Here is a 43,936-nt window from a genome sequence, read left to right as displayed (position 1 = left end):
GTGGCGCTTCGGGCGCGGCCGATCGATGCGATCGGGTTGCGGGAGTAGGTGGTGGGGGGGGGGGGCGGGGGGGTCGCGCCCCCCGCCACCCCGGCCCGCGCGCGGGGGTCCCACCCCCCCCCCCCCGGGGGCGCGGGGCGCTCCACCCCCACGGGCCCGCCCGGGGGGTGTGGGGGACCGTGTTTTACACCCGTGTTCCCCCCCCACGACCGTCCCGGACTAGGTGCGGTAGCGGAACAGGATGCGGCCCCGGGCGAGGTCGTACGGGCTCAGCTCCACCAGGACCCGGTCGAACGGCAGGATCTTGATGTAGTTCTTCCGGATCTTCCCGCTGATGTGGGCCAGGACGTGGTGCCCGTTCGGCAGTTCCACCTTGAAGGTGGCGTTGCGCAGGCACTCGATCACGGTGCCCTCGACTTCGATGCCGCCCTTATTCGCCATGGCGCACCAGCTCCAGGGTGCTGCCCGCCCGCCGGGCGCCGACGCTCTCGAACAGCGCCGTCGCCGCCGGGTTGGCTTCGTTCACTTCGGCCGACGCCGTCGGGATTCCCGCCTGGTGCAACGAGTCCAGTACTCCGGTCAGCAGCGCCCGGGCGATGCCGCGGCGCTGCCGGTCCGCGCGGACGGCGATCAGGCCGATGCGCGGCAGCCGCGTCACCTGGACCACCCGGACCAGGCCGACGTACTCGTCGCCTTCGGCCGCGGCCGCGTAGAGCCCCGGGTCGACGATGGTGTCCCCGGCCGTCCGGGGCAGGATCTCGGCCGGCATCTCCTGCCAGCCGACGCTCGCTTCGACCTCGGCCCGGACCACGCGGTCCAGCGCGCGCAACGGGCCTTCCGAAGCCGAGCCGCGCGGCACGATCGTCACGCCCGGCGGTGGGGCGGTGGTCCGCTGCGCGGTGGGCACCAGGCATTCCCACTCACGCCGGCGGAGCGTGAAGCCGGCTCGTTCCCACCCCGCCGTCAGGTCGGTGTGGACTTCGTCGACGACCGTGTACAAGGGAGCGGGCAGGTCCGCGAGCATCGCGTCGGCGAGCTGGTCGAAGACCGAGCGGTGCCAGGAGTCGATGCTGAGGAAGGTCCGCCCGTCGGGCCGGGTGGTGGCTTCGCCGCGGCCGACCACGACGTCGTCCTCCAGCGCGTGCCAATGCCGCGCCGCGACGCGCGTGATCACGACCGCGGGCTCGCCCGCGATGAAATGCGTGGTTTGCATGGGTTCGTACCTCTCGGGAGTGCTCGAAGCGCTCCCGGCGACCCCTACGTCAGTCGCCCGACCGTGACGACGAGGGGAGCACCCACATCGAAACAGCGTTCATGGGGCTCACCTCCCGGCGTCGAGTCACGGTCTCCGGCACGATAGCGACCCGGCACCCCCGCGCCCAACTCATTTATCGGCGGTGCGCCGGGCCCGCAGCCAGAGGGCGATCCGCGCCGGGAACAGCAGCAACAGCAGCACGTAGTAGCCGAGGCCGGGCTTGATCAGCGCCACCACGACCGCGAGCGCGAACACGACCGCGCTCAGCACGTGGTTCCACCACGTCTCGTCCGACACGGGTTCGGCGTCCCCGCGGATCTGCGGGTCGCGCCGGATGATGAACACCATCGTCGTGTGGCACAGGCTGCTGGCCAGCAACGTCCCGAGGTAGAACACCACGGTGAAGCGCTCGGACTGGTAGGCGCCGATCAGCTCGGTCGGGAACGGCAGCAGGGCGATCGTCAGCAGCCAGCAGAAGTTGACGCGGACGAGCGCGGTGCTGTACGCGCGCACGTGCTCGAAGATGCGGTGGTGGACCGACCAGAAACGGCCGATCACGAGGAAGCTGAGCAGAAAGCTGACGATCTTCGACCAGTTGTGCGTCACCGCCTCCACCGCGGGCCGGTGCTCCGCGACCAGGTCGGGTACCAGGTCGGTGAGCGGCAGGACCAGCAACGTCAGGGCGATCGCGACCACGGCGTCGGTGAAGAACACCAGCCGCTCGGACGACTTCTTCTGTTCCACGCGGCCATCCAACACCACGGTCGCGCGGGTCACCGCCGCGGCAGCACCAGCAGCGCATCGCCGACCGGGCGTTCGCCCGTCGCGTCCGAGGGGGAGCTGACCAGCTTGCCGTCGATCGCCATCGCCGTCGAGCCGCCGCCGTCGAGGTTGATCGCCGCCACCGCGCCGAGCCGTGCCATCAGCTTCGCGCCCTCTATCAGGGAAAGCCCTTCGGCGAAGCCCGGTTGACGCCCGTCGGCGGTGACGATCAGCAGCCGCCCCTGCCGGTCGAGGCCGACCATCGTGCGCGGGTTGCGCTTGACGCCCCACCCGTACACGAACGACGGGTCGCCCGGGTGCACGATGCCGTCCGACGCCGCGTCCACCGCGATCCGGCCGTCGCGGACCAGCCACGGGCCGCCGTTGACCACGCCGGCCGGGTGGACCGGGCGGAAGCCCTCGAAGACGCGCGTCGAGACCGGCAGCCGCGTGCCGGGCCGCGCGTTCCCGGTCAGCCACGTCGCCGCCGCGCCGATGCCCTGCACGGTGTGCCCGCCCGCCGGCACCGCACCGCCGGCGGGACGTACCGCCGTGACGACGTCGTGGGCGTCCAGCACGGCTTCGACGCCGTCGCCGGCCGGGGTCGGCGTGCCGAGCTGCGGGGTGAACAGCACCAGTTCGTCCGCGTGGGTGCAGGTCGTGTCGTGCAGCGGCCGGTCCGTCGGGACGTCGCCGGGCTCGCCGCAGTTGCGGATCAGGCCGGGTTTGCGGTTGACGCCGTTGACCTCGCGGCCGCCGACGGTGAGCGCGGTGCGCGGGACGCCGATCGACGGCCGGTCGCCGAGCAGCAGCGCGGGCCGTCCGGTGGTGGCTTCGCTCTGCAGAAGGCCTTGGTAGACACCGATACCGGCGGGTTCCCCGGGGATGCCGTCGCGCGGGTCGATGACGAAGAAGCCGCCGTTGGTCCCGACGAGCGCGCCCGCGGCGGCGGCCAGCGCCGACGTCGTGCGCCGGCCCGCGACCGACTCGCCGTGCGAGGCCACGACGTCGCCGCGGAACCGCCGCGGATCGACGACGGCGACCCGGACGCGTTGCGGCCCTTGGGCTTCCGGCCCGTCCTGGCCGGTCCACTCGACGGCGCCGGAGAAGCCGTTCGCGGTCAGGGCGCTCGCGGTGGCGGCGGCCTGCGCGCGGTCGGCGAAGGAGCCGACCCGCACGCGCCAGCCGAGGGCACCGCGCGGGGTGTCGGCGAAGGCGGGCCAGTCGACCTCTTCGGCGCGCGCGGCGAAACCCTTGTCATGCAAGGAGGTCACGAGTGTTTCGGCGTGCTCGCGGCTGCCGAGCACGGACGCCGGCGCGTCCGGGTCGGGGCTCGACCCGCCGGGCACCTGCGCGGTGACGGTCCAGGAGTTGTGGCCCGTGCCGTCGCCGGTGACCGTGGTGGAGACGGTCAGCCCCGGCGCGAGCACGTCCTCGCCGTGAGCTTGGGCCGGGGAGCTCAGCGCCAGGGTCAGCGCGGCGGACAGGGTCAGGGCGAGCGGCATCCTCGTCTTCACGCGGTGCAAGCTACCCCGCCGGGGTGGACCGCGCGTGGGTTCCGGTTGAACTCCCGGGGGCACGGCGCGACGGCCGTGCCCCCGGGGAGGCTCACGACGAGCGCACGTTCCGCTGGGCCTCCTGTGCCCGGTCGGTGACGTCGCCCGTGGCCGAGCGCGCTTCTTCCTTCACCGTCGACGCGCTGTCGGCGGCTTCGGACTTCACCGACTCGACCGCCTGCTGCGCCGGCTCGCGCAGGTTGTCCCGCAGCTCTTCCGCCGCGTGCTGGGCGACCGGGGCCAGCTGCTCGCGCGCCAAGTCCGTCGCCTGGCCCGCCAGCTTGCGCTCCGGCTCGCTCGCCGGCAGCAGCGACGACACCAGCCAGCCGGCGCCGAAGGCGATCAGGCCGGCCGCCAGCGGGTTGCCCTGCGTGCCGCGGCGGATCTGCCGCGGGGCGTCGGACACGGCGTCGGCCGCGGAGCTCACCTTGTCCTGCGCGGTCGAGGCGACCGAGCCGGCCTTGTCCCCGGCGGCCGACGCGTGGTGGTCGGCGGCGCCCATGACGCGGTCCTTGGCGTTGCCGAACGCCGTCCGCACCCGGCCGACCCGGCGCTCGACGATGCGGCCGGGGCTCACCTTCTCGGTCAGCGCGTTGACGTCGGTGCTCAGGTTCCGTTGCGTGCCTTCGATTTCCCGGCGGATCCGGTCCGGTTCGGTCATGGTCGTTCGCCTTTCAGTGCGTCCGGGACCTGCTGCAGGGTTTCGACGGTCCGTTCGGGTTTCGGGTTGACGCGGCGGAACTCGCCACGCCCGGTGGCGTAGAGGACCGCGCCGGCGACCGCCCACACCGCGGCCACGATCAGCGCGGCCCAGCCCCCGTCCATGACGTTCTCGAGGGCCTGCCACAGCGCGACGGACAGGAACAGCAGCACCATGTAGCCGGCGAACCCGGCACCGCCGACCAGGCCGGCGCCCTTGGCCGCCTTGGTGGCCTCGGCTTTCGTCTCGGCCTTGGCCAGTTCCACCTCCTGCCGTACGAGGGTGGAGAGGTCCTTCATGACGTTGGACATCAGCTCGCCGACCGAGCTGTCGGCGACATCGGGGTGGGGGCTGGGTGGCTGAGTCATCACGGCACCTGCTTGGGCGCGGCGGGGCGGCTGGGCTGCGGCAGGGGCGGCTGCGGCGCGTACCCGCCCGGCTGGGGCGCGGCGAACCCGCCGGGCGTGGTCGGCGGCGCGTCGAGGTGACCAGGGTCGGGCTGGGGCGCGTCGGCCGCACCGGAGCCGGGCGCGGTGTGTCGACCAGAACCGGCCTGGGGCGCGGTGTGGCCGCCGGGGCCGGGCTGGGGCGCCTCGGCCGCACCGGAGCCGGGCGCGGTGTGGCCACCCGGGCCAGGCGGCGGCGCGATGAGACCGTCGGGAGCGACCGGGCCGCCCGGTTGCGGTGCGCTGTACCCGCCCGGGGCCACCGGCGGCGGGTACCCCGTGCCGCCCGGGCCGGGCGCCGGTGGCACCGGCGGGACCCCGGCCGGTCCGGGGTGCGAGGGCGGGGTGGCCGCGGCCGCCTGGCCGTCCGGGGTGCCTTCCCGCTGCTGCTGGGCGACGACGCCCCGGGTGAGCCGCCCGACGAGGGCGCCGGCCACCGCCGCGCCGACCAGGAAGGTCCCGGGACGGCGGCGGGCGAAACGCCGTACTTCGTCGAGCAGGTCGCCGGGTTCGCGGTGCTCCAGCCAGTCCGCGACCGACCGCGTCCGGTCCGAAACCTGACGCGCGACGTCGGCGGCGACGCCGGGGGAGTCGGTCTGTTCGGCCATCCGGTCCAGCTGGCCCGCCAGCTGGTGGAGGCTCTGCGCTGCCTTCCGCTGGCCGTCCCGCGCCTGGGATTCGAGCTGCGCGCGGCCTTCGCGAAGCAGGTCACGCGCTTCCCGCTGGGCGTGCTCGGCGACGTGTTTCGCCTCGTGGGCGGCGGTTTGCGCGACCTCGCCCCCGCGGTCGGCGGCCGTGGTGGCCACCTCGCGTGCCTCGTCCTTCGCGGTGTCCGTCGTCGACGGCGGTGACTGGCCGCCGGGTCCCTGTGTCATCTCGACCTCCTTGCGGGAGGGGCACTTCCGGTGCCCTCGGCTTCGTAGAGCCGCGGGCTACCCGGGCGCCACCCGCGTAAACGGGCACGCGTGTCCGCCGCGAAGGCGGGTAGCCCGCTCGCGGAGGCGGTGAGTGTGTCGAGAGGTGCCGGCAGTCAGCCGCCGACGTGGATGCCCGGGCGGCGGGCCGGGTCCTTCTCCGCGCTGCGGATGATCTCCCGGACCACCGGGGCCGTGTCGCCGCGGCCCAGGATCAAGTAGCGGAACAAGTGCCCGAGCGGGTTGCCCTCCGCCCACTCGAAGTGGCATTGCGGCCGGACGCCGGTGACGTCGCGCAGGGCCAGCAGGATCGCCGCGATCGCGTTCGGCGCCGCGGGGCTGTCCGCGCGCAGGATCCGGTAGCCGTCGACGTCGACGCCGCGCACCTTCAGCACGTTGCTGAACTCCGACGGGTCCACGACGTCGATCTCGAGGAACAGGACGTCGGCGGCGCCGGGAACCGGGTTCATCGACCGCTGCTCGGCTTCCTTGGCCGAGTACTCCGCTTCGTCGCCGCCCTGCCGCTTGTTGGCGATGATGTGCAGCGCGCCGTCGTTGGCGAGCGAATCCTCGATGAACCGGCGGGCCTCCTCGTCGAACTCGATGCGCTCGGCCCGCAGCTCCGTCGTCCGCGACACCCGCGAAACCAGTGAGACGACGATGATGCCGAGGATGAACAAGGCCGAGATGGCAATGCCGTCCGGCTTCTCGATGACGTTCTCGACGAGCGCGTACACCAGGACGAGCGTCAGCACGCCGAACCCGATCGCCGCGCCGCGCTGGTGCCGCCGGATCGCCGAGATGCTGACCGCGACCGATCCCGAGACCATCATCGCGAGGATGCCGGTGGCGTACGCCCCGGCCTGCGCGTTGACGTCGGCGCCGAAGGCGACCGTGATGAGGATGCTGATCACCGTGTAGACGATCACCACCGGCCGCACCGCGCGGCCCCACTCCGGCGCCATGCCGTAGGACGGCAGGTACCGCGGGACGATGTTGATCAGCCCGGCCATCGCCGACGCGCCGGCGAACCAGAGGATCAGGACGCTGCTGATGTCGTAGGCGGTGCCGAAGATCTCACCCAGCTCGTGGTGGGCGAGGTAGGCCATGGCCCGGCCGTTGGCCTCGCCGCCTTCCTTGAACGCGTCCGCCGGGATCAGCACGGTCGTGACGAAGCTGGTCGCGATCAGGAACACCGACATGATCAGCGCGGCGGCGGTCAGCAGCTTGCGCGTGTTGCGGATCCGCGACTCCAGCTTTTCTTCCGGCGTCTTCCCGCTCGCGGCGACCAGCGGCATCATGCTGACGCCGGTTTCGAACCCGGAGAGGCCCAGCACCAGCAGCGGGAACGCGATCACGGCCGGCCCGACGATGCCGCCGAACCCGCCGCCGCCCGCGGTGAGCACGTCGGTCCAGCGGGACAGCGCCGCGGAGTCGCCGAGCAGGTCGATCACGCCGGCGACCGTCACCACGGCGTTGAGCACCAGGAAGACCGCGACGAGCGGGATGGCGACGCCGACCGCCTCGCTGAAGCCCAGCAGGAACACCCCGCCGAGGATCAGCAGCAGCACGACGGTGATGAGGACGGCGTGACCGTGCAGGAAGCCCGGCAGGTACGGGTTTTCCAGCATGTGCACGGTGGCGTCCGCCGACGACAGCGTGATGGTGATGATCCACGACGTCGCGACGAAGCCGAGGAGCGTGAGGACGAACAGCTTCCCGCGCCAGAACGGCAGCAGGTCCTCCAGCATCGCGACCGAGCCTTGGCCGTGCGGGCTTTCGCGGGCGACCCGGCGGTACATCGGCAGCATGCCGAGCAGGGTCAGCGCGACGATCAGCAAGGTCGCCAGCGGCGAAAGCGCCCCGGCGGCGAGCGCGGCGATGCCGGGCAGGTAGGAGAGGGTGGAGAAGTAGTCGACGCCGGTCAGGCACATGACCTTCCACCAGGACTGCGGGGTGCCGTGGTCCTCGCCGCCCTGCCGGCCGACGGGTGCCACCCGGTGCTCCAGCAGCCACCGCGCCAGCCCGGAGGCCGGCGGCTTCGGAGGTACCGGGCTGTCGACGTTCGCCGGCATGGTCACCTCGGGTGAAGCACCCATCCTCGTCCCCTCATCGCCTGGACAACTCCGGGCACAAGGATGCCCGACGCGCGCCGGGCGGGCCGCGCAGGCCGGGTAGCGGGTGTCGATCACCGCCTCGACCCCGATACCCGCGGGCCCGTCACCGGGAAAGGAGCGCCACGGCGTCGCCGAGCGTCGCCGGACGGGCCGCCCGTCCGGTGTGGCGTGGCCAGCCCGGCCCGGCCAGGACGACCAGGGGCACCCGCAGCCGGCGCGGGGGCACCACCACCCGGCTCGCCCACAGCACCACGGCCGCCGGGTGCGTCCGGGCCACCGCGTCCCGCAGCGCCGGGTCCGGAATGGACGCACCCAGGAACACCGCCGCGCGGCCCTGTTCGGCCAAGGCCGCGCGCAAGGCTTCCAGCGGCAGCGTGTGCCGATCGCCGTCGGCGCAGGCGAGCAGCACCGATGGGGAAGCACTGCCGGGCGTGGGGATGCGGTGCAGCGCCGCGGCGACGGCCCACGCCAGCCCGTGCACCAGGTCGATGCGCCGGTCGTGGCCGCCCAGGGCGTGCAACGCGGGCCGGCACAGGAGGTCCCACGTGCCGACGACGTCGTGGCCGCCCAGGTGGGCGTCCAGCAGCGCGGTCGCGGTGTCGATCTTCAGCTGCCGGACCGCGGTCAGCAGCGTCTCGACGTCGGTGCCGCCGGCGTGGAACGCCCGCGCGGCGGCGGATTCCGCGCCGAGCCCCTGGTCGATCAGGTGCTTCATGCGGAGCAGGGCGTCGACGTCGGCCCGGCCGTACCTGCGGTGGCTGCCCGTCTGGGGCGTGGTGAGCCGCAGGTCGTACCGGCGGTGCCACGCGCGCAGCGTCGACGGGGGCAGGCCGAGCATGCGCGCGACCGCCCCCGCCGTCCAGGTGACGGCGGGGGCGGTCGCCGGCGTGTCCGTCGGCTCAGTTCCCGGGCCGCTCGACATCACCGCGCCACGCGCCGGTTTCGCGGCCGCCGCGCTCCTCGATGAAGGTCTTGAAGCGACCCAAGTCGCTCTTGACCCGGCGGTCGAGGACGCCGAGCTTGTCGGCGACGTTCTCGACGAAGCCCTCGGGGTCGATGTCCAGCTGCGCGGTGACCCGCGTGTGCCGGTCGTCGAGGCGGTGGAACGTCACCACGCCGGCGTGGTTCGGGCCGGTGTCCGACTTCCAGGCGACGCGCTCGTCGGGGTGCTGCTCGGTGATCGTCGCGTCGAACTCACGCGTCTGGCCGCCGACACTGATCTTCCAGTGCGTGTGCGTGTCGTCGAGCTGCCTGATCTCGTCGACGCCTTCCATGAAGTGCGGGAAGGACTCGAACTGGGTCCACTGGTTGTACGCCGTGCTGACATCGGTTTCGACGTCGACGGTCTCGGTCACGGTGCTCATCGTGGGCGTCTCCTTCCTCTTCTGCGGTCCAGCCCCGGTTACCCCGCGAATCGATGACAAAACGATGCGGGCCGCTTAAAGTCGGGCACCGGCGGAAGGGAGACGCGGTGACCGAGGAGCGGACGCTGACCGTGCGGGTGCGCACGACACCCGAGGCCGTCGTCGTCGCGGCCGCGGGTGACCTGGATCTCGCCACCGCGCCGGTGTTGCGCGCCCAGGCCGGCGAAGTGCTGGCCGACGGGCCGGGTGCGCTCATCGTCGACCTGGACGGGATCGGGTTCTGCGGGTCGGCGGGCCTGCAGGTGCTGGCCGAGCTCGCCGCCCGGACGTCGGAGGACGGCGTGCCGCTCGCGGTGGTCGCCGACCGGTACCCGGTGCTGCGCGCGGTGCGGCTGAGCCGGCTGGACGAGGCGTTCGCGGTGCACGCGACCGTCGAAGACGCCCGCGCGTGGATCCGCGACCGGCGGTGACTCCACAGTGGACGTCCACTGTGTACTTACGGCGTGGGATCAGGCCGCGGCGCGCGGTTTTCGGGCGCTGCTCGTGACGGCGGCGAGCACGGCGTCCGCGTCCAGCTTCGGGTCCCAGAGCGCGCAGCCGACGACGTGGGCGAGCCGGCGCCGCCGGTGCGGCCCGGAGTCGGTGAGCGCGACGTCGGTGGGGCGGCCGTTCTTGACCGCGTGCACCGCGCGCGTGACGAGCACCGCTTCCTGACGGGTGGTGCCGAGTTCTTCGGCGGCGGCGAAGATCCGCTCCGCCGCGGCCTGGACGGGATCGGTCATGCGCTTCCTCGAAAGCCCTTCGCGGCGGACCGGCCGGAGCCGGTCCGCCGCGGCCGGGTGCGTCAGGCGTTGAGCTGCTTCCGGTCGGACTCCGCGCCGGCGATTTCGATGCGGCGCGGCTTCGCCTTTTCGGCGACCGGGATGCGCAGGGTCAGGACACCGGCCTCGTAGTCGGCCTTGATGTGGTCGGCGTCGAGGGTGTCGCCGAGGAAGAGCTGGCGCGAGAAGACGCCGAGGGGGCGTTCGGAGACCTGCATCTGGACGTCGTCGCCGCCGGGGAGGGGCCGCCGTTCGGCCTTGACGGTCAGGACGTTGCGCTCGATGTCGAGCTCGATGGCGTCCTTCGTGACGCCGGGCAGGTCGAAGCAGACGACGAACTCGTCGCCGGAGCGGTAGGCGTCCATCGGCATCGCGGCCGGCTTGGACCAGGTGCCGGGGCTGCCGAAGACCTGCTGGGCGAAGCGGTCGAGCTCGCGGAACGGGTCGGTGCGCATCAACATCGTTCTCCTCCTGTTCGACATCGGGGTGTCAACACGCACTACCGTTCTAACATGTCGTCCGAACGATGACAAGAGGTAGGTCGTCGATGTGATGACGCAAGCCGCTCGACGGGGATCGCGGCCGCCGATCGGCTACTTGACCGGCCGGCGGCTCGCCCCCGCCGGCCGGCTGCTCCGGGGAACCGACGCCGCGTCAGCCGGGCAGGTCGATCTCCGCGTGCCGTTCGGCGAGGGTCCGGGCCAGCTCGGCCAGCTTGACGTTCAGGTCCTGGGAGGTGCGCCGCAGGACGTCGAACGCCTCGTCGGCCGAGCCGCCGCGGCGGGCCATGATGATGCCTTTCGCCTGGCCGATCACGTCCCGGCTGTCGATCGCCTTGCGCAGGTGCGCGGCCTGCAGCTCGCCGCGCGTGACGGCGTCGGTGGCCGCGAGGGCCAGCGACGCGTGCGTGGCCAGCAGCAGGAGGACGTCGCGGTCGGCTTCGTCCAGGCCGCCCGCGGAACGCGAGTACACGTTGAGCGCGCCGACGGACCGGCCGGTGGGCGCGCCGGGGATGAGCGCGGTGGAGACGACGGCCCGCACGCCGAGGCCCGCCGCGGCGGGGGCCCACTGTGGCCAGCGGGGCTCGTCGGCGAGGTCGGGCGCGATCGCGACGGCGGGTCCGGCGGGCTCGGCCGCCTCGACGCACGGCCCTTCCCGGAACCGGTACTGCAGCAGGTCGAGCTCGATGGCGACCTCGCCCGTCTCCGCGGGCGTGTGGAACTGCCCGTCGGGACCGATCAGCGTGAAGCTGGCGAGGTCGGCCGAAGGGACCATCAGCGTGGTGGCCTCGAGGACGCGCTGGAGGACGTCCTCGACGCTGGAGGCGGTCAGCAGCCGGGCGGTCAGCCGGGCGAACTCGCCCGCGAGCGGACCGGGCCGGGTTTCGCCGGCGACGAAGGTTTCCTTGTCGCGCTGCCACTCCTGCTCAGAGGTCATGGTGCTCCGTCGCGTCGGCGAGCGTCCGGTGCAGGGGCAGCGCGCCCTCGAGCCCCAGGGCCTTGATGGGCCGCAGCACCGCCCGGCCCTCGGCGACGACGGCCACGGGAACCCCGGCCGCGCGGGCCGCCGACACCGCGTCCAGGACCACGCCCAGCCCGCGGGCCGAGCAGAAGGCCAGCCCGGTCAGGTCGATGACCAGGGCGCTCGGTGCCAGGTCGAGCTCTTCGCCCAGCAACGACGCCAGGCGGTCGGTCCGCGCCAGGTCCAGTTCGCCCGTGACGGCCACGACCGTGCGCTCGGCCGTCGTCGTGATCGCCGTCCGGGACGGCAACCCCGCCAGCTGGGCGATGCCCGGACGGGTGATGGTGTCGTGCATGGCGTCCTCACCTCGACGAGGCGGGCCCGGCCCGCCGGTCCCGGCCGGCGCGGGATCGCGCGGGCCCATGGGGTTCCAGGAGGCGGCTGCTGTGCTCAACCGCAGCGACGACGACACTACCCCGCGCGGCACCCCGGAGTCACGAGCCGCGCGCCGGTACCGTGAGCCGCGTGGGTGACGACACCTGGGCCGCGTTGGCCGGCCAGTTCGCCGACGACGCCTACGCGTCGGTGAAGGGCCGGGTGCGCACCTACGTCCTGCACCGGCAGCTGCTGGAGCACCTCCCGCCCCCGCCGGCCACGGTCCTCGACGTCGGCGGCGGCGCCGGCCACCAATCCTTCCCGCTGGCCGAGGCCGGGTACGCCGTCACGCTGCTGGACCCGTCCCCGGCGATGCTGGCCAAGGCGCGGCAACGGCCGGGTGCCGAGCGCGTGGCGTTCATCGAGTCCGACGGCGAGCACGCCGAGGAGGCCGTCGGCGGCCGGCGCTTCGACGCCGTCCTGTGCCACGGCGTCCTCGGGTACCTCGAGCGGCCGGAGCCGGTGGTCGACCAGCTGTGCCGCGTCGCCGCTCCCGGGGGCGTCGTCTCGATCATGACGGGCAACGCCCACGCGATGGCGGTCCGGCCGGCGCTGGAGCAGCGGTGGGAGGACGCGCTGGCGGCGTTCGACACGCGGAGCGAGATCGGCGTGCTGGGCGTCCCGACGCGGGCGGACACCGTCGAGGAGCTGAGCGAGCTGCTCCGGGCCCGGGGCGTGGAACCCGTGCGGTGGTACGGGGTCTGGCTGTTCGTCGACTGGCTCGGGTTCGCCCGCGCCGAGGTGGACCCGGCCGACGCCGAACGGGTCGCGGCCGCCGAGCTCGAGGCCGGCCGGCGCGATCCCTACCGCGGGCTCAGCCGCGTCTTTCACCTCGTGGGGCGCAAGGCCTGAGCGGCGAGCGTCAGCAGTTCGTCGAACACTTCGGTCGCGATGTCGGCCAGTGACCCTTCCTCCCGCAGCCACCGGGTGAACGCGATCCCGAACACGGTGGCGCCCGACTCCGCCGCCAGCGTGGCCGCGACTTCGTCGACGCCCCGGGCGCGCAGGGCGGCGGCGACCGTCGTGGCCAGGGTCGTCAGCTTGTGGTGCTCCCGTTCCTGCAGCGCCGGGTTGCGGTCGATCACCGACTGCCGCGTGCGGGAGTGCGGGCGGCGCTCGTCCGGGAAGAAGGTCGCCGCCGACCGCAGCGCGCGGGCGACGATCTCGAGCGGCGAGGCGTCCGGCGGGGCGGCGTCGATGCCGTCGAGGAACGCCTGGACCAGCAGTTCCTGCCCCTGGAAGAGCACCTCGCGCTTGTCGCTGAAGTGCCGGAAGAAGGTGCGTTCGGTGAGGCCGACGGACTGCGCGATCTCCGCGGCGGTCGTCTGTTCGTACCCGCGGGTGGCGAACAGCTCGAGCGCGGCCTTCTGCAGCCGTTCCGCGGTTCCGGGTTCCCAGCGCACCATGGTTCGATTCTAGGTGATGACAGCGGCTGACATGGAGGCGTAGGGTGACGATGTCAGCGACTGACATCGTCACCCTCTCTTGAAGGAGTTGCACGCCATGCGCGTTTTCGTCACCGGAGCCTCCGGCTGGATCGGCTCCGCCGTCGTCGACGAGCTGCTCGCCACCGGCCACGAGGTCAGCGGGCTGGCCCGGTCGGCCGCGTCCGCCGCGAAGCTCGAGGCGAAGGGCGTCGAGGTCCGCCGCGGCGACCTCGACGACCTGGCCGGCATCCGCGCCGGCGCCGAGGCGGCCGACGCCGTCATCCACCTGGCGAACAAGCACGACTTCGCCAACCCCGCCGTGTCGAACGCGGCCGAGCGCGCCGCCGTCGAGACCCTCGGCGACGCGCTTTCCGGCAGCGGCCGCCCGCTGCTGCTGGCGTCCGGGGTCGCCGGCATCCGGCAGGGCCACCCGGTGACCGAGGCCGACGCGTCCCCGTTCCACGGTCCGGACTCCCCGCGCGGCGGCGCGGAGAACCTGGCGCTGGAGTACGCCGACCGCGGCGTGCGGCCGGTGAGCCTGCGGTTCTCCCCGACGGTGCACGGCACCGGCGACCACGGGTTCATCGCGGTCCTGTCGGCGATCGCCCGCGAGAAGGGCGTGTCGGCCTACCCGGGCGACGGCGCGAACCGCTGGGCCGCGGTCCACGTGAAGGACGCGGCGCGCATGGTCGTGCTCGGTCTGGAGAAGGCGCCAGCGGGGACGCGGTTGCACGCGGTGGCCGAGGAGGGCGTGCCGACGAAGGAGATCGCGGAGGCGATCGGCCGGGCGTTCGACCTGCCGGTCGCCTCGGTGGCCCCGGACGACGTCGCGGCGCACTACGGCTGGATCGGCGGGTTCTTCGCGATGGACCTGGCGGCGACGAGCGCGGCGACGCAGGAACTGCTCGGCTGGGTTCCGGACGGGCCGACGCTGATCGAGGACCTCGACACGGGCGCCTACTCCGGCTCGTGAGTGAGAAACAGTGTTCTAACACTGTTTCTCACTCACGACCAGCCGCGGCAGACCGGCTCTAGCCGCGGTTGACGGCGCTGATCCGGTCCTGGAGCTGCTGCCGCGTGGGCGAAAGCGCGTCCCGGGGGGCCGGCTCCGGTGGCTCGGTCGCCTCGCCCGCCGGGCCCGTCACCGGGTAGACCTTCTTCTCGCCCGGCAGCGGCACCCCCGGGCAGATCGTCGCCGCCGGGCGGGGGGCGCCCAGGAACCAGCCGCTCACCAGAGCGTCCACACAGGAGTTGCCGCTGACCGCGTACTGGCCGTGGAACGGCGAATCCGCCACCGACACCATCGGGACGCCGGCCGCCCGGGCCGCCGCCTCGGCCTGCTCGTAGCCCGTCTGCGGGTCGAACTCGCCCTGCACCACCAGCACGTTCTTCGCTGCCTCCGCCGGCAGCGTCGGCAGCGGGTGGCGGGGGAGGTCGGACCAGAACCCGCACGGCTCGCTCAGCCCGTACGCCCAGCCGAACAACGGGTACGCCGGGCCCTGCAGGTCGCTCAGCAGCTTGTACCAGGTCGCCGCGCGGGTCGGCTGGTCGCCGCACGCCACGGCCAGGCGGGTGCCGCCCACGTCCGCGTAGTCGGGCTCGGGCGGCGCCACGTCCGCCGCCGTCAGCCGGGCCGCCGGGACGCCGAACTCCGCGCGGGAGACGCGGTCGAGGTCGTCGGCCAGTGCGGCGGGCGGGGCCGGCTTGGTGCCGTCGAGGGCCGCCACGCCCTTGGTCAAGATGAGCGCGCCGACCAGCCACTGCTTCGGGCTCCCGTTGCCGACGAAGACGTGGTCGAAGATGTCCGGGGAGACGCCCTGGTCGCGGAAGTAGCCGCGCACCCGCTCCCAGGTCTTCTCGACCTCCGCGACGGACTTGCCGAGCTGGTCCGGGAACCGCCGGGCCAGCCACGGCGCGTAGACGCGGTCGAACTGGCGCTGGTCGATCTTCGGGAACGCTTCGAACGCGGCCTGCAGCCGGCCCTCGAAGTTGACGCTGGAGTCGAGCACGACCCGGCCGGCGTGCTCCGGGAACAGCGACGCGTACTTCGCGCCGAGCCAGGTGCCGTAGGAGTAGCCGAGGTAGTTCAGCTTCTCGTCGCCCAGCAGGGCGCGGATCAGGTCCATGTCGTGCGTGGTCTGCCACGTCGTGACGAACGGCGCGAGCGCGTCGCTCTGGCAGGCCTCCGCGACCGCGCGCGGTGTCCGCTGGTGCGCCGCGATGCTGGCGGCCGAGCGGTCGCGCGCGTCGAGGTCGTCCTCGGCGGGCAGCCGCCCGGTCGGCACCCGGCAGACGAACCCCGCGTCGTCGCCGCCCTCCTGGCCGGTGCCGCGCGGGTCCATGCCGATGAAGTCGTAGTGCTCGTTGACCGCCGGTTCCAGGCCGGCCAGCGCGCCGGCGAGCGAGGTGCCCTGGCCGCCGGGCCCGCCCGGGTTGACCAGGATCGCGCCGCGCCGCTCGCCGGTCGCGGCGGCGCGGCTGACCGACACCTTCAGGTCGGTCCCGGGCGACGGCGCGGACCAGTCCCGCGGCACGGTGATCCGCGCGCACTGGGCCTTCCCGCCCTTGAACGGGCAGCTGCCCCAGTCGACCTTCTGCGTCAGGTAGGGCGCGAGCGGATCGGGCGTCGTCGCCGCGGCCGGCGCCGTCGCCGCCACGAGGATCGAGACGGCGACCGCCAGCCCCGCTTTGGACGTCCGCACCGCAGCTTTCCTTCCTCGCTCCCGGTAACCCGGGAACACCCAAGCACGGCGGGACGGGCGCGAGCAGCCCGGAGACCACCGACGGCACCGCGAATTCCCTCTATCCGGTGATCAGCTCGGCGGCTCGGGCTCCGCGGCGTCCTCGTCGACGTCCTGGTGCTCGGGCTCGTCGCGGTCGGTCTCCGGAACGGGGACGTCGAGGTCGAGCTCCGGCGTCCCGGGCGGGCGCGGCGCGTCGGGGGTGATGGGTCCGTTCTCGGCTTCGGTCATGAGACCCGGTTACCCGGGAACCGCCGGGCCAAGCGGGCCCGTCACGAGCAGAACGCGGTGTCCACTGCGGACAGGACGGCCTTCGCCGCTTTCTCGGGGTCGCCGAAGGTGCCCGGCAGCGCGGTCACGGCCAGGCCGACCGAACGGCCGTCCTCGGTGGCGCCGCCGCGGGTCTCGTAGCCGTCGATGTCGCCGCCGTGGCCCCAGTAGACGCCGCCGCAGCTGAGCGGGACGCGGAAGAGGCCGAGGCCGTACTGCCAGCCCGGGAACAGGGGCGCGTCGACCGTCTTGCGCATCTCGGCGAGCTGCGCGGGCGGCAGCAGCTTGCCCTCGAGCAGCGCCCGGTCGACCCGCGCGAGGTCGCTGGGCGTCGAGATCAGCTGGCCGGCCGCCCCGCCCCACGACGGGTCCATCTCGGTCGCGTCGACGACCTTCGTGCCCGTGCTGTTGGCCAGTGCGTAGCCGTGCGGGTGCGGCCCCTGGATCGTCTGGTCGCCGGGCTGCGGCCAGTACGTGTCGCGCAGGCCCGCCTTCTCGATCACGCGGTGGGTGATCTGCTCCTGCACCGGGCGCCCGGTCACGCGCTCGATCAGCAGGCCGGCCAGCAGGTAGTTGGTGTTGCTGTACTCCCACTTGGTGCCGGGCGCGAACTCCGCCGGGTGGGCCAGTGCCGCGGCGAGCAGGTCGTGGGGCTGGAAGAACTCGTGCTGTACGTCCTCGAAGTTCTCGACGCCGATGTAGGCCGTGTAGTTCGGCAGCCCGCTGGTGTGCTGCAGCAGCTGCCGGACGGTGATGGCGTGGCCGTCGATGCCCTCGCCGCGCACCAGCCCGGGCAGGTACTTCTCGATCGGCGCGTCCAGCTCGACCCGGCCTTCGGCCACCAGCTGCAGGACGACGACCGCGGTGAACGTCTTAGTGTTGCTGCCCGCCCGCACCCGGCCGTCGCGCGGCACGGGCACCCGCCGGTCCAGCCGGGCGGACCCGGCGACCAGCGACGTCGAACCGCCGCGGTCACCCACCCAGGCCAGGGCGGCGGGGAACTTCTCCTGGCTCACCAGTGCGTTGAGGCTGTCCTGCACCGGGGACTTCGTGTCCGCGGCGGCTGCCGCCGTGGTGACGGTGCCCAGCAGCCCCGCCACGGTCAAGATCGCCACACCCTTGCGCATCGTTTCTCCTCCATGTCCGGATCGATAGCGGAAATGCTGCTCGAACCGGGCGCGGAGATCAGTAGCGCGGGCTACCGGATCGGGGGTAGCGCTGGCGCTACCGCGCGGAAAAATGCGTTGCCGGACGGATCTTGGCCGTGGCACGGTCGCGCTCGTGAGCACGACTATGCGCGCGGCGGTCTGCGTCGGAGCCGGTGGCCCGGAGGTGCTGGAGATCCGCGAGGTGCCGGTGCCGGCGGTGCGGGCCGGCTGGAGCCTCGTCCGGGTGCTGGGCGCGGGCCTGAACCGGTCGGAGCTGCGGACCCGGCAGGGGCATTCGCCGAACGTGCGGTTCCCGCGCGTGCTCGGCATCGAATGCGTGGGTGTCGTGGCCGAGTCGACCGATCCGGCGCTGCCGGAGGGCACGACGGTCGCGGCCGTGATGGGCGAGATGGGGCGGGAGTTCGACGGCGGTTACGCGGAATACGCGTTGCTGCCCAACGCTTTGCTGATGCCGCTCACGACGGCGTTGCCGTGGGACGTCCTGGCCGCGCTGCCCGAGACGTACCTGACCGCCCAGGGCGCCTTGGACGCGCTGGGCATCGGCCGGACGCGGCTGCTGATCCGCGGCGGGACGTCGTCGGTCGGGCTGGCGGCGGCGTCGATCGCGGCGGGCCACGGCGCCGAGATCGCGGCGACGACCCGGCGGCCGGACAAGGCGGCCGCGCTGACCGCGGCCGGCGTCGCCCACGTCCTCATCGACGACGGCGGCCCGCTGGCGCTGCCGTGGCCCGACGGCCCCGACCACGTGCTGGACCTGGTCGGCGCCCGCACGGCGGTGGACTCGCTGAAGCTGGTCCGCCGCGGCGGCGTGGTCTGCGTGGCGGGCTCGCTGAGCGGCTGGTCGATCGCGGACTTCCAGCCGGTGGCGATGATCCCGTCCGGCACCCGCCTGACGGCCTTCCACAGCGACGACCTGAAGGGCCGCGCGGACGTGCTGCAGCGGATCGTGGGCGAGGTGGAGGCGGGGGTCTACCGGCCGAACGTCGACCGCGTCTTCGGGCTGGAGGAGATCGTCGAGGCCCACCGGTACATGGAAGGCGACCAGGCGAGCGGGAAGCTGGTCGTGGTGCCCTAGGAGCCGGGAACCTCGACCGGGGCCCACAGGCTCGGGAGGTTGACCACGATGCCCTCCTGGCTGCTGCGCGCGATGATCACCACCGCCTCTTCGTCCGTCGGGTTCTCCTCGCGGTGCGGCACGTACGGCGGCACGAAGATGTAGTCACCCGGGCCGGCCTCGATGCGGACCTCCTCGTCGCCGTCGGCGAAGACGAACACCGGGTGGCCGGACTTGACGTAGATCGCCGTCTCGGCCTCGCCGTGGTGGTGGTCGCCCGAGTTCGTGACCGGCGCGACGTGCGTCTCGCCCATCCAGACCTTCTGCGAACCCACCGTCTTGCCGGAGATCGCCTCCAGGCGGTTCATCCCGCTCGTCTGGTTCGTGTCGCCGGTCAGGTCCGCGCCGCGGATGTGCCGCAGCGGCTGGTGCCAGAGGTCGGTCATGCCGCCATCCTCTCAGAGGTCGAGCACCAGGCGGGAGGAACACGATCGCGAGACGCAGATCATCATGACGTCCCCGGCCCGCTGTTCCGCCGCCGTCAGCACCGAGTCGCGGTGGTCCGGCTCGCCGCCGAGGACGCCCGTCTCACAGGTGCCGCACGTGCCCTCCCGGCACGACGACAGCACCATCGCACCGGACTCCTCGACGACCTCCAGGATCGACCGGTCCGCCGGGACCGCCAGCACCCGGCCGGACCCGGCCAGCTCGACCTCGAACGCCGTGCGCGCGCCGTCGTCCGCCTTCGGGGTGAACCGCTCGACGTGCAGCGCGTCCTCGGGCCACCCCGCGCAGTGCGCTTCCACGGCGGCCAGCAGCGGTTCCGGCCCGCAGCAGTACACCGCCGTGTCCGGCTGGGGCTCGGCCAGCAGGCCCGGCAGGTCGAGCAGGCCGTGCTCGTCCTGCGGCCGGAGCGTCACGCGCCCCTCGTGCCGGCTCAGCTCGCCGGTGAAGGCCATCGACGAACGCGTGCGGCCGCCGTACACGAGCTGCCACTCGCGGCCCGTCCCGGCGACCCGCTCGAGCATCGGCAGGATCGGCGTGATGCCGATGCCGCCCGCGAGGAACAGGTAGCGCTTGGCGTCGACGAGCGCGAAGTGGTTGCGCGGCCCTTCCACGGAAACCCGTTGCCCGGCAACGAGTTCGTCGTGCACGTACGCCGAGCCGCCGCGCCCGTCGGGCTCCCGCAGGACCGCGACCTGGTACGCCGACGTGTCCTCCGGCCGCCCGCACAGCGAGTACTGCCGGACGCCGCCCGGGAGCACGAGGTCGACGTGCGCCCCCGGTTCCCAGGCCGGCAGCGGCTCGCCGCCGGGCGCCCGGAGCGTCAGCCGGACGACTCCGTCGGCGATCTTTTCCTTGTGGGACAACACCAGTTCGAGGGTCATGCGTCGTGTCCTTCGGGGTGGGCGAGGAGCCATTCCCAGAGCTGCACCGGGTCCTCGAACTCGCGCTCGGCCGAGCAGTGGCAGACCGCGCGCAGCCGGTCGGTGCCCAGGACCCAGTGGATGCGGTAGACGCGGTCGCCGGTGAGCATCGGCCGCGTCACGACGTGACCAGCCGCTGCAGCATCCGCCGCGCCGCGAGGCCGCCGGTGTCGATGTTGACCGACAGCTCCTGGTAGCCGTCCGGTTCGGCGGCGATCACCCGCTCCAGGACGTCGAGCGCTTCGACGTCCTGCAGGACGACCGTGCGGTTGTTCTCCGCCAGGAACGCCGACACGCCGTCGTCGTCGAGGGCGAAGTCCCGGGCCACCGCCCAGAAGTCGTGCGTCGAGTTTTCGGTCTCGGGCGTGATCGCGTAGACGACCTCGACGTGGAAGGCGTCCGGGTCGCTGCCGTCGGGGTTCGGCACGGACCCGACCGGCGCGATCCGGCTGTGCAGCTTGTAGAGGCACGGCGGGGTGTACTCGATGTCCTGCCAGCGCGTGATCCGGCCCTGCAGGCCGGTGGACTTGGCGTAGAACGGCGGGCACGCGGCGTCGGCCATGTGCCGGGAGACGTAGACGATGCCGGCCTCGTCGTCGACCTCGGTCGTGATCGGCGTCTCCGCGACCTCCGGGGTCCCGATGTAGCCGCCGTGCAGGTAGGTCTCGTGCGACAGGTCGAGCAGGTTGTCGACCAGCAGCGAGAACCGCGCCTTCAGCGGCTCCATGCCGGCGACCGTCGTGTAGCCGGGGGAGTCGAGGTAGGGCGCCCGCGGGATCTTCGCCGTGTCCGCCTTTTCCGGGTCGCCGATGAACACCCAGACGAAGGAATCCTGCTCCACCAAGGGGTAGTGCCGCAGCCGTGCGGTCCGCGGCACCCGCGCCTGGCCGGGGACGGCCACGCACTTGCCGTCGGCGCTGTAGGTGAAGCCGTGGTAGCCGCAGACGACCTGGTCGTCGACGAGCCGGGAAGGGGCCTGCGACAACGGGAACCGCCGGTGCACGCAGCGGTCGGCCATCGCGGTGACGGCGCCTTCGCGGGTCCGCCAGAACAGGATCGGCTCGCCGCAGACGGTGCGGCTGAACAGGTCCTGGCCGATTTCGCTGCCGTAGGCGGCGACGTACCACTGGTCGCGGGGGATCGCGCTCATCGGTTTCGTCCTTTCGTGGCGGGGTTCACAGCGTGCGGGAACGGCCCGGGGCCCACGAAGGGCGTTTCCATAAGACGGAAAGGTCAGCCGAGAGCGCGGGAGATCGCGCGGGCGCTGGTCATCACCAGCGGCGCCAGCGTGTGCGGGGCCGCGCTGCCGTACCGGACGACGAGCGACACGGCCGCGACGACCTGGCCCCGCCCGTCGTGGATCGGCGCGCCGACCGACAGGGCGTCGCTGGTGACCTGGCGGTCGCTGATGGAGAAGCCGTGCGTGCGGACGTCGGCCAGCAGGTGCCGCACCCGGTCCGGGTCGGTGACGGTCTCCGGGGTGTACCGCTCGATCGGGCGGTGCAGGACGTCCTCCTGCACGTCGGCGGGCGCGTGGGCGAGCAGCACGAGCCCGACCCCGGTCGCGGTGAGCGCGAACCGCCCGCCGACGCGCGTCAGCACGGGCACGGCCCCGGTCCCGGCGATCCGCTCGATGTAGACGACTTCGGTGCCCTCGCGGACGGCGAGCTGGACGTTCTCGCGGGTGATCTGGGAAAGGTCTTCGAGGAACGGCAGGGCGCGTTCGCGCAGCCCGAGCCCCCGCGGCGCGAGCGCGCCGAGCTCCCACAGCCGCAGCCCGACGCGGTAGATGCCCGATTCGTCCCGCTCGAGCGCGCCCCACTCGCAGAACTCCCCGAGGACGCGGTGCGCGGTGGCGGCGGGCAGCCCGGCCCGCCGCGCGACCTCGGACAGGCGCAGGGCGGGCCGGTCGGGGGTGAAGGCGGCGAGCACCCGCAGCGCCCGCCCGAGCACGGGCCCGGTGGCCCCCGGAACCCGACCTCGACGCGGCATGACCACCGAGCATAGCTTCAGGTGAACAGGGCTTCGTCCCGCCACTGGTACGGCTTGACGACGTTTCCCGCGGCCAGCGCCTCGTGGAAAGCCCCGGCGGCGGTCACTTCGCCGCGCCTGATGCCTGCGGCGATGGCCCCGCTGACGGTCGCGGTGGCGAACGACGTGCCCCGCCAGGTCGCGTAGCCCTCGAACTCCTGCACGTTTCCGCTGCGCAGCGTCACCTTGCCGGAGAGGTAGGTGCTGACGACCTCGTCGCCGAGGGCGGTGCAGGTGACCCACGGCAGGTCGGGGCTGTACGGCGCCAGGGTGCCGTCCGCCTTGGTGGCCCCGGCCGCGATGACGCCGGTCACGGCGGCCGGCCAGGTGGGCGAGGTCCGGGTGAGGCCGTTGCCCATCCCGGGGATCCCGCCGTGGTTGCCGGCGGCGGCGACGATCGTCATGTGCGGGCTCAGCCGCTCGATGGCGCGCTGGACGATCAGCGGGCAGTTGCCGTCCTGGGAGCGGGTTCCGATCGCGAGGTTGAGGATGTCGATGCCGTCGTCGAGGAACCCGGCCAGCTCCACGACCGTGTCCCACGCGCTCGCCCGGCCGTTCGAGTCCAGGACGTCCCGCACGACCAGGGTCGCCCCCGGCGCCTGGGCCAGGATCATCCCCGCCACGAACGTCGCGTGCCCGTTCTCCCACGGGGTGGCCGTGCCGGGGTCGGGGAGGTCGAAGGTGCTGTCCGCGGCCGGGGTTTCGTAGTGCCCCTCGAGGTCGGGGTGGCGGTACAGCTTGGTGTCGAGGACCCCGACCCGGACCCCGCGGCCGGTGGCCGGATCAGGTGCGGCGGTTTCCGGGCGGGTTGCCCGCACGGGATCGAAGTCGCCTTGGGACTGGGTTTGCGGGTAGGCGCCGAACTGGTTGCTCAGCGTCCGGTTCTTCCCCAGCAACGGGACCCAGCCGCCGCACCGCGCGGCGAACCGGCGGCGCAGTTCCGCCAGCACCGGGTCGATCTCCATGATGTAGGGCAGATCGGGGGCCATGCTCAGGCCGTAGGAGAGCTTGAGCTTGGCCAGGTCGAAGGGCGCGACTTCACCGTCGCGGGTGACGAAGATGTCGAGGTCCTTCAGCGCCGCCTCGACAAGCGGGCGTTCGCGCAGGTCGACGATGAGCTCGTCGGGTGGAGCGTCGTCAGGTACGTCGGGTAGGTAGAAGAACACGCGATCCCCTCCTCGATGTGGGTGGCACCTCTTCAGACGCCCGCGGCCGCCGTCGTGATACGTGGTGGCGGTGGGCCGCGCCGCCGGGAATGCTGAAAGCCATGGTGGCGGACTCAGCCCTCGCCGAGGCCCGGGCGGCCGTACGGCTGGCCGATCTGCAGCCCGGAAGGGCAGTCCCGGCCGCGGCCGAGGCCGTCCGGCGGGCGCTGCGCGAGCGGGATCCGCACGCCGCCGCGCTCGGCGAACAAGCCTGGGGCCACGCGCTCCTGCAGTGCAGCGAGGTCGGGGAGGCCGTGCGGCACCTGCGTCGCTCGGTGCGGCACGGCGAACGCGCCGGGCAGCGCGCGCTCGCCGGGGAAAGCCGGATGAAACTGGCCTTCGCGCTGGTGCAGCGGGGCAGCTCGCGGGCCGCGTTGCGCGAGATCGACGTCGCCGTGCGCGAACTGGACGGGATCGCGAGCGGCAAGGTCCTCGCCCAGCGCGCGGTGATCCGCTACCACGTGGGCCGGCTCGACGAGGCCGCCGTGGACTTCCAGGCCGCGGTCCGGGAGCTGCGCCGCGGCGACGACCGGCTCGGGCTGCAGCGCGCCCTGATGAACCGCGGGATCCTGCACGCCGAGCGCTACGAGTTCGACGCCGCGGTCCGCGACCTGGCCGAGGCCGACGTCCTCGCGCGGGAGCTCGGCCGCGACCTCGTCGTCGGGATCATCGCGGAGAACCTGGGCTTCGTGGAGAGCCAGCGCGGCGACGTCCCGGCCGCGCTCGCCTGCCTCGACCGGGCCGAGGAGATCATCGGCGCGCACGGCGGCCAGCTCGCGCCGGTGCTGCAGGACCGCGCGGAGCTGCTGCTGTCGGTCGGGCTCGTCACCGAGGCGCGCCGGACCGCCGAGCGCGCGGTGCGGGTGTTCGCCGCCGAGAACCGGCGGCTGAAGGTCCCCGAGATGCGCTTGCAGCTGGCCCAGATCGCGTTGCTGGACGAAGACTGGGCGACGGCCGCGGCGCAGGCCCGCACGGCGTTGCGCACGTTCACCACGCAGGGGCGGGCGCAGTGGGCCGCGCTCGCGCGCTCGGCGGAACTGCGTGCCCGCCTGGGCGCCGGGGAACGCGTCCGGGTCAGCGGCGCCGTCGTCGAAGCCATGGTGTCCACAGTGGACGCGAACGGTCGGCCGCTGGCGGCGGTGCAGGCTCACCTGGACGCGGCCCGGCTCGCCGAGGCCCGCGGGCGGACGGCCGTGGCCGCCGAGCACCTCGCCGTCGCGGCCCGGGCCCGGCGGGGAGCGGGACCGGCGACGCTGCGGGCGCGGGGCTGGTACGCCGAGGCCGTGCGCCGCCGCCGGGAGAACCCCCGCGGCGCGCTCACCGCCGCGCGGACCGGACTGCGGATCCTCGACGAGCACCACGCCGCGCTCGGCGCGGGCGACCTGCGGGCGTACTCGGCGTCGCACCGCGCGGACCTCGCCGGCCTCGGGCTCCGCGTCGCGCTGGAGGAGGGCCGGGTGCGCGGGGTCTTCGAGTGGGCGGAGCGCGGCCGGGCGAGCCGGCTGCTGCACCGCTCCGCGCGGCCGCCGGACGATCCCGAGCTGGCCGCGCTCCTGCCCCGCCTGCGGGCCACCGCCGGGGCGCTGGAGGAGGCCCGGGCCGCGGGCGCGCCCACCGGCCGGCTGCTGCACCGGCAGGTCGAGCTCGAACGGCGGATCCGCGACCGCAGCCGGCTGCTGCCCGCCGCGGGCGGGGACACCGCGGCGGGCCCGGTGCCCGTCGACGACCTCGCCGGCGCCCTCGGCGAGCGCGCCCTGCTGGAGTTCGTCGAAGTCGACGGGACGGTCTTGGCGCTGTCCCTGGTCGAGGGCCGGCTGCGGCTGCACACCCTCGGTCCGGTGGCCGAGGTGGCCGGGCTGCTGGACCGGATCCCCTTCGCGCTGCGCAAGCTCGCCGCCCGCGTGGCCGACCGGTCGCGGATGCCGGTCGAGCAGTTCCTGCACGGCGCGGGCGCGCGGCTCGACGCCGTGGTGCTCGGCCCGCTGGCCGAGCTCGGGGACCGCCCGCTGGTCGTGGTGCCGACCGGGATCCTGCACAACGTGCCGTGGGCGGTGCTGCCGTCGTGCGCGGGCCGCCCGGTGGCCGTCTCGCCGTCGGCGACGCTCTGGCACGCGGCGGCGACCCGGCCGCCCGGTCCGGCGCGCGGGGTCGCCGTGGCCGGCGGCCCGGGACTCCCGGGTGCCCGCGAGGAAGCGCTGGCGGTCGCGGAAATCCACCGGGGAACCGCGCTGGTGGACGAAGCCGCGACGGTCGAGGCCGTGCTCGCCGCGCTCACCACGGCGGGCACCGTGCACCTCGCCGCGCACGGGCGGCTGGCGGTGGACAACCCGCTGTTCTCGGCGTTGCGCCTGCACGACGGCCCGCTGCTGGTCCACGACGTGCGGCGGCTGCCCCGGGTGCCGGAGACCGTGCTGCTCGCCGCGTGCGACGTCGGCCGGTCGGTGGTCTGCCCGGGCAACGAGCTGCTCGGCCTGAGCGCCACCTTCATCGAACGCGGCACCGCGCAGCTCGTCGCCTCGGTCGTGCCGGTGCCCGACCTGGCCACGACGTCGCTGATGACCGAGGTCCACCGGCGCCTCGCGGCGGGCGAGGCGCCGGCGGCCGCGCTCGCGTCCGCGCAGCAGAAGGTGGCGGCCGACGGTCCCGGCGCGCTGGCCGCGTCCGCCGGGTTCGTCTGCATCGGTGCCGGGTCCCGCTAGTCACTTGCTCCGCGCCACGATGTCGCCGTACGACGTGGTGGCGCGGATGGCCAGCTCGGGCGTCCCCGTGTTCTTCAGGGCGTTGTCGACGCGGCCGTAGGACGTGCCCGCGTCGAGGGAAGCCGAGACGCCGGGCGCCGCGGCGACCGTGATCGAGCCCTGCTGGGTGTCCAGCACGACGTCGCCGCGCACCGCTTCGGCGATGCGGATGTCGCCCCGTGCGGTGCTGATCCGCGCCGGGCCGGCCAGGCGGCCGACCTCGACGTCGCCGTCGGTCGCGGTGAGCCGGACGCCGGCCGCCTCGTCGAGCCGGATGCTGCGGTAGGCGCCGTCGAAGGCGACGTCGCCGAGGCGGCCGGTGCCGAGCAGCTCCGCCGCGGCGGTCGTGGCCCGCACGTCGGAGCCGGCCGGCAGCCCGACGGTGACCTCGATCGCGCCGGTGGGACCGAAGTACTGGTTCTTGCCTTGCGGGGCCCGCACGGTCAGGACGCCGTCGGCGTAGGTGACCGTGGTCCGCTCGGCCGCCTCGACGTCGCGGTTCTTGGCCGGGTCGGCGGGCCGGACCTCGACGGTGGTGTCGGCGCGGTCGCCGGCGGCGAGGTGGACGCGCCCGGCGGGCAGGTCCAGCACGGCGGTGATCGGGGCGGGGGTGGTGAAGTTCGGCATCGTGGTCTCCTGGGAGTCGGTGTCCCCGTCGGTGGGGACGGGAACCACGATGTCCGGGCGTCCTGACACCCGGCGGCCACCGGCCTGACACGCCGGCTGACACGTGTCAGGCGAGGTCTTCCGGCGGCGCCCACAGCGGCGCGGCTTCGGCCCGTTCGGGGTGCAGCCAGCGGTGCCGGCCCGCGGTTTCGCGGGCGATCCGGAGGTACTCCCGGACGGTCTCCGGCGGGTCGCCGTCCCGCCACGCCAGCGACCACGGGTAGACCGGCTGCAGCTCCCGGGGCCGGTGCACCGGCACGCCGCGGTCGGCGTACCGGCGGGCGTAGCTGTCGAACTCCAGCAGGAACGCGCTTTCGGCGGCCCGGGCGAGCGCGGCGTGGCAGTGCTCGAACGTGCCGGGGTTGCCCAGCCAGCGCAGGTCCAGGCCGGTCTGCTGCTCCAGCGACGTCAGGTACCGGCCGTGCACGTTGTAGAGCGCCGTACCGGGGCCGTCCGCGAAGACCTCGAGGGGACGCTCGTGCAGCGACGCGGCCGCCCGCCGCGGGTCGCCGGGGCGCCCGACCAGCCAGAACGGCTCGAGCCGCAGCCGCTCGTGGCGCCAGCCCGCCGGGTGCTCGGCCGTCAGCGCGGCGGTGACGCGCAGGACGGCGACGTCGAGGTGGTCGTCGAGCAGCGCGGTGAGCTGGCGGGCGCTGTCCATCTGGCTCTGGACCACCTCGACGCCGGGGTGGGCGGCGGCGAACGCGTCGGTGACGACCCGGCTGGTGTCCAGCTCGAAGATGTGCGCGACGCGCAGGCGGTTCGGCGCGGGTTCGCGCAGCATCTGCTCGGCGGTGGCCAGCAGCTGCCGCGCGTGCTGCAGGAACCGTTCGCCGCGCGGGGTCAGCGTCACGTGCCGGCTGTCGCGCACCAGCAGCGGCGTACCGACGTCGGCTTCGAGCCGGCGGATCTGCTTGGACAGCGCCGGCTGGCTGATGAACAGCTTGGCGGCGGCCCGTCCGAAGTGGAGCTCGTCGGCGACCGTGACGAAGTACCGCACCAGCCTGAGGTCGAGGTCCATCCGGGCCTTCCCGCGCGAAGGGAGCAGAGCGCCAACGATGCCATTCCGGCTATCGATGCGCACGCACCAGGTCCTGGACGCCGGGGCCGCGGACCGGTTGGCTGGCGGCAGGAGCACCGGCTCGAAGCGGAGGACGCGATGGCAGACACCGGCACCCCGGTCGTGTTCATCCACGGACTGTGGCTGCACGCCACGTCGTGGGACCCCTGGATCGACCACTTCCGGACCGCCGGGTACGCGCCCGTCGCGCCCGGCTGGCCGAACGAACCCGCGACCGTCGAAGAGGCGCGGGCGAACCCGGACGCCGTCGCGGACATCGGCATCGACGACGCCACGAACCACTACGCGTCGATCATCGCCGGGCTCGACCGGCCGCCGGTCATCGTCGGCCACTCGTTCGGCGGCCTGATCACCGAAAAGCTGCTCGGCCAGGGCATCGGGCTCGCCGGCGTCGCGATCGACCCCGCGCAGATCAAGGGCGTCCTGCCGCTCCCGCTGGCGCAGCTGCGGGCCGGCCTGCCCGCGCTGGGCAACCCCGCCAACCTGCACCGGGCCGTTTCGCTGACGGAGAAGGAGTTCCGGTTCGGCTTCGGCAACGCGCTGAGCGACGCGGAGTCGGCCGAGCTCTTCGAGCGCTGGACGATCCCGTCGCCGGCCCGGCCGCTGTTCCAGGCCGCGGCCGCCAACTTCGTCCTGCACTCGCAGGCGAAGGTCGACACCCACCGCGCCGACCGCGGCCCGCTGCTGCTGGTCTCCGGCACCGCCGACCACACCGTCCCGGACGTGGTCACCCGCTCGACGCTCAAGCAGTACCGGGACTCCACCGCCGTCACCGAGCTGAAGCAGTTCGAGGGCCGCGGCCACTCGCTGACCATCGACAGCGGCTGGCGCGACGTCGCCGACGCCGTGCTCGGCTGGCTGCGCGAGCACGGGGTCTAGGGCCGTGGACCTGGGTCTGGACGGCGCGGTCGCCGTCGTCACCGGCGCCAGCCGCGGCATCGGCCTCGCCGTCGCCGAAGCCCTCGTCGCGGAGGGCGCCCACGTCGTGGCCGGGGCCCGCGAGCCGGGTCCCGGGCTGGACGCGCTCGTCCACGCCGGGAAGGCGCACGCGCTGGCCGTGGACCTCGGGACCCCCGAGGGGCCCGGCCGGCTCGTGGACCTGGCGCTGACCGAGCTCGGACGCGTCGACGTCCTGGTCAACAACGTCGGCGCCGTCACGCCGAGGCCGGACGGCTTCCTGCTCGTCACCGACGACGAGTGGGCGCGGTCGCTCACGCTGAACCTGCTGAGCGCGGTCCGCGCCACCCGCGCGGTGCTGCCGTCGATGGTGACGGCCGGGCGGGGCAGCGTCGTCACGATCGCGTCGATCAACGCCACCCTGCCCGATCCCGGCGTCATCGACTACAGCGCGGCGAAGGCCGCCCTGGTCAGCTTCACGAAGTCGGTGTCGAAGGAGTTCGGCCCGCGTGGCGTGCGCGCCAACGCGATCAACCCGGGCCCGGTCGCGACGGACCTGTGGCTCGGCGCGGGCGGCGTCGCCGAGACGATCGCCGCGACCACCGGGGCGGACGCCGCGTCCGTCGCCGACGAGGCGGCCGCCCACGCCGTGACCGGCCGGTTCACCCGGCCGGCCGAGATCGCGAACCTGGCCGTCTTCCTGGCCAGTGACCGGGTGGCGGCCAACATCACCGGCACCACGGTCACCGTCGACGGCGGCTACACGACCGAACTGCACTGAAATCCACTTACGCCGGCTACGCCCCGGGGCCGGAGTAGATCTCCGAGGCCTTGGGGGCGGTGACGGTCGTCGGCTTGTCCCAGTCGGAGAACTCGAGCGTGCCGCTCTTGGGGTCCTGCATGCGCAGCAGGTAGTGCGGCTCGCCGGCGGCCACGGTCGCCGTACCGTCGGGGGAGGTGAACGTCAGGGCCGGGACGCCGTTGGTGGTGGTCTGGCCGGAGGCGGTGAAGCTGGCCGCGTCCAGCTGGCCGACGGTGTTGTCGGTGAACGTCTTGTAGTCGAGGAACTGCTTGAACGACTCGCCGATCCCGGCGCCGATCTGCGAGGTCGAGGGCACCCACTTGTCCTTGAGCAGCTTGCCGACCGACGCCGGGACGCCCGCCTTCTTGATCAGCGACTCGCTGAACCGGAAGAAGTACTTGTCGCCGACGCGCAGGACCGGGATCTCCAGGTTGTCCTGCACCACGGTGCCGCTCGCGCTGTCCGGGTTGAGCTGCAGGTCGAGGTTGAGGTTCCCGCCTTCGGAGACGACACCGCGGACGTGCACGGACTTGGCCTGCTTCGCGGCCTCGACGACGGCGGAGCCCGCCTTCGAGGCGTCGAGCGAAGCGGCCGCGGGGCTCGCGGAGGTCGGCGCCGAGCTGGCGGCGGCGGGTTCCGCGGTACCGGCGTTGCTCGAGCACCCCGAGCAGATCAGGGCGGCGGCCGCCCCGGTGGCGATGAGCGCTCCCAGCGGGAAACGAGACATGGTGAGAAGGTCCGTTCGTGAAGGTCCGGGTGTTCCGGACACGAACGGGTTATCGACCGAGTGGGTGATGTGTTACCGCCGGCCAGCCCGGTGGGCTAGGTCAGGCTGACCACGACGCCGGTCATGCCGGGCGGGACCGTGCCGTGGTGGGGGATGACCTTCCCGGCGGCGAAGATCTCGATGATCAACATCGGCAGGCCCGGCCTTGCCTGCCGAGGATGCCCATGTCCGGCAGGGTATCCGGCCGCGGGGGCCGCAGGACGCCCGTGTGAAGCCGTGACCCCCGGGTACCCGCGTCGATCATGCCCCCGCCCGGCGAGGAGTCAGCCGTGTCCCAGCCCGCCCAGCAGCAACGCCCGCCCGGATCGACCGCGGAGATGACCCCGCGGCCCGACCACGGGGAACACTCCTACCGCGGCTCCGGCAAACTCACCGGGAAAGCGGCCCTGATCACCGGCGCGGACAGCGGGATCGGCCGCGCGGTGGCGATCGCGTACGCCCGCGAAGGCGCGGACGTCCTGATTTCGTACCTGAACGAGCACGACGACGCCGAGGAGACGCGGCGCTGGGTTGAGGAAGCCGGGCGCAAGGCCGTCGTCGTCCCCGGCGACGTCGCCGACCCCGCGCACTGCCGTGCTCTGGTGGCCCGGGCGGTCGAGGAGTTCGGCCGGCTCGACGTCCTGGTGAACAACGCCGCCTTCCAGATGACGCACGAGACCCTGGAAGAGATCCCGGACGAGGAGTGGGACCACACGCTCGCGACGAACCTCAGCGCGTTCTTCCACCTCGCCAAGGCCGCCGTCCCGCACCTGCAGCCCGGGGCGTCGATCATCGGCAGCTCGTCGGTGAACTCCGACAACCCGACCCCGCAGCTGATGCCCTACGACGTGACGAAGGCGGGCGTCGCGAACATGTGCGCCGCGCTGGCGCAGCTGCTCGGGCCGAAGGGGATCCGCGTCAACAGCGTGGCCCCGGGACCGATCTGGACGCCGCTGATCCCGTCGACGATGCCGCCGGAGCAGGTGGAGTCGTTCGGGCAGCAGGTGCCGCTGGGCCGCGCGGGCCAGCCGGCGGAGCTGGCCCCGGTGTACGTGCTGCTGGCGTCGGACGACGGCAGCTACGTCTCCGGCGCGCGCATCGCGGTCACCGGCGGGAAGCCGATCCTCTGACCGCCGGCAGCCTCGCTTCCACCCGGTCTTCCCGGGGCGCCCGCAAGAGCGCGACGGCCAGCGCCGCGAACCCCACCGCGTTGCACCCCCACGCCACGAAGTCGAGCGGGTGGCTTCCGAGCACGACCGCGGCCACGAAGTGCAAGGGTTGCGCCACGGTCGTCAACGCCGCGGCCCACCGCGGGACCACGCCCGAGATCCCCATCGCCACGCCCAGCAGCACCGTTCCCACCACGTGCCCGACGACGAACACCACGCCCGCCACCACCGCGACCGGGTGGACGGCCTCGAACAGCCGTGCCACCACCGGTTCGGGAAGGTGTTCGCGGACGCCGAAGAGCACGCCGGCGTCGCCGGCCACGAGCAGGCCGAGCGTCAGGTACGCGGGCACCAGCAGCAGCATCGCCGCGGCCGTCGTGCGGGGCGCCGCGGGGCGGGTCAGCCGGCCGGCCGCCAGGACCGCCGGGACCAGCGTCAGCATCCCGAGAAAACCGAGCCAGACGACCAGCGACTGCGTGTCCGGGGCGGCGGCCACCTTGCGGACGACCACCGCGGCGTCGTCGGTCGTGTCGTAGGGCAGCACGAGCCGCAGCACGGCGATCGCGGCCGGGCCGAGGGGCAGCAGGGTCGCGGCGAGCCACCGCGCCGGGCGGCTCATCTCGCACCCGCCGTCAGCCGCGGCGCGAGCACCAGCGCCGCGCCGGCGATCGTCGCCAGCACCCCGGCGCCCGCCAGGACGAGCACCGGGCCGGGCACACCGGGCGTCACGGCCGCCGGTACGGCGCCCAGCGCGGACAGCGCCCGCAGGACGAGCAGGCCGGGCACCGCGCGGCGCGTGCCCCGCCAGGCCGCGACGGCCAGGACCAGGCTGAGCGCGCCGAGCAGGGCGGCGGCCACGGCGACCGGCATCGGCGGGTGGTCGCCGTCGGTCAGCAGCGGGACGAACAGGTCCACCACGGACAGGAAGCCGAGCACCAGCAGCCCGGCACGCGTTGATCGCGCCATTTCGAACCTCCTGAAGTCCCGTCCACCGTGCGGGTCCGGCCGCTCCCGCGGCATGAGCCCGCGTTCCGCGCGGACCCGGGAAAACGCCCGGCCGATCCGGGATCGTGGTCCCGGGACAGCGGGACCGCGAAGGCGGACACTGAGGCGCATGACGACCGGCCGCGGGCTCGCCGCGGGCCTCGGTGCGCTCGCCGTCACCGAGGCCGGCATCGCCGTCGCGCTCACGGTCGCCGTCGGGTGGTCGTGGCAGCAGGCGCTCGACGCCTTCGTCGTGACGAACTCGGTCATGGGTGTCGCCTTCGCGGTCTGCGGGGCCGTCATCGGCTGGCACCGGCGGCGCAGCCCGATCGGCTGGCTGTTCCTCGCCGACGGGCTCGGGCACGCCACGACGGCGGCGGCCGTCCCGCTCCTGCAGGCCCTGCACGACGGCGGCGCCCCGCTCGGGCTGCAGCGGCTGACCGCGACGGTGTTCGCGTGGTCGTGGCCGTGGTCGATCGGGCTGTTCCTGCCGCTGGCGCTGGTGCTGTTCCCGGACGGGAAGCTGCCAGGCCGCCGCTGGCGCCCGGCGGTGCTCGCCCTCGTCGCGACGGCGCCGCTGTTCGTCCTCGAGCTCGGGACCAGCCCGGAGCCGCCCGTCCCCGGGCTGCCGCCGGGCTACCTGACGCTGGCGGGCCACGACGCTCTGAGTCCACTGTGGACGATCGCGGAGCTGCGGACGGTCCTCGCCCTGGCGCTGGCGGTCGCGGCGCTGGTGGTGCGCTACCGGCGCGGCGACGACGTCCTCCGGCAGCAGCTGCTGTGGCTGCTGCTGGCCACCGTCACCGCGGCCGCGCTCGTCGTGCCGTGGTCGTTCGTCGCGGGGACGCCGGTGGTGGTGCTGTTCGCCATCCCGCTGATCCCGGTCGCGGTGACCATCGCGATCGTGCGGCACCGGCTGCTCGACATCCGCCTGGTCGTGGCGCGCGTGCTCGCGTGGGTGCTGCTGTCGGCCGGGGTCGTGCTGGCGTACGGCGTGCTGGTCACCCTGCTGGACCGGTTCGTCTCCGCGCAGCTGGGCCGGTCCGCGGTCGCCACGATCGTGGTGGCCCTGCTGGTCGCGCCGGTCCTCCCGCGGCTGCAGCGCGCGGTCGGCCGGGCGCTCTACGGCGACCGCGGCGACCCGGCCCGCGTCGTCTCCCGGGTCGGCGAGCAGCTCGCCGGGTCCGGCCTGGCCGGGGTCGTGACGGCGATCCGGGCCGCGCTGCGCGTCCCGTACGCCGCGGTCGCGACGACGGGGACCGTCCTAGCCGAGGACGGTGCCGCGCCGGAAGAAGTGACCGTCGTGCCGCTCGAGTACGGCGGCGCGGCGGTCGGCGAGCTGCGGATCGGCGCGCGCTCGGGGGAGGGCGACCTCGGGGCCGCCGACCACGCCGTGCTCGCGCTCGTCGCCGCGCCGCTCGCCGTCGCCGTCCACGCCACGCTGCTCTCGGACCAGCTGCAGGCGTCGCGGGAGCGGATCATCGCCGCGCGTGAGGAGGAACGCCGCCGGCTGCGCCGCGACCTCCACGACGGGCTCGGCCCCGCGCTCACCGGCGTCGCGCTCATCGCCGACGCCGCCGCCAACCTGCTCGCCACCGACCCGGACCGCGCCCGCGAGCTGCTCGGCGCGCTCCGCGCGGAGATCCGGACGGCCGTCGGGGACATCCGCCGGCTCGTCGAGGACCTGCGCCCGCCCGCGCTCGACGACCTCGGCCTGGTCGGTGCGCTCCGCCAGCGCGTCGAGCACCTGGTGCGGCGGGCCGACGGCGGCGCGCTGCTCGTCCGCCTGGACGTCCCCGGCGAGGTCCCGGTGCTGCCCGCCGCCGTCGAGGTCGCGGCCTACCGGGTCGCGACCGAGGCGCTGACCAACGTCGTCCGGCACTCCACGGCGTCGACCGCGGTGCTGCGGCTGCGCTGCGCCGGCGGGGACCTCGACCTGGAGATCGCCGACGACGGTCCGCCGGACGGCCCGTGGCGGCCCGGCGTCGGCCTGCACGCCATGCGCGAGCGCGCCGCCGAGCTCGGCGGCGGGTTCGAAGCGGGCCCGTCGCCCGAAGGCGGCCGCGTCCGGGTGTCGTTCCCGTTGGGGGCACCGTGACCGCCTTGCGCGTGGTCATCGCCGACGACCACCCGATCGTCCGCGAAGGCATGGCGGCGCTGCTGAACTCGTTGCCCGGCTTCGAAGTCGCGGGGATCGCCGCGGACGGGCGCGCGGCCGTCCGCGAGGTGGTCACGACCCGGCCGGACGTCGCGGTGCTGGACCTGCGGATGCCCGGCCTCGACGGCATCGCCGCCACGAAGGAGATCGCCCGCGCCGCTCCGGAGGTCGCCGTCCTCGTGCTCACGATGTTCTCCGACGACGACTCGGTCTTCGCCGCGATGCGCGCGGGCGCCCGCGGCTACCTGGTCAAGGGCGCCGAGCAGGACGAGATCGTCCGGGCCATCCGGGCCGTGGCGGCGGGCGAAGCGATCTTCGGACCCGCAGTGGCGCAACAGGTCTTGAACTTCCTCACCACGCCGCCCGCCACCGGCGAGCCGTTCCCGGAGCTGACCCGCCGCGAGCGCGAGATCCTGGACCTCCTCGCCGCGGGCCTGCCGAACGGCGCGATCGCCCGCCGCCTGGGCCTGGCCGCGAAAACGGTGGCGAACAACGTGTCGGCGATCTTCGCCAAGCTCCAGGTGGCCGACCGCGCGGCCGCGATCATCCGGGCGCGCGACGCGGGCCTGGGGCGCGGCTGAGCGCCGTCACCGCATGATCGTGGTCAGCACGTCCACGCCGAGCTGCATCAGCCGCTGCAGGTCGAGGCGGTGCCGGCGGACCGCCTCCACCGGTTAGTGGACGCGCGCCTGCCAGTCGGCCGGGACGCGGCCTTCGGGGCCCGGCACCGGCTGCTCGACCGGCCGGTGCTCCGGCGGGGCCAGCGCGGGGCCGTCATACGCTTCGCCCGTCTCGAAGCTGTAGAACCAGTCCTCGCCCGGTTCGAAGCTGCGGATGAACGGGTGCCCGGTCGCCTTGTAGTGGGCGGTCGCGTGCTGGGCGGGCGAGGTGTCGCAGCACCCGATGTGGCCGCACTGCGCGCAGCGCCGCAGGTGCACCCACCACCCGTCGGCGGCGAGGCATTCCGCGCAGCCGGTCCCGCTCGGCGCGGCGGTGACGTCGATACCCTCGATTTCGGCCATGCCGACAGTCTGCCCCGTGCCGCGCCGGCGTGCATCAGCCCCCGGCGCGGCGCAGGTGCGGCGACTCGTAGCCGACGTCGATCGGGCCGAGGTCGGTGCCCGGCGCGACGACCTCGTCGATCCGGTCGAGCAGGTCGTCCTCGATCGCCGCGCCGGCGCCGGCGACCAGGTCGTCCAGCTGTTCCTCGGTGCGGGGCCCGATGATCGCCGACGCGACCGCCGGGTGCGCGGTGACGAACGCCAGCGCCAGGTGCCGCAGGGGAATCCCGGCCCCCTCGGCGAGGGGGATGAGGGCTTCGACCGCGTCGAGCTTCCGCCGGTCGGTCAGGTGCTTCGGCACCCAGTGCAGGCGGCCGGGCGAGGCCGTTTCCGTGCGGTACCGGCCGGAGAGCAGGCCCATCGACAACGGGCTCCACACGAGCACGCCGAGCCCGTGGCGTCGGCAGACCGGCAGGATCTCGCGTTCCACGCCGCGGTTGAGGATCGAGTAGTGCAGCTGCTCGGTGCGGAACCGCGCCAGGCCACGGCGTTCCGCCACCCACTGCGCCTCGACGATCTCGGACGCCGGCAGGTTGGAATGCCCGATGGCGCGCACCTTGCCCGCGCGCAGCAGGTCGGTCAGCGCGCTCAGCGGCTCCTCGATGTCGGTGCCGGGCTCGGGGTGGTGCAGCTGGTAGAGGTCGATGTGGTCGACGCCGAGGCGGCGCAGCGACCCTTCGACCGCGGAGACGATCCAGCGCCGCGAGTTGCCGCGCCGGTTCGGATCGGAGCCCATCGGGCCGTTGCCCTTCGTCGCGAGGACGACGTCGTCGCGGCGGCCGCGCAGGGCCTTGCCGACGATCCGCTCGCTCTCGCCGTCGCCGCCGTAGACGTCGGCGGTGTCGATCGTGGTGATGCCGTGGTCGAGGGCGCGGTGGACGATGCGGACGCACGCGTCGGGGTCGGGGTTGCCGTACGGCCCGAACATCATCGTGCCGAGCGTGTAGGCGCTGACCTGGATGCCGGTCCGGCCCAGGGGTCGGGTCTGCAAAGCGATTCTCCGATGGTCGGTCGCGGTGGGACGCGGCTCGCGCCCCACCGCGAGGCGGATCAGCCCTGGGCGACGTCGATGACCCACGTGACGCCGAACCGGTCGGCCAGCATCCCGAACGCGGGCGCCCACGGGGCCGGGCCGAACTCCTCGATGACCGTCGCGCCCTCGGCGAGTCCCTTCCACAGCGGCGAAACCTCGTCGACGGTCTCCCCGCGGACCGAGAGGAAGAACGGCTCCTTCGTGATCGTGGTGCCGTTCTCGCGGCGGGTGGTGGGCGCGGCCGGGGTGACCGGCCCGTCGGTGCCGGGGACGTCGTAGGCCAGCACCCGGAAGCCGTTGTCCGCGGTGACCTGGCCGAAGACCACCTTGCCCGCGTCGGGCAGCTCGGCGGGCATCCCGAAGTCGCCGTAGGTGACGACCACGGCCTGGCCGCCGAAGACCGACGCGTAGAACTCGAGGGCCGCGCGGGCCTGGCCGGTGAAGTTGAGGTGGGCGGCAGTGGTGAGAGACATGGCGTTCCTTTGCGAGTGGTGGTCCGACGAGAGCCACACTGTCAGCAGTAGCGGTCAGGGAACGTCCGCTTCTCGTGGCACCATGGAAGACGTGCCGACCGCCTCTTCGACGGCCACCTCGGGTCGTCTGCTCTCGCTGCTGTCCCTGCTGCAGGTCCGCCGGGACTGGCCGGGCGCGCTGCTCGCCGAACGGCTGAGCGTCAGCGAGCGGACCGTGCGGCGTGACGTCGACCGGCTGCGCGAGCTCGGCTACCCGGTCCAGGCGGTCAAGGGGCCCGACGGCGGCTACCGGCTCGAAGCCGGCCGTCAGATGCCGCCGCTGCTGTTCGACGAAGAGCAGGCGGTCGCGCTCGCGGTGGCGCTGCGGATCGCCGTCGGGACCGGCGCGGGCATCGAGGAAGCCGCCGCCCGGGCCCTCGCCACGGTGCGCCAGGTGCTGCCGTCCCGGCTGCGGCAGCGCGTCGACCAGCTAGAACTCACCGCGACGGCACGGGACACGCAGGTCGACACCGAGGTGCTCTTGGTGCTCTCCTCGGCGATCCGGGCCACCGAGGAAGTGCGGTTCGACTACGGAGATCCGCCGAGGCGGCGCCAGGTGCAGCCGCACCACCTCGTCGTCCGGAACGGCCGCTGGTACCTGGTCGGCTGGGACGCCGCCCGCGACGACTGGCGGACCTACCGCGCCGACCGGATGGACCTGCGCGTGCCGAACGGGCCGCGGTTCACCCCGCGCGAGGTCCCGGGCGGCGACGTCGCGACGTTCCTCGCCGCCCGGTTCAAGGGCTCGGCCACCGCCGACGCGTGGCCGTGCCGGGGCGAGGTGGTCCTCGACCTGCCGGTCGCCGAGGTCGCGCCGTTCGCCGGCGACGGCGTCGCCGAGGAGATCGCGCCGGGGAAGACGCGGCTGCGCACCGGGTCCTGGTCGTGGGCCGCGCTGGCCGCCGGACTGGCGCGGTTCGACGCCGACCTCGATGTGGTCGGGCCGCCCGAGCTGCGGACGGCCTTCGCGGACCTCGCCGCGCGGGCCACCCGCGCGGCGAGGTCCGGCGCGTAGCCGGCTGCCGGGCTACGCGCGTCGGGGTGTCAGTTGCACGAGGTCCCGTTGAGCGTCGCCGCCTGGAACGGTGGCGTGCCGCCGGTGTAGCTCGCGTTGTAGCCGATCGTGGCGGTCGCGTTCGTGGCGAGGGCGCCGTTCCAGGAGGCGTTGTCGACCTTGACGACGTCGCCGGTGTCGGTCCAGGTGCCGTTCCAGCCCTGGCTGACCGTGACGCCGGGAGCGGAGAAGGTGAGCGTCCAGTGGTCGACCGGCGCCCCGCGGTTTTCGAGGACGATCTCGCCGGTGTAGCCGGTCGACCACGTGCTGACCACGCGGTGCGTCACCTTGCAGCCACCAGTGGGCTGCGGGGTGGTGGTCGGCGTGGTGGGGCTGGTGGTCGGCGTCGTGGGGGTGGTGGTCGGCACCGGCCCGGCGGCGACGGCGAGGTCGTAGGCGCGCTGGGGCACGAACTGGCCGGCGCCGGCGATGCAGCCGTCCGCCTCGCCCGGCGGCTTGACCCAGAGGAAGGCGGCGATCGAGCCGTCGCCGGTCTGGTCGGTGCTGGCGGTGCCGATGGCGCGGCCGGCGGGGTCGCACCACTCGCTGCCCTGCGGCCCGTTGCCGTTGCGGCTGGTGTCGATCACGGCCTTCAGCCGCGAGTCGCCGAGCTGGCCGAGGATCGCCTTGTCGTAGGCGACTTCGTCGGCGGTGGCGCGGTAGTTGGAGACGTTGGTGGAGAAGCCGTCGGCGCTGTTGGAGACGTCGGCGGCCCGCAACCGCGCGGCGGCGTCGCCGGCCGAGAGCCAGGCGGAGTGCCCGATGTCGAAGTACACCTTGGCCTGGGAGGAGCCGGCCTTCAGGCGTTTGCCCGCGTAGGCGATCGACGCGGTGGTCTGGTTCTGCTGGTCGCCGCTCTGGCAGTTCGTCATGAGCGCGAGCACATCGGGTTCGAGCACGATGGCCGCGGGCCGGCCGCCCAGGCCGGCGGCGACCTGGTCGATCCAGGCGCGGTAGGCGTCGTGCGACGGCGCCCCGCCACCGCTGGCCCCGCCGCAGTCGCGGTTGGGGATGTCGTAGACGACGAGGATGGGGATCTTCCCGGCGGCGGCCGCGGCGCCGGTGTAGGCGTCCACTTCCCCGCGCACGGTGGCGGTGTCGGTGGTGGTGAACCACTTGGCCTGCGGAACGGAGGCGATCCGGTCCCGGATGACGCCGGCGCGCGAGTCGCCGGGGTTGGCGGCCACCCACTGGGCGGCATTGGTGGTGGGATCGACGTAGAAGGCGGACCCGGCGGCTTCCGCGCCGGTGCCGACGACGACAACGCTCCCGGCGAGGGCGGCCAGCACCCCGGCGGCCACTGTCCTGCTTCGCATGCACGTTCTCCTTCGAACGACTGTGAAGTGACCGTCATCGCCGCGCCCGAGACGACTGGGAGCGCTCCCAGCGAAGTGGAATGGTAGCCGGGGAAACGGATCGGGGGAAGAGGGTGGCGGGGGGGGGGGGGGCGCCGCGCCCCCCCCCCCCCCCCCCCACGGCTCAACGGCTCAGCGCCAGCTTCTCGCCGATCCACTCCCGCACGATCCCCAGAAAGCGCTCCGGCTCCTCCAGCCACGGGAAGTGCCCGCTGTGCTCCAGCTCGACCAGCTGCGCGTCCGGGATGCGGCGGGCGATGCGGCGGGCCTGCGCGGGGCTGCTGATCCGGTCGTGGTGACCGACCACGACCAGCGTGGGCACGCGGATCGCGGACAGCCGGTCGGCGGAGCTCCAGCCGGCCAGGACCTCCATCGACCGGTTTGCGGTCGCCGCGTCGAAGATGGTCCGCTCGACGGCGGCCTCGACCGCCGGGAGGCTCGCCCGGTCGGCCAGGTAGTAAGGCAGCAGCGTGCGCAGGGTCGCGGCGAACTCGGCGTCGTCGCGGGGTGCGGAGCTGACCGCCTCGAGCCATTCGGCCGGTGGCGGCGGGCCCTGGTCCTCGCCGGGAGCTTCCGATTCGCCGAGCTGGCCGGGGGTGGTGTCGACCAGAATCAGCGCCGCCACGTGCTCGGGGTGGCGCAGCGCCAGCTCCTGGGCGACGAACCCGCCGTAGGAGTGGCCGATCACGATGGCCGGGGTCGCGTCGAGGTGGGTGGCGAGCGCGGCGGCGTCGTCGGCCAGGTGCGGCATCGTGATCGTGTCCGGCGCGACGCGCTCGGACCGGCCGTTGCCGCGGTGGTCGTAGTAGACGAGGCGGAGCTGGTCGGCGAGCGCGTCCAGGCCGCGGTACGGCGTGTGGTCGAGGCCGAGGCCGCCGTGCAGCACGAGCGCGGCCGGTCCCGCGCCGATCTGCTCGTAGAAGAGGTTCGTTCCGTTCACGGTTGCGGTGCTCATACCCGGGAGGCGCGCCCGCCGGTCTGGCGGGCCGCCAGCCCGGATCTGGCGCCCGCGGGGTGAGGAAGGGAGCAACCATGACGACAACCACCGCCACCTCGCCCGACCAGGTGATGGAGCAGATCGTGACGGAGCTGGGAGCCGGGCTGGGCGTGATCCTGACCGCGCTCGGCGTCCGGACCGGGCTGTGGGCGGCCCTCGCCGGGGCCGGCCCGCTCGCCGCGGGCGAGGTCGCCGCGCGGACCGGGCTGGTCGAGCCCTACACCCGCGAGTGGCTTCGCTCGCAAGCCGCCGCCGGCTACCTCGAGTACCACCCCGAGTCCGACGCTTTCAGCCTGCCGGAAGCGGTCGAGATCGCGCTGCTGCGGGCGCCGGGCGGGGCGACCGTCGACGCCTGCGCCCACATGTTCGCCTCGATGGGCGCGAGCCTCGCCGACTTCGAACGGGCGTTCCGCACCGGCGCCGGGTTCGGCTGGCACCAGCGTGATCCCGAGTACTGGGCCGGCACGGACGCGTTCACCCGCATCACCCTCACCACCGACGTGCTCGCCGCCGCGATCGGCGGCCTCGCCGGCGTCCCGGCCGCGCTCCGGGACGGCGGGCGCGTCGCCGACATCGGCTGCGGGTACGGCGCGCCGACGCGGATGATCGCGGAAGCCTTCCCGGCGGCGAAGGTCGCCGGCTTCGACTACCACGACCGCTCGGTCGCGGCGGCGCGGGCGGCCGCGGCGGGCAGCGGGGTGCGCTTCGAAGTGGCGGCGGCGACCGACTTCCCCGGCGACGGCTACGCGCTGGTGACCTTCGTGGACTCGCTGCACGACCTCGGCGACCCGGTCGGCGCGCTCGTCCACGCCCGGCAGGCGCTCGCCCCGGGCGGGGCCGTGCTGCTCGTCGAGCCGCCCGGCGGGGACACCGTCGCGGACAACCTCACCCCGGCCGCCCGGATGTTCTACGCGGTGTCCACTTTGGTCTGCACGCCGAACGCGCTGGCCCAGTCCGGTCCGTCGGCGCCGCTCGGCACGCTGGCGGGCGCCGCGGCGCTGGGGGAGGCAGCCGCCGCGGCCGGGTTCCGGACGGTGCGGCGCCTGGACGTCGACGCGCCGATGAACCTGCTGCTGGAGTTGCGGCCGTAGCCGGGGGCATGCTGGGAGCCGTGCCGGAACGCCTTGTCGGCCGCGACGCGGTCCTGACCATCGCCCGCGCCGCGCTGGAAGACGCGCTCGCCGGGACCGCGCAGCTCGTGCTGGTCACCGGCGAGCCGGGCATCGGCAAGACGGCGGTGCTCACCGCGTTCGCGGCCGAGGCCGCCGGGCGCGGCGCGACGGTGCTGCGCGCGAACTGCTGGGACGGCGGCGCGCCCGCGTACTGGCCGTGGGTCCAGGCGTTGCGCGGGGTCCCGCCCGGCGAGCTGGGCCCGGCGGCCGAGCTGCTCGGGTCGGCGCCCGAGCGGCCCGCGGGCAGCGGCGCGGAGGCGGCGGACACGCGGTTCCGGCTGTTCGACGCGACGGCCGGCCTGCTCACCCGGCTCGGCCGGGAAGCGGGCCTGGTGGTGGTGCTCGACGACCTGCAGTGGGCGGACGCGGCGTCGTTGCGGATGCTGGAGTTCCTCGCCCGCCACCTCGGCCCGGCGCGCGTGCTGCTGCTCGGCGCGTACCGCGAACTGGCCGGCGGTCTGCCCGCCGCGGCGCAGGTGGTGCCGCTGCGCGGGCTCGACGCGGACGAAGTCGCCGCGGTGATGACGGCGGTCGCCGGCCCGCGGCCCGAGGCCGGGCTCGCGGACCGGGTGTGGCGGCGCTCCGGAGGCAACCCGCTGTTCGTGCGCGAGCTGACCCGGCTGCTGCAGGCCGGGCCGGACACGGCGGACGCTGTCCCGGAGACGGTGCGGGACATCCTGCTGAGCAGGCTCGCCCGGTTGTCCCAGCCGTGCGCCGAGCTGCTGGCGGTGGCGGCGGTGTGCGGCCGGACGGTCCGTCCCGAACTGCTCGGCCGGCTCGCCGATGTCGCACCAGGGCTGCTCGAGGAGGCGACGGCCGCGCGAGTGTTGACCCGCACGGCGGACGGCTTGCGGTTCAGCCACGACCTGTACCGGGAGACGCTCCTGGACGGGCTCCCCGCAGCGCACCGAGCCGCGCTGCACGCCGCGGCGGGGCACGCGCTGGAAGAGCTGCGCGAGGCGGGTGCCGCGGTGCCGATGAGCGAGGTCGCCGCCCAGTTCGTGGCGGCCGGCCCGGACGCGGCGGCGGACGCGGTCCGCTGCTGCGCGTTAGCCGGAAGGGAGGCGGCTCTACGAGCGGCGCATGCAGACGCCGCGGCTCGTTACCGCGATGCGTTGGCTGCTTTGGACTTGCTGCCTGGAGCGGCTCCCGGCCTGCGCGGCGCTGGCGTGGCGGACCGCGGTGGGTCCATGGTGGCCGATGTTGCCTCTGATGCGGCGCGGGCGGGTGGCCGTAGTGGGTTCGCGGTGGCCGATGCCGCCTCGGGTGCGCCGCTTGGGCGGCGCGGTGGCGGTGCTGATGTTGCGGACCGCGGTGAGGCCATGATGGCCGACGTTGGCCCGGGTGCGCCTCCTGGGCGGCGCGGAGGTGGTGCCGATGCGGCGGAGCGCGGTGGGTCCATGGTGGCCGACGTTGCCGCTGATGCGGCCGACCGCGCTGAGTCCGCCGTCGCCTCGCGGGAACTTCCCTCGCGGCGAGACCTGCTCGTAGGGCTCGCCGCCTCCCTCGAGCACAGCGGCGATACCGACGCCGCGCGGGCCGCCTATCGGGACCTCGCCGAACTCGCCCGGCGGACCCACGACCCCTACGGACTCGCCGATGCGGCGCTCGGGCTGCACGGGCTCGGCTTCCGCAGCGGCAGCGTCGATGCCGGCCACCTGCTCCTGCTGTCGGACGCCGTCGAGGGGCTGCCGTCCGGGGCGCGGGCGCTGCGTTCGCGGCTGCTTACCGCGCTCGGCCGGGATCTGCGGTCCAGCGCCGATCCTTCCCCCGGCCGGGCGGCCGCCGTCGTGCGGGAGGCCGGTGAACTGGCCGTCGCCGCGGGGGATCCCGGGGCCCTTGCCGGCGCGCTCCTCGCCCAGCACGACATCGCGTGGCGGCCCGGTGGCGCCAAAGAGCGGCTCGCGATCCTCGCCGGCATGGCCGACGCCGCCGAGCGGGCGCGCGATCCCGATCTCGCCGCGCAGACCGTGCTGCTGCGCGCCACCGCGCTCATCGAGCTGGGTGACCCCGACGGGACCGCCCAGCTGCACGCGTTCACCCGGCTCGCGGACCGGCTCGGTCACGCGCGCGGCCGGTGGGGCGCGCTGAGCCGCCGGGCCACGCTCGCCGTCGTGTCCGGGCCGCCGTCGGACGCCGTCCCGCTCGCCGACGAGGCGTTCGAGCTCGGGCTGCTGATCGGCCAGCCGGACGCGGCCGCCGTGTACGGCACCCTCCGGCTGTCCCTCGGCCTCGTCGTCCCGCTGGCCGGCCCGGTGCCGGACCTGGACCCGAGCGACCCGGTCGCGCCGCTGCTGCCGCTGCTGCGCGCCGCGACGATGCTCGCCGGCGGCGCG

Annotated in this window: 47 protein-coding genes (1 of these 47 running past the window's edge); 13 read left to right on the top strand and 34 right to left on the bottom strand. The window is 74.0% G+C overall.

What is annotated here, in order from left to right; all coding sequences use genetic code 11:
* Positions 1 to 219: 219 nt before the first annotated feature.
* The 10 genes from infA to ACIRSS_RS48495 all read right to left on the bottom strand — a co-directional run bounded on the left by infA (position 220) and on the right by ACIRSS_RS48495 (position 9,114).
* On the bottom strand, positions 220 to 441 hold the full coding sequence (infA, locus tag ACIRSS_RS48540; RefSeq protein ID WP_364462868.1) for a translation initiation factor IF-1: 222 nt from the start codon (positions 439 to 441) through the stop codon (positions 220 to 222).
* The gene (locus ACIRSS_RS48535; RefSeq protein WP_400908807.1) at positions 431 to 1,213 is read right to left on the bottom strand and encodes a GNAT family N-acetyltransferase; all 783 of its coding nucleotides are present in this window, start codon (positions 1,211 to 1,213) and stop codon (positions 431 to 433) included. Before ACIRSS_RS48535 ends, infA begins: the two co-directional genes overlap by 11 nt.
* A gap of 171 nt (positions 1,214 to 1,384) precedes the next feature.
* The gene (locus ACIRSS_RS48530; RefSeq protein ID WP_400908804.1) at positions 1,385 to 1,999 is read right to left on the bottom strand and encodes a TMEM175 family protein; all 615 of its coding nucleotides are present in this window, start codon (positions 1,997 to 1,999) and stop codon (positions 1,385 to 1,387) included.
* Positions 2,000 to 2,028: 29 nt separating this feature from the next.
* On the bottom strand, positions 2,029 to 3,534 hold the full coding sequence (locus ACIRSS_RS48525) for a phosphodiester glycosidase family protein (protein ID WP_400908802.1): 1,506 nt from the start codon (positions 3,532 to 3,534) through the stop codon (positions 2,029 to 2,031).
* A gap of 91 nt (positions 3,535 to 3,625) precedes the next feature.
* On the bottom strand, positions 3,626 to 4,234 hold the full coding sequence (locus ACIRSS_RS48520; RefSeq protein ID WP_400908800.1) for a DUF3618 domain-containing protein: 609 nt from the start codon (positions 4,232 to 4,234) through the stop codon (positions 3,626 to 3,628).
* Positions 4,231 to 4,641, bottom strand: coding sequence for a phage holin family protein (locus ACIRSS_RS48515; protein ID WP_400908798.1), 411 nt, complete (start codon positions 4,639 to 4,641; stop codon positions 4,231 to 4,233). The genes ACIRSS_RS48520 and ACIRSS_RS48515 overlap by 4 nt, the downstream gene beginning before the upstream one ends.
* A complete protein-coding gene (locus ACIRSS_RS48510; RefSeq protein WP_400908796.1) occupies positions 4,641 to 5,594 on the bottom strand; it encodes a hypothetical protein in 954 nt (317 codons plus the stop codon). Before ACIRSS_RS48510 ends, ACIRSS_RS48515 begins: the two co-directional genes overlap by 1 nt.
* A gap of 155 nt (positions 5,595 to 5,749) precedes the next feature.
* The gene (locus tag ACIRSS_RS48505) at positions 5,750 to 7,732 is read right to left on the bottom strand and encodes an amino acid transporter (RefSeq protein WP_400908792.1); all 1,983 of its coding nucleotides are present in this window, start codon (positions 7,730 to 7,732) and stop codon (positions 5,750 to 5,752) included.
* A gap of 121 nt (positions 7,733 to 7,853) precedes the next feature.
* Positions 7,854 to 8,672, bottom strand: coding sequence for a MerR family transcriptional regulator (locus tag ACIRSS_RS48500; protein WP_400908790.1), 819 nt, complete (start codon positions 8,670 to 8,672; stop codon positions 7,854 to 7,856).
* On the bottom strand, positions 8,650 to 9,114 hold the full coding sequence (locus tag ACIRSS_RS48495) for an SRPBCC family protein (protein ID WP_400908787.1): 465 nt from the start codon (positions 9,112 to 9,114) through the stop codon (positions 8,650 to 8,652). Before ACIRSS_RS48495 ends, ACIRSS_RS48500 begins: the two co-directional genes overlap by 23 nt.
* Before the next feature lie 107 nt (positions 9,115 to 9,221).
* On the opposite strand from ACIRSS_RS48495, the gene ACIRSS_RS48490 reads away from it, so the two are divergent.
* On the top strand, positions 9,222 to 9,584 hold the full coding sequence (locus tag ACIRSS_RS48490; RefSeq protein WP_400908784.1) for an STAS domain-containing protein: 363 nt from the start codon (positions 9,222 to 9,224) through the stop codon (positions 9,582 to 9,584).
* A 39-nt stretch (positions 9,585 to 9,623) separates the two neighbouring features.
* Here ACIRSS_RS48490 and ACIRSS_RS48485 read toward each other — a convergent pair whose 3' ends face one another.
* The 4 genes from ACIRSS_RS48485 to ACIRSS_RS48470 form a co-directional block, all read right to left on the bottom strand.
* Positions 9,624 to 9,896 (bottom strand): hypothetical protein, encoded by a 273-nt coding sequence (locus ACIRSS_RS48485; protein WP_400908782.1) that lies wholly within the window; start codon positions 9,894 to 9,896, stop codon positions 9,624 to 9,626.
* 62 nt (positions 9,897 to 9,958) lie between these two features.
* Positions 9,959 to 10,396, bottom strand: a complete 438-nt coding sequence (locus ACIRSS_RS48480) for an Hsp20/alpha crystallin family protein (protein ID WP_400908779.1) — start codon at positions 10,394 to 10,396, stop codon at positions 9,959 to 9,961.
* A 193-nt stretch (positions 10,397 to 10,589) separates the two neighbouring features.
* Complete coding sequence (locus ACIRSS_RS48475; RefSeq protein WP_400908776.1) at positions 10,590 to 11,372, bottom strand: GAF and ANTAR domain-containing protein; 783 nt, start codon at positions 11,370 to 11,372, stop codon at positions 10,590 to 10,592.
* Positions 11,362 to 11,751, bottom strand: a complete 390-nt coding sequence (locus ACIRSS_RS48470) for an STAS domain-containing protein (protein WP_400908774.1) — start codon at positions 11,749 to 11,751, stop codon at positions 11,362 to 11,364. Before ACIRSS_RS48470 ends, ACIRSS_RS48475 begins: the two co-directional genes overlap by 11 nt.
* 170 nt (positions 11,752 to 11,921) lie before the next feature.
* On the opposite strand from ACIRSS_RS48470, the gene ACIRSS_RS48465 reads away from it, so the two are divergent.
* Positions 11,922 to 12,683 (top strand): class I SAM-dependent methyltransferase, encoded by a 762-nt coding sequence (locus ACIRSS_RS48465; RefSeq protein ID WP_400908771.1) that lies wholly within the window; start codon positions 11,922 to 11,924, stop codon positions 12,681 to 12,683.
* Here the strand turns inward: ACIRSS_RS48465 and ACIRSS_RS48460 are convergent.
* Positions 12,659 to 13,237 carry a TetR/AcrR family transcriptional regulator gene (locus ACIRSS_RS48460; protein ID WP_400908769.1) on the bottom strand — a complete coding sequence of 193 codons (579 nt, stop codon included), beginning with the start codon at positions 13,235 to 13,237 and terminating at the stop codon, positions 12,659 to 12,661. The genes ACIRSS_RS48465 and ACIRSS_RS48460 overlap by 25 nt on opposite strands.
* Positions 13,238 to 13,334: 97 nt before the next feature.
* On the opposite strand from ACIRSS_RS48460, the gene ACIRSS_RS48455 reads away from it, so the two are divergent.
* Positions 13,335 to 14,231 carry an SDR family oxidoreductase gene (locus tag ACIRSS_RS48455; RefSeq protein ID WP_400908766.1) on the top strand — a complete coding sequence of 299 codons (897 nt, stop codon included), beginning with the start codon at positions 13,335 to 13,337 and terminating at the stop codon, positions 14,229 to 14,231.
* 58 nt (positions 14,232 to 14,289) lie between these two features.
* On the opposite strand, the gene ACIRSS_RS48450 is transcribed toward ACIRSS_RS48455, so the two are convergent.
* From ACIRSS_RS48450 to ACIRSS_RS48440, 3 genes are all read right to left on the bottom strand, one after another.
* A complete protein-coding gene (locus tag ACIRSS_RS48450; protein ID WP_400908763.1) occupies positions 14,290 to 15,960 on the bottom strand; it encodes an alpha/beta fold hydrolase in 1,671 nt (556 codons plus the stop codon).
* Between the two features lie 111 nt (positions 15,961 to 16,071).
* The gene (locus tag ACIRSS_RS48445; RefSeq protein ID WP_400908760.1) at positions 16,072 to 16,230 is read right to left on the bottom strand and encodes a hypothetical protein; all 159 of its coding nucleotides are present in this window, start codon (positions 16,228 to 16,230) and stop codon (positions 16,072 to 16,074) included.
* Between the two features lie 41 nt (positions 16,231 to 16,271).
* Entirely contained in the window at positions 16,272 to 17,396 is a 1,125-nt protein-coding gene (locus ACIRSS_RS48440) for a serine hydrolase domain-containing protein (protein ID WP_400908757.1), read from the bottom strand.
* A gap of 154 nt (positions 17,397 to 17,550) precedes the next feature.
* Here ACIRSS_RS48440 and ACIRSS_RS48435 point away from each other — a divergent pair, with 154 nt between their 5' ends.
* Complete coding sequence (locus tag ACIRSS_RS48435) at positions 17,551 to 18,513, top strand: zinc-binding dehydrogenase (protein ID WP_400908754.1); 963 nt, start codon at positions 17,551 to 17,553, stop codon at positions 18,511 to 18,513.
* Here the strand turns inward: ACIRSS_RS48435 and ACIRSS_RS48430 are convergent.
* From ACIRSS_RS48430 to ACIRSS_RS48405, 6 genes are all read right to left on the bottom strand, one after another.
* The gene (locus ACIRSS_RS48430; RefSeq protein WP_400908751.1) at positions 18,510 to 18,938 is read right to left on the bottom strand and encodes a cupin domain-containing protein; all 429 of its coding nucleotides are present in this window, start codon (positions 18,936 to 18,938) and stop codon (positions 18,510 to 18,512) included. The genes ACIRSS_RS48435 and ACIRSS_RS48430 overlap by 4 nt on opposite strands.
* Positions 18,939 to 18,950: 12 nt before the next feature.
* Entirely contained in the window at positions 18,951 to 19,880 is a 930-nt protein-coding gene (locus ACIRSS_RS48425; protein WP_400908749.1) for a PDR/VanB family oxidoreductase, read from the bottom strand.
* On the bottom strand, positions 19,877 to 20,041 hold the full coding sequence (locus ACIRSS_RS48420; RefSeq protein ID WP_086670152.1) for a hypothetical protein: 165 nt from the start codon (positions 20,039 to 20,041) through the stop codon (positions 19,877 to 19,879). Before ACIRSS_RS48420 ends, ACIRSS_RS48425 begins: the two co-directional genes overlap by 4 nt.
* Positions 20,038 to 21,069, bottom strand: a complete 1,032-nt coding sequence (locus tag ACIRSS_RS48415; protein WP_400908746.1) for a Rieske 2Fe-2S domain-containing protein — start codon at positions 21,067 to 21,069, stop codon at positions 20,038 to 20,040. Before ACIRSS_RS48415 ends, ACIRSS_RS48420 begins: the two co-directional genes overlap by 4 nt.
* 83 nt (positions 21,070 to 21,152) lie before the next feature.
* On the bottom strand, positions 21,153 to 21,911 hold the full coding sequence (locus tag ACIRSS_RS48410) for an IclR family transcriptional regulator (RefSeq protein ID WP_400908743.1): 759 nt from the start codon (positions 21,909 to 21,911) through the stop codon (positions 21,153 to 21,155).
* A 17-nt stretch (positions 21,912 to 21,928) separates the two neighbouring features.
* Entirely contained in the window at positions 21,929 to 23,116 is a 1,188-nt protein-coding gene (locus tag ACIRSS_RS48405) for a S8 family peptidase (protein ID WP_400908739.1), read from the bottom strand.
* A 101-nt stretch (positions 23,117 to 23,217) separates the two neighbouring features.
* On the opposite strand from ACIRSS_RS48405, the gene ACIRSS_RS48400 reads away from it, so the two are divergent.
* Positions 23,218 to 25,854 carry a CHAT domain-containing protein gene (locus tag ACIRSS_RS48400; protein WP_400908736.1) on the top strand — a complete coding sequence of 879 codons (2,637 nt, stop codon included), beginning with the start codon at positions 23,218 to 23,220 and terminating at the stop codon, positions 25,852 to 25,854.
* Here the strand turns inward: ACIRSS_RS48400 and ACIRSS_RS48395 are convergent, their stop codons facing one another.
* Together ACIRSS_RS48395 and ACIRSS_RS48390 are read right to left on the bottom strand one after the other, a co-directional pair.
* Entirely contained in the window at positions 25,855 to 26,520 is a 666-nt protein-coding gene (locus tag ACIRSS_RS48395; protein ID WP_400908733.1) for a DUF4097 family beta strand repeat-containing protein, read from the bottom strand. It lies immediately after the preceding gene.
* A 106-nt stretch (positions 26,521 to 26,626) separates the two neighbouring features.
* Positions 26,627 to 27,580 (bottom strand): LysR family transcriptional regulator, encoded by a 954-nt coding sequence (locus ACIRSS_RS48390; protein WP_400908731.1) that lies wholly within the window; start codon positions 27,578 to 27,580, stop codon positions 26,627 to 26,629.
* Positions 27,581 to 27,718: 138 nt separating this feature from the next.
* Between ACIRSS_RS48390 and ACIRSS_RS48385 the strand changes: the two genes are divergently transcribed.
* Together ACIRSS_RS48385 and ACIRSS_RS48380 are read left to right on the top strand one after the other, a co-directional pair.
* The gene (locus ACIRSS_RS48385) at positions 27,719 to 28,519 is read left to right on the top strand and encodes an alpha/beta hydrolase (RefSeq protein ID WP_400908728.1); all 801 of its coding nucleotides are present in this window, start codon (positions 27,719 to 27,721) and stop codon (positions 28,517 to 28,519) included.
* A 4-nt stretch (positions 28,520 to 28,523) separates the two neighbouring features.
* Positions 28,524 to 29,318, top strand: coding sequence for an SDR family NAD(P)-dependent oxidoreductase (locus ACIRSS_RS48380; protein WP_400908725.1), 795 nt, complete (start codon positions 28,524 to 28,526; stop codon positions 29,316 to 29,318).
* Positions 29,319 to 29,334: 16 nt separating this feature from the next.
* On the opposite strand, the gene ACIRSS_RS48375 is transcribed toward ACIRSS_RS48380, so the two are convergent.
* Complete coding sequence (locus tag ACIRSS_RS48375) at positions 29,335 to 30,066, bottom strand: hypothetical protein (protein ID WP_400908723.1); 732 nt, start codon at positions 30,064 to 30,066, stop codon at positions 29,335 to 29,337.
* A gap of 302 nt (positions 30,067 to 30,368) precedes the next feature.
* Here ACIRSS_RS48375 and ACIRSS_RS48370 point away from each other — a divergent pair, with 302 nt between their 5' ends.
* Entirely contained in the window at positions 30,369 to 31,235 is an 867-nt protein-coding gene (locus ACIRSS_RS48370; protein WP_400908720.1) for an SDR family oxidoreductase, read from the top strand.
* Here the strand turns inward: ACIRSS_RS48370 and ACIRSS_RS48365 are convergent.
* Positions 31,210 to 31,893 (bottom strand): hypothetical protein, encoded by a 684-nt coding sequence (locus ACIRSS_RS48365; RefSeq protein WP_400908717.1) that lies wholly within the window; start codon positions 31,891 to 31,893, stop codon positions 31,210 to 31,212. The two genes, ACIRSS_RS48370 and ACIRSS_RS48365, sit on opposite strands and share 26 nt — an antisense overlap.
* Positions 31,890 to 32,240, bottom strand: a complete 351-nt coding sequence (locus ACIRSS_RS48360) for a hypothetical protein (RefSeq protein WP_400908714.1) — start codon at positions 32,238 to 32,240, stop codon at positions 31,890 to 31,892. The genes ACIRSS_RS48365 and ACIRSS_RS48360 overlap by 4 nt, the downstream gene beginning before the upstream one ends.
* Positions 32,241 to 32,388: 148 nt before the next feature.
* Between ACIRSS_RS48360 and ACIRSS_RS48355 the strand changes: the two genes are divergently transcribed.
* Both ACIRSS_RS48355 and ACIRSS_RS48350 read left to right on the top strand, forming a co-directional pair.
* On the top strand, positions 32,389 to 34,356 hold the full coding sequence (locus ACIRSS_RS48355) for a sensor histidine kinase (protein ID WP_400908711.1): 1,968 nt from the start codon (positions 32,389 to 32,391) through the stop codon (positions 34,354 to 34,356).
* On the top strand, positions 34,353 to 34,997 hold the full coding sequence (locus tag ACIRSS_RS48350; RefSeq protein WP_400908709.1) for a response regulator: 645 nt from the start codon (positions 34,353 to 34,355) through the stop codon (positions 34,995 to 34,997). The genes ACIRSS_RS48355 and ACIRSS_RS48350 overlap by 4 nt, the downstream gene beginning before the upstream one ends.
* 93 nt (positions 34,998 to 35,090) lie before the next feature.
* On the opposite strand, the gene ACIRSS_RS48345 is transcribed toward ACIRSS_RS48350, so the two are convergent.
* The 3 genes from ACIRSS_RS48345 to ACIRSS_RS48335 are packed head-to-tail and all read right to left on the bottom strand — an operon-like array spanning position 35,091 to position 36,983.
* Positions 35,091 to 35,438, bottom strand: coding sequence for a UBP-type zinc finger domain-containing protein (locus ACIRSS_RS48345; protein WP_400908706.1), 348 nt, complete (start codon positions 35,436 to 35,438; stop codon positions 35,091 to 35,093).
* A 34-nt stretch (positions 35,439 to 35,472) separates the two neighbouring features.
* Positions 35,473 to 36,468 carry an aldo/keto reductase gene (locus tag ACIRSS_RS48340; RefSeq protein WP_400908703.1) on the bottom strand — a complete coding sequence of 332 codons (996 nt, stop codon included), beginning with the start codon at positions 36,466 to 36,468 and terminating at the stop codon, positions 35,473 to 35,475.
* A gap of 59 nt (positions 36,469 to 36,527) precedes the next feature.
* Positions 36,528 to 36,983, bottom strand: a complete 456-nt coding sequence (locus tag ACIRSS_RS48335) for a VOC family protein (RefSeq protein WP_400908701.1) — start codon at positions 36,981 to 36,983, stop codon at positions 36,528 to 36,530.
* Between the two features lie 91 nt (positions 36,984 to 37,074).
* On the opposite strand from ACIRSS_RS48335, the gene ACIRSS_RS48330 reads away from it, so the two are divergent.
* Positions 37,075 to 38,037, top strand: coding sequence for a helix-turn-helix transcriptional regulator (locus ACIRSS_RS48330; protein WP_400908838.1), 963 nt, complete (start codon positions 37,075 to 37,077; stop codon positions 38,035 to 38,037).
* Positions 38,038 to 38,066: 29 nt separating this feature from the next.
* On the opposite strand, the gene ACIRSS_RS48325 is transcribed toward ACIRSS_RS48330, so the two are convergent.
* Together ACIRSS_RS48325 and ACIRSS_RS48320 are read right to left on the bottom strand one after the other, a co-directional pair.
* Positions 38,067 to 39,377: a glycoside hydrolase family 6 protein gene (locus ACIRSS_RS48325; protein WP_400908836.1), complete on the bottom strand. Its 1,311-nt coding sequence runs from the start codon at positions 39,375 to 39,377 to the stop codon at positions 38,067 to 38,069.
* Positions 39,378 to 39,555: 178 nt separating this feature from the next.
* Positions 39,556 to 40,386 carry an alpha/beta fold hydrolase gene (locus ACIRSS_RS48320; RefSeq protein WP_400908698.1) on the bottom strand — a complete coding sequence of 277 codons (831 nt, stop codon included), beginning with the start codon at positions 40,384 to 40,386 and terminating at the stop codon, positions 39,556 to 39,558.
* Between the two features lie 77 nt (positions 40,387 to 40,463).
* On the opposite strand from ACIRSS_RS48320, the gene ACIRSS_RS48315 reads away from it, so the two are divergent.
* Both ACIRSS_RS48315 and ACIRSS_RS48310 read left to right on the top strand, forming a co-directional pair.
* Positions 40,464 to 41,519, top strand: a complete 1,056-nt coding sequence (locus tag ACIRSS_RS48315; protein WP_400908696.1) for a class I SAM-dependent methyltransferase — start codon at positions 40,464 to 40,466, stop codon at positions 41,517 to 41,519.
* Between the two features lie 20 nt (positions 41,520 to 41,539).
* Positions 41,540 to 43,936 carry the 5' portion of an ATP-binding protein gene (locus ACIRSS_RS48310; protein ID WP_400908693.1) on the top strand. The gene runs 861 nt beyond the window's last position, so the window shows 2,397 of its 3,258 coding nt (coding positions 1-2,397); the start codon lies at positions 41,540 to 41,542; its stop codon lies off the right edge, out of view.

Origin of the sequence: Amycolatopsis sp. NPDC101161 (assembly GCF_044768185.1) — a bacterium.
Taxonomy (GTDB): Bacteria; Actinomycetota; Actinomycetes; order Mycobacteriales; family Pseudonocardiaceae; genus Amycolatopsis.
Note: the sequence above shows the minus strand (reverse complement) of the source record. Positions and strands in the feature narration are given on the sequence as shown.

Bases quoted from the DNA above. Each gene is read 5' to 3' on its own strand.
- infA (WP_364462868.1), bottom strand. From the start codon at position 441: ATGGCGAATAAGGGCGGCATCGAAGTCGAGGGCACCGTGATCGAGTGC.
- ACIRSS_RS48535 (WP_400908807.1), bottom strand. From the start codon at position 1,213: ATGCAAACCACGCATTTCATCGCGGGCGAGCCCGCGGTCGTGATCACG.
- ACIRSS_RS48520 (WP_400908800.1), bottom strand. From the start codon at position 4,234: ATGACCGAACCGGACCGGATCCGCCGGGAAATCGAAGGCACGCAACGG.
- ACIRSS_RS48515 (WP_400908798.1), bottom strand. From the start codon at position 4,641: ATGACTCAGCCACCCAGCCCCCACCCCGATGTCGCCGACAGCTCGGTC.
- ACIRSS_RS48510 (WP_400908796.1), bottom strand. From the start codon at position 5,594: ATGACACAGGGACCCGGCGGCCAGTCACCGCCGTCGACGACGGACACC.
- ACIRSS_RS48505 (WP_400908792.1), bottom strand. From the start codon at position 7,732: ATGGGTGCTTCACCCGAGGTGACCATGCCGGCGAACGTCGACAGCCCG.
- ACIRSS_RS48500 (WP_400908790.1), bottom strand. From the start codon at position 8,672: ATGTCGAGCGGCCCGGGAACTGAGCCGACGGACACGCCGGCGACCGCC.
- ACIRSS_RS48495 (WP_400908787.1), bottom strand. From the start codon at position 9,114: ATGAGCACCGTGACCGAGACCGTCGACGTCGAAACCGATGTCAGCACG.
- ACIRSS_RS48485 (WP_400908782.1), bottom strand. From the start codon at position 9,896: ATGACCGATCCCGTCCAGGCCGCGGCGGAGCGGATCTTCGCCGCCGCC.
- ACIRSS_RS48480 (WP_400908779.1), bottom strand. From the start codon at position 10,396: ATGTTGATGCGCACCGACCCGTTCCGCGAGCTCGACCGCTTCGCCCAG.
- ACIRSS_RS48475 (WP_400908776.1), bottom strand. From the start codon at position 11,372: ATGACCTCTGAGCAGGAGTGGCAGCGCGACAAGGAAACCTTCGTCGCC.
- ACIRSS_RS48470 (WP_400908774.1), bottom strand. From the start codon at position 11,751: ATGCACGACACCATCACCCGTCCGGGCATCGCCCAGCTGGCGGGGTTG.
- ACIRSS_RS48460 (WP_400908769.1), bottom strand. From the start codon at position 13,237: ATGGTGCGCTGGGAACCCGGAACCGCGGAACGGCTGCAGAAGGCCGCG.
- ACIRSS_RS48455 (WP_400908766.1), top strand. From the start codon at position 13,335: ATGCGCGTTTTCGTCACCGGAGCCTCCGGCTGGATCGGCTCCGCCGTC.
- ACIRSS_RS48445 (WP_400908760.1), bottom strand. From the start codon at position 16,230: ATGACCGAAGCCGAGAACGGACCCATCACCCCCGACGCGCCGCGCCCG.
- ACIRSS_RS48440 (WP_400908757.1), bottom strand. From the start codon at position 17,396: ATGCGCAAGGGTGTGGCGATCTTGACCGTGGCGGGGCTGCTGGGCACC.
- ACIRSS_RS48430 (WP_400908751.1), bottom strand. From the start codon at position 18,938: ATGACCGACCTCTGGCACCAGCCGCTGCGGCACATCCGCGGCGCGGAC.
- ACIRSS_RS48425 (WP_400908749.1), bottom strand. From the start codon at position 19,880: ATGACCCTCGAACTGGTGTTGTCCCACAAGGAAAAGATCGCCGACGGA.
- ACIRSS_RS48415 (WP_400908746.1), bottom strand. From the start codon at position 21,069: ATGAGCGCGATCCCCCGCGACCAGTGGTACGTCGCCGCCTACGGCAGC.
- ACIRSS_RS48410 (WP_400908743.1), bottom strand. From the start codon at position 21,911: ATGCCGCGTCGAGGTCGGGTTCCGGGGGCCACCGGGCCCGTGCTCGGG.
- ACIRSS_RS48400 (WP_400908736.1), top strand. From the start codon at position 23,218: ATGGTGGCGGACTCAGCCCTCGCCGAGGCCCGGGCGGCCGTACGGCTG.
- ACIRSS_RS48395 (WP_400908733.1), bottom strand. From the start codon at position 26,520: ATGCCGAACTTCACCACCCCCGCCCCGATCACCGCCGTGCTGGACCTG.
- ACIRSS_RS48390 (WP_400908731.1), bottom strand. From the start codon at position 27,580: ATGGACCTCGACCTCAGGCTGGTGCGGTACTTCGTCACGGTCGCCGAC.
- ACIRSS_RS48385 (WP_400908728.1), top strand. From the start codon at position 27,719: ATGGCAGACACCGGCACCCCGGTCGTGTTCATCCACGGACTGTGGCTG.
- ACIRSS_RS48375 (WP_400908723.1), bottom strand. From the start codon at position 30,066: ATGTCTCGTTTCCCGCTGGGAGCGCTCATCGCCACCGGGGCGGCCGCC.
- ACIRSS_RS48370 (WP_400908720.1), top strand. From the start codon at position 30,369: ATGCCCCCGCCCGGCGAGGAGTCAGCCGTGTCCCAGCCCGCCCAGCAG.
- ACIRSS_RS48365 (WP_400908717.1), bottom strand. From the start codon at position 31,893: ATGAGCCGCCCGGCGCGGTGGCTCGCCGCGACCCTGCTGCCCCTCGGC.
- ACIRSS_RS48360 (WP_400908714.1), bottom strand. From the start codon at position 32,240: ATGGCGCGATCAACGCGTGCCGGGCTGCTGGTGCTCGGCTTCCTGTCC.
- ACIRSS_RS48355 (WP_400908711.1), top strand. From the start codon at position 32,389: ATGACGACCGGCCGCGGGCTCGCCGCGGGCCTCGGTGCGCTCGCCGTC.
- ACIRSS_RS48345 (WP_400908706.1), bottom strand. From the start codon at position 35,438: ATGGCCGAAATCGAGGGTATCGACGTCACCGCCGCGCCGAGCGGGACC.
- ACIRSS_RS48335 (WP_400908701.1), bottom strand. From the start codon at position 36,983: ATGTCTCTCACCACTGCCGCCCACCTCAACTTCACCGGCCAGGCCCGC.
- ACIRSS_RS48320 (WP_400908698.1), bottom strand. From the start codon at position 40,386: ATGAGCACCGCAACCGTGAACGGAACGAACCTCTTCTACGAGCAGATC.
- ACIRSS_RS48315 (WP_400908696.1), top strand. From the start codon at position 40,464: ATGACGACAACCACCGCCACCTCGCCCGACCAGGTGATGGAGCAGATC.